Genomic DNA, 54,878 nt, shown 5'->3' with positions numbered 1-54,878 from the left:
GGCGATCCGGGTGCTGGACGACGCGGCGGTCGAGCGGCTGCGGGCCTCGGCCGCGCACTATGTCGCCAACGCCAGGCGCTTCAAGGCGGGGCTGAAGAAGGTCTGAGGTCTCGGCCGGCATGCCGTCGGCCACCGGCGCCTATCAATCCCGGTTGCCGGTTGCTCGCTCGGCAAGGGCTGCCCGCAGCAGCGATGCGCCCCCCTCGAACCCTGCAATCTCTGCTTCTTCCAGCGCTGTCGTGCAGTGGTCGATGCGAGTCCTCAAAGAGGGATCCGCGCCGGCGGCAAGAAGCAGGCGGATCGCCTCGGCGTCTCGCATGGCCACGGCGTGATGGAGCGGCGTCCAGTCGTTGACACCTCGCATGTCCGCACCGGCGCCGTGATCGATGAGGATGCGGATGATGTCGAGCTTGTCCGCGCGCTCGGTGGACAGCGCCGCGATGATCGATGGAAATCCGGCATGATCGTCGTAGTTTGGGCTCGACCCGGCGTCGAGCAGCGCCGCGACGAAGGCAAGCGGGCTCCAGTAGATCGCGTATTCGAGCGGATGACCAAGGCCGAGCTCAAACGGCATGCGCTCGTCAAACCAGCGGGGCGAACGGCCCAGGACGGTGCCGAGGGCCTCGAAGTCGCCAGCCTTGAAGGCATCGTCGATCGCCTTGAACAGACGATGGCGTTCGCATCGATCTTCCGGAATTTCCTGCATGGCTGCGGTCCAGAAGGCGGAGTTGCCGACTGACAATATCTCGATCTTCCGCCTGTGGAAATTTATATCACAGTGTACTGATGTCTTCCCCGAAATGGCGGAGCCGGCCCGGGGACGGGGCCGGCTCCTTTGACCCGGTCGTTGGGGACGGGGAGGGTGGGGACTCGACCGGGTTTCTCGTTAAGCGCGTGCAACGCGCCTGATCTCATTGGCGTCCTCAGCGGACGCTGGCGACCGCGTCGGAACGGCCGTCGTTGATCGTCACCCAAACGCCGGAATTCTCCGTCGATTGACGCTTGAGATAGGTGTAGTCGGTGTCCGTCCAGGACAGCACCTTGGTTTCAAGATTGTCGAGGATGAACTCGCCGAGGCTGGTGCGCACGGTCAGCACCGCGTGGCCGTCGCCATTCGGCTGGCGCGCAACCGTCATCAAGAGGTCGCCGGCCGGCACGCCCGCATTCATCAACTCGCGGCGCTTTTCCAGCGCGTAGTCCTCGCAATCGCCATAGCCATTGTCCGGGTAGGCCCAGTATTCCTCGGCACCGTAGTTTTCCATGTCGGTGCGCGGCTTGATGCGGGTGTTGACCGAATTGTTGACGCTGACGATCGTCGCCCAGAGCTTGCGGCTCAGGTCGACAGGCGCCCCCTTGGCGGTCTTCTCGTTGCATTCGCCGGGGATGCGCTGGCAGAATTCATAGTGGCCAACAGGCTGCGTCGTGCGTCCGCCGGTATGCATATAGGCCGGTCCCGCGGCATATGCTGATCCCCAGGCGGAAAGCTGCATCGCCATTGCCATCAGCAACAGCTTGCCCCTCGTTTTTTTCATTGTTCAGTCTCCCCGTTCGAAGGAGACAGTGCCACATCTGGATTTATTCGACGCAAAGGCCCGAAGTAGATTTTAAGTAAAACGCCTATAGAATAAACGTAAAATTTGAATCATTTTAGTATTGAATTGGTTGGATTGCTGCACTGGGGTTTCGGCAAATTCGGCCTCGCCCGGACCATTTCCGACTATGTCGACCTGCCGTCCAAGATCTATCGATCGCCGTACCCCGAAATCGAAAAAGCCGGCCGCGAGGGCCGGCTTGACGGGCATGCTTTGCGGCCGATCAGGCGCGCGGCGTGTTGAATTCGGAATCGAGCGTCTCGGGGCGCTGGATGACGGCGAATTCGATGGCGACGCCATCTTCGAAATGCCGGACGATCTGACCCCGCATCGTGCCGAGCATGACCTGGACGCCGATCGCCGGTTTCACGTCGATCTCGATCGCGGCGCCCGACAGCGACAGATCGATGATCCGGCACTGATACTGGCGGCCGTCGGTGAGCTGCAGCACGCTCGTCGGGTTGCGGGGCGAGACGCGCTCGTGGCGGCGGTCTTCCGGCAGGTCGAGTTCGTGCTTGTTGGCAAGCCATGTCAACTGCGCGGCGAGTTTGTCCTTCTTGCGGTCGGACGCGATCACCGTCATTGCGAAGCCATCCGGCAGCGTGCGTGTCAGCACACCCTCGATGCGGCCGATATGGTCGATATAGGCGATGACTTTCTCGCCGGGCATGCCAATGCGGTCGGTGCGAAGCGCCACGTTGCCGGGCGACATGTCCACCACCTGGCATGGGTGCTCGGTGCGGTCCTCCAGCATGAAACGTCCGTAGATTTTGACCCGGACGCGCTGAAAGTTACGCCTTTCAGCTTGGGACGGCGCGTAGTCGACCGCCGCTGACCTCATGACTGCCTACACCCCGTTTGGCATTCCCGCGCGTGGATGCGAGGAACTTCAGCAGAGAACTACAACAAATCGGGTTAACAAAGGGGAAAAACGAGCCTGCAAGACCATGCGATCGTCAACTATTCGTCCCGCCCGCCATCGAAAACGACGAGATGGCGGATGCGGCGGGCACGACCGAGCGCGGAGATCGTTTCGGGCGCCTCGATCTCGTCGGGAACGAGCGAGGGAACGTTGATCGCCGGACGGCTGTTCAGAAGTTCCTTCTCCGGGTCGATGACGCGGATGGAATCGATCAAGGCGTCGGTGATCGGATCCGCGCCCAGCCAGAACGGCTTCTCCACGGCGCTGATCACGCCGAGGCAGCGTGGATTTTCGATGCCGCCGTCGAGCGGCAAGGCGAGCAATTCGAACTTGTTGGAGCGGCCGTTGCGGCTGAAGCCCTCGAAAATGATCAGCACGACCGATTTCTGCTCGAAAACCCCGTGAATGAGCCGCGAAACCAGCCTCTGATCCTTCTCCCGCCATAGCGACGGGAAGGAGAATCCCTTGAGTTCGCGGCCGTAGGAGGCGCAGAGCCTGGTGCCGGCCAGGCGAAATACAGGCTGCCCACGCGTGTCCTTTTCGAGGATGAACGTGTCGGCCAGCAGCGACTTGATATCGGCCGGCTCGACTTCCGATCGCTTCGGAGCGGGGCGTCCGTCACGCAGGCGGTTCCAATAGTGGAACAGCGTGATCGATCCGTTTTGGTTCATACTACAAAGCTCCGCGCATTCTGTCGTCTGATGTCCCATCGGTGAACAGAAGGGCGCCCTCCGATGACCTACATGCGTTGGGGAGCAGGAAGCGTGCCAGCGTCGTTAACACTTGTTCACGGGTCGGGGCCGTTAAGGTTAACAACTGGTTTACGTTGCGCCCTGGGCCGCCGCGTGGCACACCAAAACCACTCCAGAAGCGATCGTTTCGCGACGATCGGCAGCACTTCAGTCAAGAGTTTTAGGGGAGCAGGGGCTCGACCGGCCGTTCAGGGGAAACCTTGGACGGCTTCTTTTTTGATTCGCCCCTTTGATTCGGAGCGGGACGATTCGCCGTTTGCGGTTCCATCGGCGGTGATCTAGATGCTCGCCAGACCGAACCAGCCCAGTCGAACCAGCCCAGTCGAACCAGCCCAGTCGAACCAGCCCCGTCGAACCAGCATCGAGTGCGATTGCAGATGAGCGAACAGCAAAATCCGTCCGAGCCCGAACCGGCCGAGACCATGCCGCCACCGGTGCGTGAGCCGGTGTTCAATCTGCCGCCGATCGTGCTGGCGGTGATCGGCATCTGCGCGGTCGTCTACCTGCTGCAGCAATATGCGCTGAACGACGCCCAGCAGATGACGCTGCTCTATGACGGAGCTTTCATTCCCGTCCTCTATACCGGCCGGTACGGGTTCGACTGGTTTCTCTTCACGCGGCCTTTCACCTATGCCTTCATGCATGGCGGCTTTGCCCATATCGCCATCAACATGGTCTGGCTTGCCGCCTTCGGCTCGCCGCTGGCCAATCGGCTCGGCGCGCTTCGGTTCGCGTTGTTCTTTGCCGCCACGGGATTGGCTTCGGTGGCACTCTTCTGGGCGATGCATCCGTATGGAGAAGCGCCGCTGGTCGGCGCATCGGGCGCCATATCGGGCATGATGGGGGCTGCGGCGCGCTTTGGCTTCCGCACCGACCGCTCGGCCGGCAAGGCTGCTTTTGCCGGCCCGGTGCTGCCGGTCGGGGTCGTGCTGCGCTCGCGCGGCGTCGTCATCTTCCTGGCCATGTGGATGATCATCAATCTGGCCACCGGCCTTCTTGGCTTCGCGCCCGGCGTGGATGGCCAGGTCGCCTGGGAGGCCCATATCGGCGGCTTTGTCGCGGGCTTCTTCGGCCTGCGCTGGTTCGACTGGATATGGCAAGCGCCCGAATGGGAGACCTCCGACCGGGCTTGAAATGCAACCGATCACGGCGCACGATGTTCACTCTTATGTGAAAGCCGGTCAGGGCAGGAACCGGTTGGCAAAGTAGAGGAGGACGCCATGACGGTTAAGGCCATTCTCGAGCAAAAAGGCCATGACGTGTTGACGCTCGGGCCGAACGAAAAACTGAGCGAAGCCATCCGCATCCTTGCCGAGCACAGGATCGGCGCGCTGGTCATCACCAATGGCGATCGCAAGATCGTCGGCATCCTTTCGGAGCGCGACATCGTGCGCGTGGTAGCCAGGGAAGGCGGTGCCGCGCTCGATATAGCTGTGCGCTCGGCGATGACGCCGAAGGTGAAGATCTGCAACGAAAACCACACCGTCAACGAGGTGATGGAGATCATGACCAGGGGCCGCTTCCGCCATCTCCCGGTGGAAAAGGACGGCCTGCTCGATGGCATCGTATCCATCGGCGACGTGGTCAAGCGCCGCATCGAGGACGTCGAGCGCGAGGCCGAGGAAATCCGGGCCTACATCGCCACCGCCTAAGCGGTCGGCAACCGCCGGCCGGGTGCCGGCCGGCGGCACCAAGGCTACCTGTTGTCGAGTTCGGAGCGAACGAGTTCGAGCCCGAGCCTCGTGATGCGGTAGGGCCCGCCGCCGGACGACGAAACCGCCTTCTTGCGTTTCAATTTTCGAAACAGGTCGAGATCGACGCCGGGGTAATGCCAGCCGTCGCGGGTCAGGCATTTGACCGAGGCGATCCGTTTCTTGTCGTTCCTTTCGATTTCAATGCGTCCGCCCTGCGCGAGCAGGTGCAGGATGCGCTGTTCAATGCGCGAAATATCCATGTGAAGAGTTCCCGGAAAACGAAAAATACCGCCGCCGCGAAGCTTCGCGGCACGGGGTTTCAGGTTTTCTGCCCTGCCTCGCTACGAGGTCAGGGCCTCACCGGGACTGCGCGTAAGTGGACATCCACTCTCCATTGAGACGAACGGATACAGGCGAAAGCGGTCGAAGAGGCCAGCCCCCGGGTTTTCGCCCGCGGCTTTGCGCTTGTCTCTTTTGGCGGTTTGCACTAGCGAAGTTGCATTAATGCACTTCAGTCCGTAGGCCACAATGAGCATCATCGACACCCGCACACCCGACGCAAAACGCCTGATATCCGGCGCCACCGGCGACTGGGAGATCATCATCGGCCTCGAGGTGCACGCACAGGTCATCTCGGAAGCAAAGCTGTTCTCCGGCGCTTCGACCGCTTTCGGTGCCGCGCCCAATGCCAATGTCAGCCTTGTCGATGCGGCGATGCCAGGCATGCTGCCCGTCATCAACGAGGAATGCGTCAAGCAGGCGATCCGCACCGGCCTGGGGTTGAAGGCGCAGATCAACCACAAGTCGGTCTTCGACCGGAAGAATTATTTCTATCCGGACCTGCCGCAGGGCTACCAGATCTCGCAGTTCAAGCAGCCGATCGTCGGCGAGGGCACGGTGATCGTCTCGGTCGGCCCCGACCGCCAGGGCGAGTTCGAGGACATCGAGGTTGGCATCGAGCGCCTGCACCTGGAGCAGGATGCCGGCAAGTCGATCCACGACCAGCACCCGACCATGTCATATGTCGACCTCAACCGCTCCGGCGTGGCGTTGATGGAGATCGTGTCGAAACCTGACATGCGCTCCGGCGATGAGGCCAAGGCCTATGTGACCAAGCTGCGGACCATCATGCGCTATCTCGGCACCTGCGACGGCAACATGGACGAAGGCTCGTTGCGCGCCGACGTCAATGTCTCGGTACGCCGGCCAGGTGGCGAATTCGGCACGCGCTGCGAAATCAAGAACATGAACTCGATCCGCTTCATCGGCCAGGCCATCGACTACGAGGCGCGCCGGCAGATCGCCATCATCGAGGATGGCGGCAAGATCGACCAGGAAACGCGGCTGTTCGACGCCGTCAAGGGCGAGACGCGCTCGATGCGCTCCAAGGAAGAGGCGCACGACTATCGCTACTTCCCCGATCCCGACCTTCTGCCGCTGGAATTCGACCAGGCCTATGTCGATAGGCTGGCCAAGGAATTGCCGGAACTGCCCGATGACAAGAAGCTGCGGCTGATCTCCTCGCTCGGCCTCTCGACCTACGACGCCGCGATTCTGGTGTCGGAAAAGCCGATCGCCGATTATTTCGAGAAGGTGGCGGCCGGTCGCGACGGCAAGCTCGCCGCCAACTGGGTCATCAACGATCTGCTGGGTGCTCTCAACAAGGCCGGCAAGGACATTGAATCCGCCCCGGTTTCGCCCGACCAGCTCGGCGCCGTCATCGATCTGATCAAGGAAGGCACCATCTCCGGCAAGATCGCCAAGGACCTGTTCGAGATCGTCTGGAACGAGGGCGGCGATCCGCGCCAGTTGGTCGAAAGCCGTGGCATGAAGCAGGTCACCGACACCGGGGCCATCGAGAAGGCGGTCGACGAGGTGATCGCGGCCAATCCCGACAAGGTCGAGCAGGCTCGCGCCAAGCCCACCATGGCCGGCTGGTTCGTCGGCCAGGTGATGAAGGCGACTGGCGGCAAGGCCAATCCGCAGGCCGTCAACGACCTCGTCAAGGCCAAGCTGGGCATCGAGTAAAAGCATGTTCGTTCGCACCGCCGGGGATCGCGACCTCGCAGCCGTCCGGGCGTTGCTGCTCGAGACCTGGCATGCGACGTATGACGCCATCTATGGCGCTGAGCGGGTCACCGAAATCACCAATGAATGGCACTCCATCGCCTCGTTGAAGGCCAGGCTGGCAAAGCCGAACAGCGAGTTCCTCGTTGCCGATGACGGCAAGCGCATTGGCGGCATGGCGTTTGCCGAAGCCGTCGATGGCGGCGGCGTGGTCATGCTCAGGCAGATCTACGTGCTTCCCTCGCTGCAGGGCCGCGGTATCGGCGGCATGCTCCTCGACGAGATCATCGAGAGTTTTCCGGAAGCTCACCGCATTCGGCTCGAAGTGGAAGAGAAGAACACCCGCGCCGTTGCCTTTTATCAGGCCAACGGCTTCGTCCAGATCGGCCGCACCGAGAATTGCGGCTCCGCCAGCTCTGCCATCCCGGCGCTGATCTATGAACGGGTACTTGCCGCCTGAGCACCGTGGCGGCGTGATCACCTTCGCGCGAGCGCGCGTCGCGGGATCTGTTTTCGTTTGACGGCCCCGGTGTCCGGCACCAAAGCTGCCTAGGCCGACCCGCGTGAAGCCGGAATAAACCGACACACGCGGGATGGCTTTGGGGGGAACCATGCCAAGTCTGCCGGAACTGATGCCGACCGAGGTGTCGGACGAAACCTTTGGTGGCGTCACCTATCACATAGCGGGTGAACTGGTGCCCGTGCTTTCCGTCGATGTGACGCGGATGCCTGTCTATTTCGAGCACCACATCCTGCTGTGGAAGAATTCCACAATCACCATCGGCCTGAAATCGCTGAAGGGCGCGCTGAAGCGCATGATGGCCGGCATGCAGATCTTCGTCACCGAGGCGTCGGGGGCGGGCATCATCGCCTTCAGCCGTGATGGGCCGGGTCACATCGTGCCGATTCACCTGCGGCGAGGCGAGGAGATCCAGGTCCGCGAGCACCAGTTTCTGGCCGCCACCGGCAATGTCGACTACACGTTCGAACGCGTACGCGGCCTGGCGACGATGCTGTTCGGCCAGAGCGGCTTCTTCATCGACCGGTTTCGCGGCGATACCGGTGACGGCATCGTCTGGCTGCACGGCTATGGCAACGTTTTTGAAAAGACGCTCGCTCCGGGCGAGATCATAGACATCGAGCCCGGCGGCTGGCTGTTCAAGGATGCCTCGGTCAGGATGGAGACCAAGATCGACCGGCTGTCGAGCGGCTTCTTCGGTGCCAACTTGAATTTCATCGTCAACCGCTTCACCGGGCCGGGCAGGGTCGGCATCCAGTCGATGTACCTGCATATGCCGACCGAGGAATAGGCTGGGAGCCAGAAGCCAGACGGATGAAAGTCTGGCCAGCGCGAACGCGGCGGTGACTTATCAGCGGATCGGCTCCCCGTGCCATGGCATCGGCAGGGCGAGCCTTCGACTTGATCGAGAGTACGAACGCCGGTCAGGCAGTAGGAACTTCCACATTGTCGATCAGCCTGGTTTTTCCCAGCCAGGCGGCGGCGAGAACGCGGCCCGCGCGGTCGCGCCGCCATGGCGTGAGTGTCAGGCTTTCGCGGGCCTCGACATAATCCACCTTCTGGAAGCCGGTCGCGACCAAGACGCGGCTTGCTTCGGCGATCGTTTCCTCCTGTCCTGCGCCCGCCGCCAGCGCAGCAGCTGCCTTGCGCAGAATGACGTTGAATTGGCGAGCGATCTGGAGTTCGGCTTCATCGAGATAGGCGTTGCGTGACGACATGGCGAGGCCATGCGCGTCGCGTATGGTCGGCGCGCCGATGATCTCGACGGGCAGGTCGAGGTCGCGGCAAAGCTGCCTGACGACGCAAAGCTGCTGGTAATCCTTTTCGCCAAAGATGGCGAAGTCGGGTGCGGCCTGCAGGAGAAGCTTGGCCACCACTGTGGCGACGCCGTCGAAAAAGGTGGGGCGAAAGTCCGTTTCGAGCCCGGCTGACGGGCCGCCTACCGAGATCTTCGTGGCAAAGCCTGCGCGATACATCTCGCTGACACCGGGCGTGAAGGCAAGGTCGGCTTTGACCGCGGCCAGCATGTCGAGGTCGCGGGCCAACTGGCGCGGGTACTTGTCGAGATCCTCGGTCGGTGCGAACTGCGTCGGGTTGACGAAGATCGACACCACGCAACGATCAGCCCTTTCGAGGGCGATCTTGACCAGCGAAAGATGCCCGTCATGCAAGGCGCCCATGGTCGGCACCATGGCGATGCGTTGTCCGTCGCGCCGCCAGTCGCGGATTCGCGCGCGAAGCGCGGCAACGCTGTCGACGACGTGGGGCCGGCTCACGCGTCATCCCCGCCGTTGGTTTTTGAAAAGACGTGGGCGGGCCCGGGGAAAACGCGATCCCGCACCTCCGATGCGTAGCGCTCCGCGGCATGCGTGATCACGCTGCGCAGGTCGGCGTATTGCTTGACGAATTTCGGCACGCGGTCGACCGTCAGCCCGACCATGTCGTCGACGACCAGGATCTGGCCGTCGCAATCGTCGCTGGCGCCGATGCCGATGGTTGGAATGGCTATGCGGCGGGTGATGTCGGCGGCGACCGTCTCGATCGTGCCTTCGATGACCACCGAGAACGCGCCGGCCTTCTCGACCGCCAGCGCGTCGGCGATCAGGGCGGCTACAGTCTCGTCCGTGCGGCCCTTGATCTTGTAGCCGCCATCCTTTTTCACCGATTGAGGCTGCAGGCCGATATGGCCCATGACCGGGATATCGGCGGCCACGATCGCGGCAATCTGACGAGCCATGTCGACGCCGCCTTCGAGCTTCACCGCCTGGCAGCCGGTCTCGCCCACGATGCGCCGTGCCGAGGCCAGGGCTTGCACGGCGGACCCCTCATAGCTGCCGGCCGGCATGTCGACGACCACGCAGGCCCGGGCCGAGCCCCTCATCACGGCTTGGCCGTGCGCGATCATCATCTCCAGAGAGGCGCCCAGCGTCGTCTCGTGGCCATGCAGGACCATGGCGACGCTGTCGCCGACCAGGAGCAGGTCGACATGGGGATCGAGCAGGCGGGCGATCGGATAGGTGTAGGCGGTGAGGCAGACGATCGGCGTGCCGCCCTTGCGGCGGCGAATCAGGTCGGCGCCGACGCGAATATCGGTGGTCGGCAATTGCGTGGCCAATCGTCGCCTCCTTCAGCCCCAGCGGGACAGGATTTTCGCATGGGCGCGCAGAGCTTTAGAAAGAGCGGCAAGGCTTGGCAAGCGCGCATCCGGTCACCCCCGGGGATCACAGGCTGGTGTCGGGTCCCTGGCGCGCCATTTGCGCGCTCCTCGTGGCAAAACCCTTGCCTTCCCGAAGGCCTGACGCCATAAGCAGGAAACGGGCGCCGCCAGCGCGAGGGTTCTGAGATGAAGACTTTCCTGACGCAGTTTTTCACCTGGTGGAACAGCCAGACGCTGGGAACGCGCCTGCACACATGGCGCTACGGCAAGAGGGTCGGCCAGGACGAGGCCGGCAATGTCTATTACGAAGGCGATATCGATTCGGAAGGCCGCACGCGTCGCTGGGTCATCTACCGCAACTATTCGGAAGCTTCGGCCATTCCGCCGGGCTGGCACGGCTGGATTCACCATCGTGTCGATATCGCTCCCCCCAGCGATGACTACCGGCCGCGCGACTGGCAAAAGCCGCATTTACCCAATCTGACCGGCACGCCATCGGCCTATCGTCCGAAGGGCTCGGTGCTGACCAATCAACACCGCCCGCAGGTCACCGGCGACTACGACGCCTGGACGCCGGGCTCGTAACGGCGCGAGTTGCAAAGGTAAGGTGCAGGCCGGTCCTTTATCGCCACAATTGGTGTTTAGCTGCTTGCTGATCAGAAAACGGCGACTAGCCTTGGCGATCGACGGAATCACCTGGGCGCGAACCACCGGTACCCCTGCATGAGCTTTTTCAACCCGATATTGACGGGCGGCCTGACGTTAGCAGCCAGCCTCGCCGTCAGCACCATCGCCTTTGCGGCTTCACCCGCACCCGCCGCCCCGGCGCCGGCGGCGCCCGCGGGATCGGATCGCATCACCAACCCGGTCGCCGAGTTCGCCGGCATCGACAAGATCACCGGCCGCATCATCACCTTCGATGTTTATATCGACGAGACGGTGCAGTTCGGCGCCCTGCAGGTCACGCCGCGCGTCTGCTATTCCCGGCCGCAGAACGAACAGCCGAAAACCGATTCTTTCGTCGAGGTCGACGAGATCACGCTCGACCGCAAGATCCGCCGTATCTTTACCGGTTGGATGTTTGCGGAAAGTCCGGGGCTCAACGCCGTCGAACATGCCGTCTATGACGTCTGGCTGAAGGAATGCAAGCAGAAGTCGGATGTGCCGGCGCCCGATGCTGGCAAGAGTGGCGCGACCAAGGCCGATGGGGCGAAAGCCGACGCGTCGAAGCCAGCCGCGACCAAGCCAAAGCCCCCGGTCGCTCCCGACGCGGCACAGCCCGACGACGCCGTGGAACCGGCTACGACGGACACCAACTGATCTCTTGGAACCGCCATGGCTGGCGCGCGTTGGACCACCACCACGCGCGTTGAGGATACGCCAATGTCGGACAGCAAGCGGATCATGGCCAACAAGGCCGAGTTGCTGGAGCTCGAAAAGGGGTTCTGGACGGGCGACACTGCCTACTATGCTGCCAATGTCGACACCGAATGCCTTGTGGCGTTTCCACAGATGGCACAGGCCATGGACAATGCCGATCTGGCCAAGACCGCAGCCAAACCCAACCGCTGGCGCGACCTCGACATCGAACTCAAGGGAATAATCGAACCCGGCAGCGATATCGTCATGCTGACCTATGAAGCGCATGCGACGCGCGAAAATGGCGAGCCCTATGCGGCGCTGGTCAGCACCGGCTACGTCCATCGCGTCAATGGCTGGAAGATGATGTTCCATGCGCAGACGCCGATCGAGGCGTCGCCCAAGTAGGGCCTGATCCTACGGAAAAAAGACCGCTTCGCCTTTTAGCGCGTCTGCCAGCATCTTTTCGTATTTGCCGCGCGGCACGTCGACCGCGCCGAAACGCTTGAGGTGCTCTGTCGTGAACTGCGTATCGAGCAGCGCGAAGCCGCGTGCCTTCAGGCGCTCGACGAGATGCACCAGGCAGGTCTTCGACGCGTCCGTCTCTTTGGAAAACATGCTTTCGCCGAAGAACACCCGCCCGAGCGAGACGCCATAGAGGCCGCCGACCATACGCCCCTCGCGCCAGGCCTCGACCGAGTGGCAATGACCCATGCGGTGCAGTTGCACATAGGCTTCGCGGATCGGCGCATTGATCCAGGTAGAGCGGCGCTCCTCACGCTTTTCGGCGCAGCCATCGATCGTCGCCTCGAAATCGAAATCGAAACGGATTTCGAACAGGTGCCTGCGGATCGTCTTCTTCAGGCTTTTGGGGGTGTGAAAATCATCGAGCGGGATGATGCCGCGCGTCTCCGGCCGCACCCAGAAGACTTCTGGGTCACCAGCACTTTCGGCCATGGGGAAGACGCCCGAGGCGTATGCCTTGAGCAGAAGGTCGGTTGGGATGCGATAGCCTGGCGCGTAGGGACGGGTCATCGCGTCATTATAGCGGCAAGTTGAGGCTATTCGCCCTTGGCCAGATATTTTTCCAGCCAGTGGATATCGTAGTCGCCATTGGCGATGTCGGCATTGCCGACGAGATCGCGAAACAGTGGCAACGTCGTCTTGATCCCGTCGACGACGAATTCGTCGAGTGCCCGCCGCAGCCGCATCATGCATTCGACGCGGTTGCGGCCATGCACGATCAGCTTGCCGATCAGGCTGTCATAGTAGGGTGGGATCTTGTAGCCCGAATAGACGCCGGAATCGACGCGGATGCCGAGGCCGCCCGGCGTGTGAAAATGCGTGATCGTGCCGGGCGAGGGGGTGAAAGTGCGGGGATCCTCGGCGTTGATACGGCATTCGATGGCGTGGCCGTTGAACTTGATGTCTTCCTGCTTGACCGAAAGGCCGCCGCCGGACGCGACGCGGATCTGCTCGTGGACCAGATCGATGCCGGTGATCGCTTCCGTCACCGGATGCTCGACCTGCAGGCGCGTGTTCATCTCGATGAAATAGAACTCGCCGTTCTCGTACAGGAACTCGATGGTGCCGGCGCCCGAATAGCCGAGATCGGCGATCGCCTTGGCGCAGATACCGCCGATGCGGGACCGCTCCTCGGCGTTGAGCGCCGGCGAATTGGCCTCTTCCCAGACTTTCTGGTGGCGCCGCTGCAGCGAGCAGTCGCGCTCGCCGAAATGCACGCCGCCGCCGAAGCCGTCGCCAAACACCTGCACCTCGATGTGGCGCGGTTTCTCCAGGTATTTCTCGATGTAGACCGCGTCGTCGCCGAAGGCCGCGCCCGCTTCCGAGCGTGCCGTCTGCAGTGCGATTTCGAGGTCTGCCTCCGTATGCGCTACTTTCATGCCGCGTCCGCCGCCGCCGGCCGACGCCTTGATGATGACGGGATAGCCAATCTCGGCGGCGATGCGCCTGGCTTCTTTTTCCTCGGTCACCGCACCGTCGGAACCGGGCACAACCGGAATGCCGAGGCGTTTTGCCGTGCGCTTGGCCTCGATCTTGTCGCCCATGATGCGGATGTGGTCGCCGGACGGGCCGATGAAGGTGATGTTGTGCGCCGCCAAAATGTCGGCGAACTTGGCGTTCTCCGACAGGAAGCCATAGCCCGGATGCACGGCGTCGGCGCCGGTGATCTCACAGGCCGCGACGATCTGGTGGATGTTGAGATAGCTGTCGCGCGACGGCGGCGGACCGATGCACACGCTTTCGTCGGCGAGCCTGACATGCATGGCGTCAGCGTCGGCGGTCGAATGCACCACCACCGTCTGGATGCCGAGTTCCTTGCAGGCACGCAGCACCCGGAGCGCGATTTCGCCGCGATTGGCGATGAGGATCTTCTGGAACATCAGGTCCGCTCTACTCGATCACGACGAGCGGCATGCCGTATTCCACCGGCGTCGCGTCCTCGAACAGGATCGCCGTCACCGTGCCCGCGCGCGGCGAGGGGATCTGGTTCATCGTCTTCATCGCCTCGATGATCAGCAGCGTCTGGCCTTCCTTGATCTTCTGGCCGACCTCGATGAACGGCTTTGCGTCCGGCGACGGCGCCAGATAGGCGGTGCCGACCATGGGCGAGGTCACCGCGTTTTTCGACACGTCGACCGCCGCCGGGGCGGCCGCGGGCTGGGTTGCCGTTGGTGCATAGGTGGGCTGCGGGGCCGCAATCGCGTGAACGGCGGGCGCCTGCCGCGACACCCGTACCTTCAGGTCGCCGAGTTCCACCTCGATCTCTGTCAGGTTGGTGTCGTTCAGTATGCCCGCCAGATCGCGGATCAGTTGCTGGTCAACACCGGTCTTCTTTATCGACATTTTCGAGCCTTCTGTTTGTTGGCCGGTCATAGGCGTGCGGCCAGCGCTTGCAGCGCCAGCGTGTAGCCGAGCGGCCCAAAGCCACAGATCATGCCGACAGCGACCGGCGCGACCATGGAGACGTGGCGGAACGGTTCCCGCGCGTGAATGTTGGAAAGGTGAACTTCGGCAACCGGCAATGGCGCGATCGAACGGATGGCGTCGTGGATTGCGATCGAGGTATGGCTATAGGCGCCTGGGTTGATGACGATGCCGGCGGCTTTGTCGCCGGCCTCCTGGATCCAGTCGACGAGATCGCCCTCATGGTTCGACTGACGGAAATCGATCTCGATCCCAAGCGACGCACCTGCCTGCTTGCAGTCGTCGGCGATGGCGGCAAGCGTCTTGCCGCCATAGATGCCCGGCTCGCGCTTGCCGAGCGCGTTGAGATTGGGACCGTTCAGGACAAAAACCGTTTTCAAAAAAACCGACCTTTTCCGGCGCCGGCATCAAGCCGGCGCGCTGGGCCTCTATACCGGGCATAGTCGCCCGCGGAAAGAGCGCAAGTGCGTTCTTTCACTGTCCACAACAGGCCGAAATGCGCCCGTGAAGAAAACCGCTTGCCGCTCAAAGCGCGGCTTTCGCCGCCTCGATCTTTTCGGCAAGCACTTCCTGCCCGAGCGCCCCGAACACGACCTCGTTGCCGACGACGTAGGACGGGGTTCCGGTGATCTGCAGTTTGTTGGCAAGATCGTAAGTTTTGGTGAAGGCCTCGGTGATCGATGGGTCCTTCATCTTCTCGTGCAATGTCGCCTCGTCGGCGCCGAGCGAAAGCGCGATCTTAATCGCGGTTGCCTCGGTGGCGCGCCCCTGGCCGCCGAGCAGCGCATTGTGGAACTCGCCGTATTTCTCCGGCATCATCAGGTGAAACGCCATCGAGACGACGCTCGCCTTCTGCGAATCCGGGCCGAGGATCGGGAATTCCTTGAGCACGAAACGCAGGTCCGGATCGGACTTGGTAAGCGCCCGCATGTCCTCGATGGCGCGTTTGCAGAAGCCGCAATTGTAGTCGTAGAACTCGACGATCGTGACCTTGCCGTTCGGGTTGCCGACAACGCCGTCGAAGGTGGAATTGAAGATCTGGTCCTTGGCGTTCTTGATGACGCCCAGTGCCGCGAGCCGCTGTTCCTCCTTCTGCTTGGCCTCGAGCGCGTCCTGCACTTCCAGCAGCACTTCCGGATTCTTCAGGAGATAGTCGCGGATGATTCCCTCGACCTCGGTGCGGTCGATTTTAGTATCGGCCGCCGTCTGGACAGCCTGTGCCGTTCCGGCCTTCGCAACCTGCGGACTGCCGGCCACGAAACCGAAAGCCAGCATGGCAAGGGCGACCGCAACCCCCGTGGTGCCCAGCAGCAGTGCCTTTTTCATCGTTGTCGTTCCTTCTGCCTGTTTTCCGGTCTGGCTGTGTCGCAGCACGCGGCCGGAAGGTTCATGAGATTACTGGCTCTTGCCTGACGATTTGTAGTTTATGATGTCCTGGGCGCGTATCCAGCGCGGCTCGCCGCGCTTCATCTGCTGTTGCGCCCGCATGGCGAAGATCTTGGCATCCTTGTAGTTGCCGGAATAGAAATGGCCTTCGGCGGTGGCAAGCTCCGCGCCCGGTATGTCTCCCAGCTCCCCGTAAGCCTGCGCCAGGTAACGATATCCGGTGGAGTTTTCCTTGTCGCGGCCCAGGCCATTGTTGATCTGCACGACAGCTTTCTTCAGCGAGTCGGGCGTGCCGACCGCCATCAGCGCCTGGCCAAGCGAGACAGGCAGCAGGCCGGACCGTGCTGGGTCGAGGCTGACCGCTTTGGAATAAGCGTCGGCAGCATCCGCGGGCTTGTTGGCTTTCATCAGAATATCGCCGCGCAGCTCCTGGAAGTAGGCATTCTTGGGCTGCGCCTTGATCAGGGCGTTGGTCTTGGTGAGCGCCGCGGCGATGTTGCCGTAGAGATAGGCCGACTGGGCATCGCCATACAGCGCCGCCATGCTGCCCCGCATCTTTTGCATCAGCCGCGTCGCGGCGGCCTGGCCTTCCATGTAGACGGCAATCTTCACCCGCATCATGTCGTGGCGCTGCTGCAGTGCCGGCGCGTCGATCTTGTCGATGTTGGGGCTCTGTTTGACCAGCACCTCGAGGTTGGCGATGCGGTCCTGCGGCATCGGGTGGCTGATCCGGTAGGGATCGACCTGCGCGCCCGACAGCGACAGCGCGGTCTGGAAGCGGTGGAAGGTCTTCAGCATGCCCATGCCGGACTGGCCGGTGGCATTGAGATAGGTGATGGCCGAGCGGTCGGCCGTGATTTCCTCGGTGCGCTGGTAGGCGAGGATGCTGCGCTGCGCCATCTCGCCGCCGCCGGCCGCCACGCCCATGCCGGCGCCGGCAAGGCCGCGGCTGTTCGTGGTCGCACCAGCAACGATCGCGCCGGCACCGAGCAGGGTGGCGATGATGGCCATGGTCTTGGCGCGTTCGAGCTGGTCGCGCAGTTTCTGCTGGTGGCCGCCGGCGATATGCCCGGCTTCGTGTGCGATGACGCCGATGATTTCGTTCGGCGTCTCAGCCGTCATCAACGCGCCGGTGTTGATGAACAGCCGGCGCCCGGTGACGAAGGCGTTGAAGCTGGAATCATTGACCAGCACGATGTCGATGCCATCATTCGCCAGCCCGGCGGCCCTGAAGATCGGCCGTGCATAATCGCGCACCAGGGCTTCGATCTCGGCGTCGCGGACCACTGGCACGCCTTGGGCGAAGGCGGTCTGCGAACCCGCAACCGCAACCGCGGCGGCAAGCGAAACCGTTGCGAAGACACGCGCTGCCCGGGCAATCGTCGATCTGGGTCGGCTCAACATAATGTGTCCACTGGTAGACGAGCGGGCGAAAGATGAAAAGTCGGCGCCTGAAAAACTTCCTCAACTTGTGATCCTCACATCAATCGGGCATTTGTGCGGCGCATGCGTCAGGACCTGGCGCGCTCAATCCTCGGGACAGGGGTAAAAATGGTCGTTTCGCTCTCCCATCGCGGCAATGTCGAGCCGTTCCACGCCATGGATGTGCTGGCCGAAGCGAACCGGCTGAGGGCTCAGGGCGTGCCGGTGATCTCCATGGCGGTCGGCCAGCCATCCGATCAAGCGCCGGCTCGGGTCCGTGCCGCCGCCGCCAAGGCGCTGGAGGTTGGACGCATAGGCTATACCGACACCTTGGGTCTGGCCTCGCTGCGCAAGGCGATCGCCGGGCATTACGCGGATCATTATGGCCTCGATGTCGACCCCGGCCGGATCGCGGTAACCACCGGATCGTCGGCGGCCTTCAATCTCGCCTTCCTGGCGATGTTCGATCCGGGCGACCGGGTCGCCATCGCCGCGCCCGGCTACCCCGCCTATCGCAACATTATGGCAGCCCTTGGCATCGACGTGGTCGAAATCGAGCTCGGCGACGCGGCTTATCTGCACGCTGGCCATCTGGAAGCCGCGCATCGCGAGGCGCCGCTGAAGGGTGTGCTGTTTGCAAGTCCGGCCAATCCGACGGGCGCCGTCATCCCAGCCGACGAGCTGGCGACGCTGATCACCACGGCGGAATCGCTCGGCATCGCCGTCATTTCCGATGAGATCTACCATCGGTTGGCCTATGGCGCCTCCGACACCACGGCACTCGCCTTCAGCGACAGCGTGACGGTGATCAACTCCTTCTCGAAATACTACTGCATGACCGGCTGGCGCATCGGCTGGATGGTTTTGCCGGAAGAACTCGTGCGGCCGGTCGAGCGCATCGCCCAGAGCCTCTACATCTCCCCGTCGGAGCTGTCGCAGATTGCGGCGATCGAGGCTTTTGCCGCAACCGAGGAACTGGAGGCGGTGAAGGGACGCTATGCCTGGAATCGCGAGCTCTTGATGAAGCGTTTGCCGGAGCTGGGTTTTCCCCTGGCGGCGCCCATGGATGGCGCCTTCTATGCCTTTTGCGATGTCACCCGGCACAGCAATGACAGCATGGTCTTCGCCCGCAGGATGCTGGCCGAGGCGCATGTTGCAGCGACACCCGGCCGCGATTTCGACACCAGGGCGGGGCATCGCACGATGCGGTTTTCCTATGCTGGCAGCCACGACGACATGGTCGAGGCGATGGCGCGCATCGAACGCTGGTTGAGGTAGCGTCATGCCGGAAGTCGAACAGGCCCCCAAACTTGATCAAGCATTGGCGGAAGTCGCGGCGGAAATGGCGGAACGCACCGATCGCGGCGATGTCGCGACCTATATTCCCCAACTGGGCAAGGTCGACCCGAAGAAATTCGGCATCGCGGCCGTTACCAATGATGGCCGCACGCTCGTGGCCGGCGATGCCGACCAGGCGTTTTCGATCCAGAGCATCTCGAAGGTGTTCACGCTGACGCTGGCGCTCGGCAATGTCGGCGATGCGCTGTGGAAGCGGGTGGGGCGCGAGCCCTCCGGCAACCCGTTCAACTCGATTGTCCAGCTCGAGCATGAGAACGGCATTCCGCGCAATCCGTTCATCAATGCCGGTGCCATCGTCATTTCCGACATCCTGCTTGCCGGTCACCAGCCGCGCGAGGCGATCGGCGAGATACTGCGCTTCATCCAGTTCCTCGCCGACGACGAGACGATCATCATCGATCGCGAGGTCGCGGCTTCCGAACGTGCCACTGGTTACCGCAATTTCGCGCTCGCCAACTACATGAAATCCTTCGGCAATCTCCATCATGCGCCGGAACTGGCGCTGGGCGTCTACTTCCACCATTGCGCCATTGCCATGAGCTGCCGGCAATTGGCAATGGCCGGCCGCTTCCTCGCCAATGGCGGCAAGAACCCGGCGACCGGGCATTCCGTGGTGTCGGCGGAGCGGGCGCGGCGCATCGGCGCCATGATGCTGACCTGCGGCCACTATGACGGCTCTGGCGATTTCGCTTTCCGCGTCGGCATCCCCGGCAAGAGCGGCGTCGGCGGCGGCATATTGGGCATCGTGCCGGGTGTCGCCTCGCTCGCCGTCTGGTCGCCTGGCCTCAACGCCAACGGCAATTCCAAGCTGGGTTCGATCGCACTGGAAAAGCTCGCCAGGATGATGAACTGGTCGATCTTCGCGCCTTAGAAACGTGACCTGCCGATAAGAAAAATCCCGCGCCGTTCATTTCGATCGGCGCGGGATTTTTTTGTCAAAGATTCAATTCAACGATTTGAAAAGCTTAGAAAAAGCCTTTCCGCTGCCACCAGCCGGCACGCTTCGGCTTTTCTTCGGTCTTGACTTCAGGCTCATCGGCGACGGTCGAGGAAACCACCGGTACGACAGGCGTATCAGCGGCTGCCGCCTTGCGGCGGGATGGCCGAGCCTTCGGCGTCTCCTCGGCGGCCGCTGCCTCGTCCGATGCCGTGGCTGGCGTTTCGGCGGGTGCCTGCACGGCCAGGTCCGCGGTCGGCTCATCGGCGACGGCTTCGGCGGCCGCCTTCTTCGGCTTGGCTGCGCGACGCGGTTTCTTGGGTTTCTCGGTGCTTGGCACCTCGTCGCTCACGGTAGCCGCGGGTTGTTCGACGGCGGTGGCAGCCACCGGCTCGATCGACACAGGCTCGCTTAGCGAAGCGTCCGCTTCGGCGGGCTCGGTCGTTTCGCCGGCTTCCGCCTCGGTCTCGCCTTCACCGTCTTCGCGACGGTTGCGCTTGCCGCCGCGCTTGCCGCGCCGACGCTTCTTGCCCTGGCCATCGTCGGGCGCTTCCGCCGTTTCGACGGTCCCGGTTGCGGCGACCGCAGCCTCGTCGTCCACCTCGGCATCGCCATGGTCCGCAGCGCCTTCCGGCGCGGAGAAACCGTCATCGGACGTGGCGAGGGAAGCGCCGTCGGTCGGGGCGCCATGCTCACGGTCGCGGTCCTTGCCGCCACGCCGCCTGCGGCGTTTGCGGCGTTTGCGATCGCGGCCTTCGCCGTCCTCGCCGGATTTGGGCTGCTGATGCTGTGGCTGCTGGGCGTGGCGCGGCTGTTCGGCCTGGGCCGGCGCCTCGTCCTCCTCCTCGGCGACGACGATCTCGTCCTCGGGCTCTTCCGGCTCGACATAGGCCGGCAGGCTGCGCACCTCGACGAAACCTTCCGGCTTTTCGGCCAGCGCGCCGCGGAAGATCGCGTAGTGCTGGGCACCGACCGCATCGTCTGCCTCGATGGTGATCGTCAGGCCGAAGCGGCTTTCCAGTTCCACCAGCGTGCCGCGCTTGTGGTTGAGCACGTAGAGCGCGGTCGCGGCCGGCGTGCGCACCGTGATGTGGCTTCGCGAATCCTTGAGCAGGAACTCCTCGATCGCCCGTACCACCATCAGCGCCACCGACGAATCGGACCTGACATGGCCGGTGCCGCCGCAATGCGGGCACGGCTTCATGGTCGATTCCAGCACGCTGGCGCGGATGCGCTGACGCGACATCTCCATCAGGCCGAAATGCGAGATGCGGCCGACCTGGATGCGAGCACGATCGTTCTTGAGGTGATCCTTCAGCCGCTTCTCGACGGAGCGGTTGTTGCGGTTCTCCTCCATGTCGATGAAGTCGATGACGATCAGGCCGGCAAGGTCGCGCAGCCTGAGCTGGCGGGCGACTTCCTCGGCCGCTTCCAGATTGGTGTGGAGCGCGGTGTCCTCGATCGAGTGCTCCTTGGTGGAACGGCCCGAATTGACGTCGATGGCGACCAGCGCTTCGGTCTGGTTGATGATGATGTAGCCGCCGCTCTTCAGCGTCACTTGCGGCTGCAGCATGCGGTCGAGCTGCGCCTCGATGCCGTTGCGCACGAAGATCGGCGTCGTGTCGCGGAACGGCTGAACCACCTTGGCGTGGCTCGGCATCAGCATGCGCATGAAATCCTTGGCCTCGCGATAGCCCTCTTCGCCGGAGACGAGAATCTCGTCGATGTCCTTGTTGTAGAGGTCGCGCACCGAGCGCTTGATCAGGCTGCCTTCCTCATAGACGAGGGCAGGGGCCGTGGACTGGAGCGTGAGGTTGCGCACGTTCTCCCACAGCCGCATCAGATATTCGTAGTCGCGCTTGATCTCGGCTTTGGTGCGGCTCTCGCCTGCGGTGCGCAGGATGACGCCCATGCCTTGCGGCACTTCGAGATCGGCGACGACCTCCTTGAGGCGCTTGCGGTCGACCGCGCTGGTGATCTTGCGCGAAATGCCACCGCCGCGCGCCGTGTTCGGCATCAGAACGGAATAGCGGCCGGCGAGCGACAGATAGGTGGTGAGCGCCGCGCCCTTGTTGCCGCGCTCTTCCTTGACGACCTGCACCAGCAGGATCTGCCGGCGCTTGATCACTTCCTGGATCTTGTACTGGCGGCGCACCGGCTTGCGGCGATTGCGCACTTCCTCGAGCGCGTCCTCGGCGCCGACCGATTCGATCTCATGATCGTCCGGATGGGAAGAGGATACTTCCTCCAGCATGCCGCGATCATTGTCGGTGGAGGTGGCTTCGCTGCCCTGTTCGGCATGCGGGATGGGCTCGGAAATCACATCGCCTTCGACGGAGGCGGCGATCGACTTGGGAGGGCCGTCGTTGGTCTCGCCTTTATCCTGTTCGGAAGAAACCTCGTCCTGTTCGGGTGCGTCGGCGTATTCCGAGGCGTCGGATGCGTGTTCCGTGGTCCCGGAAACGTCGGCCATGTTCTCGGCGATAACGTCCGGGCCATTGTCATCCGGGCCATTGTCGTTGTTTTCGTCTGCCTCGCCGGCGGCTTCGCTTGCCTCGCCGGATTCGGCCGTGCCGGCATCGCGCCTGTTTTCACCACGGTCGCGGGGCTTGCCGCCGCGCCGGCGACCGCGCCGTCCACGATCCCGGCTCTGGCGATCGTCGCCTTCGCCGTCCTCGTTCTCTTCGTCCTCGGCCTCCTGCGCTTCCGCGCGCAGCAGTGCCTGACGGTCGGCGACCGGAATCTGGTAGTAATCGGGGTGTATTTCACTGAAGGCGAGAAAACCGTGACGGTTGCCGCCATATTCGACAAAGGCTGCCTGAAGGGAGGGTTCGACGCGCGTTACACGGGCGAGATAGATATTTCCTTTGAGCTGCTTCTTGTCCTGGGATTCAAAGTCGAATTCTTCGATACGGTTACCGCGTACGACGACTACGCGTGTTTCCTCCGGGTGGGAGGCGTCTATCAGCATTTTGTTGGGCATTATTTCGTTTCCTCCCGGCAGCCGTCAGCCGCAGCTTGCAAGGCAAAGCCCGCTGCTGCGTTTCTGGTGTGTGGGTGCCGGATGTCTGAATGTCCGCCGGACGCTGCCTGCGTGTCATGGCGGTGCCGCCCGCAGCCATATTGGCGCGGTTTGATGCGGACCTTTCCATGATTGCGCTTGAAGCCATCGTCACCAGCAGAACCTTTTGAACCAAAGCCCGGAAACCGGACCAGCTTGTTTGCTCATACAGAGCCGGCGCGGGAACAAACCCGGGCCGTTTTCCTCACGCAGGCGATTCCCCCGCCACGGGAGCACACCTGCGAAATTCGTCGCAATCACCTGAAGCCTTTTCGCGTGAAGCGAAAGGAGCCGCCTTTCATCTGACCCTGTAGCAGGAAGCTGCGGAGGAGGGCGGTTCCAGGATTGCAGTGATCCACCATCGCTTTTATGATTTGGCGGGTTGGAAGGCAACCCCGATTTCCGATGCCGGCAAAAAGCAGTTCCGTAGCGTAAGCCTGGCCCCGTCCTTGCGTGAAAAGGCTTGGTTAACCTTCTCTGGATACCAATCGTTAATCGAGCTCGCGGCCTAACCGGCATGTTGACGAAACGAACCGGCGCCTGGCGCCAAACCGGGAGCGACTGGAAGAAAGATGGGACTGGCGGACTTCACAGACAAGGGATGTCGTGTTGGCGGCCAGGTTCTCCGTGCCTTCTGTCTCCTGCTGCTGGTGGCGATTTCCCAAGTCTTTTCCCCTGTAGCCCTTTCCATGGTTGCCAATGCGGCCGACGCTCCGCTCATGGCCAAGGGCTACAAAATGGCCGGCGATGCCACCAAGATGCGCATCGTCATGGATTTCGATCGCGAGCCTGACATCAAATGGTTCCTGCTGCGCGGACCCAATCGCCTTGTCATCGATCTTGCGAACACCCGATTTGCCATCGATGCCAAGGATCTGAAGCCGCGTGGCCTGGTCAAGGGCGTGCGGCTCGGTGAGCTCGGCGAGGGCGTCTCGCGTCTGATCCTCACCGGCAAGGGGCCGTTCGCCGTCGACAAGCTCGATGTGCTCAAGAACGAGGACGGAACCGGCTACCGCCTCGCCGTCGACATGTCGGCGGCCTCCGAACGTGAGTTCGATGCCGCTCTTGCCAATCAGGCGCTGACCACCGGTTCCACGGTTTCGACCGACAAGGGCGGCCGGGTCGGAACCGGGCCTGTCTCCAATCCGGGCCACCGATTCACCATCGTCATCGACCCCGGCCACGGCGGCGTAGACGGCGGTGCCGAAGGTTTGAACGGCACCATCGAGAAGAACGTCACGCTGGCCTTTGCCACGGAGCTGCGCGACAAACTCGCGGCCGCCGGCAGATACGATGTCTTCATGACCCGGGATACCGACGAATATCTGCGCCTCGACGACCGCGTCCGCATCGCCCGCCAGCATGAAGCCGATCTGCTGATTTCGATTCATGCCGACACGATCAGCGTCAAGGGAATCCGCGGCGCCACCGTCTATACCGTTTCCGACAAGGCCTCCGATCCGGAAGCGCAGGCGCTGGCCGACCGTGAAAACCTGTCCGACCAGTTCGCCGGCATGGTCATCAAGAACGACAGCAAGGAAGTGACCGACATCCTGATCGACCTGATCCGGCGCGAGACGCACACCTTCTCGATGAGTTTTGCCCACACATTGGTCGGTCAGCTGTCGACCAGCGTCGGTCTTATCAACAATCCGCAGCGTTCGGCCGGGTTCAAGGTGCTGAAGGCCCCCGACGTGCCGTCCGTGCTGGTCGAGCTCGGCTATCTCTCCAATGCCAAGGACGAGGCGCAACTGCTTGACGCCGAGTGGCGCGGCAAGGCAGCGCAAAGCATCACCAATGCCGTGGCATTGTTCGCTTCCGCGCGTGCCGGGGCTGGAACCGGAGGTTGACAATGCCCGGCGGCCCTGCAACCAGAGGCGGCGTTGCGCGATGACAACACCCTGCGCTTTTATTTCGGGCTTGCGGCTGCGAAATCAGGCCTTGCCGTATTTTGTCCACATGGTGGCGACATGGGTTTTCGATTACGGGTTGGGACCGGCTCGAAAGCTTGCGTGAAAGGCGGCTTCGTTTAGGAAATTCCCGAACCAAGGACTGGAGCGGGTATGATTCGTCTCATTGGCTATTTCTTCGGCATAGGCACGACGCTGGCCCTCCTGGCCGCGGCGGGCGTTGCCCTCTACATCGGCCATGTAGCGAAGGATCTGCCTGACTACGAAGTGCTGGCAAAGTACGAGCCTCCGGTGACCACCCGCATCCATGCCTCGGATGGCGCGCTGATGGCCGAGTACGCGCGGGAACGGCGCCTGTATTTGCCGATCCAGGCTATCCCGGATCGCGTCAAGGCTGCCTTCCTGTCGGCTGAGGACAAGAACTTCTACAGCCACCCCGGTGTCGATATAACGGGATTGGGCAGAGCGGTTATCACTTACGTTTCGGGTGGCCCCATGCAGGGCGGCTCGACGATCACCCAGCAGGTTGCCAAGAACTTCCTGCTCACCAACGAGCGTTCCCTGGAACGCAAGGTCAAGGAGGCCATCCTCTCGTTCCGCATCGAACAGGCCTATTCCAAGGATCGAATCCTCGAGCTCTATCTCAACGAGATTTTCTTTGGCTTCAACGCCTATGGCGTTGCCGGTGCGGCACTGACCTACTTCGATAAATCGGTGAACGAGCTGACCGTGGCCGAGGCCGCCTATCTGGCATCGCTCCCGAAAGGTCCGGCCAACTACAATCCCTTCAAGCACGCCGACCGGGCAATTGAACGGCGAAACTGGGTCATCGGCCAGATGGTCGAGAACGGTTACGTGACGCCTGAAGAGGGCGCAAAGGCGAAGGCCGAGCCGCTTGGCGTTGCTCCGCGCCGCAGCGGCTCCTACCTTTTCGCCGGCGAGTATTTCACGGAAGAGGTCCGTCGGCAGATCATCGCCCGCTATGGCGAGAACGCGCTCTATGAGGGCGGGCTGTCGATTCGCACCACCCTTGACCCGAAGGTCCAGCTCATCGCCCGCAAGGCGATGCAGAATGGATTGATGAAATACGATACTTTGCGTGGCTATCGCGGGCCGTTGAAGACGATCGATGTCTCCGGCGATTGGGGTGTGCCGCTGGGCGCCGTCAAGGGACTGGAAGACGTTCCCGAGTGGTCGCTGGCCGTCGTGCTCGACAGTTCGGCGTCCGGGCTGTCGATCGGCCTGCAGCCCGCACGCCAGGCGTCGGGCGATATCGTGAAGGAACGCGTCGAAGGCACCGTCAGCAAGGAAGACATGGGCTTTGCCATGCGCCATGTGGTCGACGGCAAGACGGTCAAGGCCAAGTCACCGGCCGACGTGCTGAAGCCGGGCGACGTCATCTTCGTCCAGAAGAACGACGGCTCCGACAATACCTACAGCTTGCGCCAGGTTCCCGAGGTGGAAGGCGGACTGATCGCGATGGATCCGCACACCGGCCGCGTGCTGGCCATGGTCGGCGGCTTCTCCTATTCGCAGTCCGAATTCAACCGCGCCACCCAGGCGATGCGCCAGCCGGGTTCGTCATTCAAGCCCATCGTCTATTCGGCCGCACTCGACAATGGCTATACTCCGGCCTCGGTGATCATGGACGGACCGATCACCATCCAGAGCGGCAACACCACCTGGACGCCGAAGAACTATGACGGCACCGTCGCCGGGCCGGCAACGCTCCGCTCCGGCATCGAGAAGTCGCGCAACCTGATGACGGTGCGGCTTGCCAACGACATGGGCATGAAGCTGGTGGTCGAATATGCCGAGCGCTTCGGCGTCTATGATCATCTGGCGCCATATTTGCCGATGGCGCTGGGTTCGGGCGAGACGACCGTCATGCGCATGGTTTCGGCCTATTCGATCATGGCCAATGGCGGCAAGTCGATCAAGCCGTCGCTGATCGATCGTATCCAGGACCGCTACGGCAAGACCGTGTTCAAGCAGGACGAGCGTGGCTGCGAAGGCTGCAACGCTCCTGAATGGAAAAACCAGCCCGAGCCGGAACTGGTCGACAATTCCGAGCAGGTGCTCGATCCGATGACCGCCTACCAGATCACCTCGATGATGGAAGGCGTCGTCCAGCGCGGCACCGGCGCCACAATCGGGGAACTTGGCCGCCACATCGCCGGCAAGACCGGCACCACCAACGATGAGAAGGACGCATGGTTCATCGGCTATACGCCGAACCTCGTGGTTGGGCTCTACATGGGCTACGACACGCCGCGCGGCCTCGGCCACGGCGCCACCGGCGGCGGTCTTGCCGCCCCGATCTTCAAGGACTTCATGCGTGTGGCGCTGGACGGCACGCCCAATGTCGACTTCAAGGTGCCTGACGGCATGAACCTGATCGCCATCAACCGCAAGACCGGCATGCGCTCCTCCTCGGGCGATGCGGGCACCATCATCGAGGCTTTCAAGCCGGGCACCGGCCCCGCCGACAGCTACTGGGTGATCGGCATGGGTGCCGATGGTTCCAACGCCTCGGGCGGCGCGCTGTCGCCGCAGGCCAACCAGGCCATCCAGGACGGCGGCGGCGGCCTTTACTGACGAATTCACGCGTCCAGTTGGGCCAGCCTCCGGCTGGCCCATTTCGCTTTACACATGGCGGCACCGTCCCTATGTATCGCGCCGACCGAAGCGTCATTTCAGCAACAGGACAAAACATCAGGCCATGCGCGCGGAAACGCAGAATATCGTCGACGAGATCAGGCAGGCGATAACCCTGCTGAGGAGGCATCTTTGACTGGGATCAGGCCATAAAGCGGCTTGAATACCTGAACGTGCGGGCCGAGGACGCCAGTCTCTGGAACGAACCGCTGGAAGCGCAGAAGCTGATGCGCGAGCGCCAGGGCCTCGAGGAAGGTATCGCGGCGGTCAAGGGCCTGACCCAGGCGCTGGAAGACAATATCGGTCTCATCGAGCTCGGCGAGGAAGAGGGCGACGAAGGCGTCGTCGCCGAAGCCGAAGCCGCGATCCGTTCGATGCAGGGCGAGGCCAAGGCCCGACAGGTGGAAACGCTGCTCTCGGGCGAAGCGGACGCCAACGACACCTATCTCGAAATCCATGCCGGCGCCGGCGGCACCGAGAGCCAGGATTGGGCCTCGATGCTGTTGCGCATGTACACGCGCTGGGCCGAGCGCCGCCGCTTCAAGGTCGAGGTGCTGGAAGTGCATGACGGCGAAGAGGCGGGCATCAAGTCCGCGACCTTGCTGATCAAGGGCCACAATGCCTATGGCTGGATGAAGACCGAATCCGGCGTCCACCGCCTGGTGCGCATCTCACCCTATGACAGCAATGCGCGCCGTCATACGTCCTTCTCCAGCGTCTGGGTCTATCCTGTCGTCGACGACAGGATAGAGATCGACGTCTCCGAATCCGACGTGCGCATCGACACCTATCGTTCATCGGGTTCGGGCGGCCAGCACGTCAACACCACCGATTCGGCTGTGCGCATCACCCATATCGCCACCGGCATCGCGGTCGCCTGTCAGGCAGAACGCTCGCAGCACAAGAACAAGGCCAAGGCCTGGGAAATGCTGCGCTCGCGCCTCTACGAGGAAGAGCTGAAGAAGCGCGAAGCGGTGGCCAATGCCACTGAGGCATCGAAGAGCGACATCGGCTGGGGTCACCAGATACGCTCCTACGTGCTGCAGCCCTATCAGCTGGTCAAGGATCTGCGCACCGGTGTCGAAAGCACCAGCCCCTCGAGCGTGCTCGACGGCGACCTCGACGACTTCATGGAAGCTTCGCTATCGCAACGCATCGAGGGCGGCGCGGGCGAAGCGGTGGCGGATCTGGATTAGGCTGCTTGCGCGGGCAATGATCGCGAGCCGGTCGCAAAAGCGGACGTATTGTCGTGCGGCGCCCGGTGTTGGTCTCAAGTGTTCGCCGGTGCGGCGCGACAAGTTCGTGGTGATTGGGTCCCGACTCGGCATATCGCTCTGGTGCGGGAAGGGGCTTTTCTTCCTCCCAAAGCGGGCGCGGCGCATGTTCGCCGTTCGGCCGGCTGCTCATACCTTCTTCGGCTGCAGGGTGGCTGATTCTCCTTTGCGGACGATCGTCGGCACTGTCACCGGCAATCAAGAGCATGTGATTGGATTTGAGCGGCTGGAACCACTCCGGGCCAATCCCGTTGTTTGCATGCCCGCCTGCCGGGAACTTACCTGGCTTGAATCTCGTCAGCGGTAGCAGTGTGTTATGGCGTGCGCCCATATCTGGGCGCAGCGGCTTCTTGCGCCGACCAAGGAATCAGCCCAGCATCCAAATGCTGGGAGACAAAAAGCATTTATGGCCGGACGCGGCATATCTGCGACTGATGATCCGGCCACTGGGAAGACACGTTCCGGGAACGGGCAGGCGAAATGCTTGACGCTCGAAAGGAACGTCCCATGTCTGCTGCCACGCCCAGATCGGCCCGAGCCGTTCAACCGGTCGGCCGACTTATGTTTTCTCTGTTTGCCGTCGCGATGTTCGCGCCTGCGGCCTTTGCTCATGATGCCAAGCCCACGGCAGCAAAGCCGCAGGGTTGGAGCTATCCGTTCGCCTGCTGCGCCAACTATGACTGTCGTGCCACGCACACCGGCGAAGTGCTGGAAAAGCCCGAAGGCTACGTGATTGCCGGTACCGGCGAAGTCGTTCCGATGACGGACAAGCGCGTCAAGGACAGCCCTGACGGCGAATTTCACTGGTGCGCGCATCAGGCCGGTCTCGATGCCGGCAAGACTATATGCCTGTTCGTGCCGCCGCGCTCATTTTGAGACGCGCCGACAGTTGAAGTGCATTGGCGCAAAGGCTGCTGACGGCCAGTTGTCAGGATCGCTTCTTTATGGTGCCTTGCCGCTTGGGCGGCGGACAATGGAGAGGTGATATTCATGGCCATCAAGGGAAGCTGCCACTGCAAGGCGACGATGTTCGAGGTGTCGGAAGCGCCGCAGACGGTGACGCAATGCACCTGTTCGTTCTGCTCGAAACGCGGCTCGCTTTGGGCCTACTATACCCCATCGCGGTTCAAGCTCGTCACGCCGCTGAAGAATGTTTCCTTTTATCAGTGGGGCTCAAAAACCGTAAAGCATGGTTTTTGCGCAACCTGCGGCTGCGGCACCTTCACCGAAACGCCGGACTGGTCGACCGGCGAGCCGGATTTCGACAATCCGAAGATCAGCGTCAACGCGCGGCTGTTCGATGATTTCGATCTCGATAAAGTCGAAGTGGTGGTCATTGACGGCAAGAATCTCTGGTAGCCACACCGGGCGGCCAACTGGATAATCGGCAGGCGCTTTTCCCGTTCCGTTTTTCGCCGCATTTCATGCTACAAGTCGCGGCAAGGGCTGATTTGGCGCCATCGTAAGGCGTGACTTGGAGAGGGACCATCCTATGAAGAAGACCGTGCTCGTCGTTATGGCGACGGCTCTGCTCGTGACCGCGTGCACCACCACCGATCCGTATACGGGCGACCAGAAGATTTCGAACACGGCGGCGGGCGCGGGCCTTGGCGCTCTGGCCGGTGCCAGCCTTGGTCTGCTTGCCGGCGGCAATGACCGCCGCAATGCCTTGATCGGCGCCGGCATCGGCGCGCTGGCCGGCGGCGCCATTGGCGCCACTATGGACCAGAACGAGGCGGAACTGCGCCGGCAGCTCGAGGGCACCGGCGTCAGCGTCACCCGCAGCGGCGACCAGATCATCCTCAACATGCCGTCCGACATCACCTTCAACACCGACCAGGACGCGGTGAAGCCCGGCTTCTACCAGGTGCTGAATTCGGTGGCGCTGGTGCTGAAGAAGTTCAAGCAGACCACGGTCGACGTTTTCGGCCACACCGATTCGACCGGTGGCGACCAGCACAATTTCGACCTGTCGCAGCGCCGTGCACTGGCGGTCGCCAATTATCTCTCCGGCCAGGGCGTCGATCAGCGCCGCTTCGCCGTCACCGGATTTGGCAAGACGAGGCCCGTTGCCTCCAACGCCACGGCCGAGGGCCGGGCCCAGAACCGACGCGTCGAGATCCAGCTTTCGCCACTCACCTGAGCAGGACCGTGTTTGTCACGCTAAACGGCCTCCAATGGGGGCCGTTTTCATCCAGGCGTATACTGGCGCTGCCAGCTTCGTGACAGCAGTCAAATAAAATTAGCAATATCTAATAATTTCTTTTCCGCAGCCGTGGAAAGGATTAGCATCGCCGCTGTTCCAAAGGGGATGGGGCGGTTTAATCGGCCGCGCAATCAACGTCTTTGCCGCCGCCTCGGTCTTGCACGGCCAGATCATGAAATCTGGGAGGAATGCATGACAAGAACAGCCAGCCTTGGGCGCTGCGGCGTCCTCGCTTTGACAGGTGTTGTAGGTGCATGGTTGGGCCTCGCCACGGCTCATGCCGAGGACGCCAACAAGGCCGACATCGACGCGTTGAAAAAATCGCTCGCCAAATATCAGGACTACACCGCCGCCGTCCGCGATCTCTATTTGTCGACGGTCGGCTGCGTCTACTACAGCGGAGAAAAGATACCCGGCTCCATGGACTATCCGAAAGGCGCCATGGGCATTCATTTCGTCAATGTTCCAAGCGTCGGCCAGAAACTCGACCCGATGAAGCCCAACGTCCTGATCTACGAGCCGACCAAGAAAGGCCTGAAGTTGGTCGGCGTGGAATGGCTGGTGCCGCTAACCCCGGACATCAAGGCGCCGCCGAAGCTGTTCGGTCAAACCTTTATGGGCCCGATGGAGGGACATTATCCGCTCATCCCGAAGGAGTTCGTCCACTACGATCTTCACGCCTGGCTCGATGACAATCCGAACGGCATGTTCAGTCCGACGAACCCGAAGGTGAAATGCAACAAGGCCGAGTTTCCGATGCTGGAAAAACCGACCAAGATGATGTCCGGGCCGATGTGAACTGGAGCGGATCAGCGTTCGCCTGAATCGCCCCACCTGCTTGTTTCCACGCAATTCGCGACGGAAGAGCGCTACGCGGCTTTTCCTCGAATTGCTGTCGGCTGCAGGGCAAAAAAGAAGGCAAGCCGGCTAGGCGGCTTGCTGGCTGGAATCAGACCTTGGCGACGATGCGCATGAAGGCCGGCATGTCGTCGCCGAAGCCGACCGTGGCGTCGTTGTCTTCCTGATGGTGGCGGGCAGGGCGGTTGTTGCTGCGCTGCGGCCTGGTGTCGCCGCGCTCAGGGGCGCGCGGCTCATTGCGGTCGGACGATTTGCGCTCGGTATTTTCCGAGCGGATTGCATCCTTGCGGGCGCGCCGTTCGACAATATCGGCCGTCTCGGCCACATCGGGCTGCTCCTGCGGCTGAGCAACCACGGCCGAGGCATCTTCCTCGCTGTGTCTGCCGCGACGCTCGCCGCTCTTCTTGCGCCCGCCCCTGTCGTTGCGGTCCTCGTCCTTGCGGCCGGCGCGGCGTGGCGCGCCTTTGCCGCGGCGCGGAGCATCGTCCTCGCCTTCGCTGGCAACCACCGTCGACAGGTCGCCGTCATGCCACTCGATCTTGGTCCCGATCAGCCGTTCGATGGCGTCGATATACTTGGTGTCGGACTTGGTCGCGATGGTGAAGGACTTGCCGGAGCGTCCGGCACGGCCGGTGCGGCCGATGCGGTGGACATAGTCCTCGGCATGGATCGGCACGTCGTAGTTGAAGACATGGCTGACGTCGGGAATGTCGAGGCCGCGCGCGGCGACATCCGAGGCGACGAGATAGCGCAGCTTGCCGTCACGGAAATTGGCCAGCATCTGCATGCGCGCGCGCTGGTCCATGTCGCCATGCAGCGCACCGGCATCGAAATCATATTTCAGCAGCGAGCGGAACAGCTCCGAAACCTCGATCTTGCGGTTGCAGAAGATGATCGCGTTCTTCAGCTCCGCATCCTCGGCCTTGATCAGGTTGCGCAGCGTTTCACGCTTGTCCCAAGGCTTCGAGCCCGATTTGACCAACCGCTGGATGATGTTGGTGGCCGCCGAAGCGGCCTTGGAGACCTCGACGCGCACCGGCGCATGCAGGAATTTTTCCGTCAGCTTGGTGATCTCTGGCGGCATGGTCGCCGAGAAGAACAGCGTCTGCCGGGTGAACGGGATCATCTCGCAGATACGCTCGATATCGGGAATGAAACCCATGTCGAGCATGCGGTCCGCCTCGTCGATGACGAGGATCTCGACGCCGTTGAGCAGCAGCTTGCCGCGCTCGCGATGGTCGAGCAGACGGCCAGGCGTAGCGATCAGCACATCGGCGCCGCGCTCCAGCTTTTTGTCCTGTTCGTCGAACGACACCCCGCCGATCAGCAGCGCGATGTTGAGCTTGTGGTTCTTGCCGTATTTGACGAAGTTTTCCTCGACCTGCGCGGCAAGCTCACGCGTCGGCTCCAGGATCAGCGTGCGCGGCATGCGGGCGCGGGCACGGCCCTTTTCCAGCCGGGTCAGCATCGGCAGCACGAAGGACGCGGTCTTGCCGGTGCCGGTCTGGGCAATGCCCAGCACGTCCTTGCCGAGCAAGGCGTGCGGGATCGCACCAGCCTGGATCGGCGTCGGCTGGAGATAGCCGGCATCGGTGACTGCGGAAAGCACCTTCGGCGACAGGCCGAGGTCTGAAAAGGTCAACGCTTCTTGAGCGATCGTCGTGTCTGAGGACAAGTGTTGCTGTCTTTGGCTGGTTCGGGGAAGCGCAACGTCATTCGTCGCGGCAAGCGCCACGCGCCTGCAAGATTGGTATTGCGATTAGGCGCAAGCCCGCGATTTGTCAACAGAAACGGGTAGGATTGGCGCGATTGTGAAGTTGTAAGCTTAATCGCGATGCTTAATCCGGCCTCCTGTCACTGTGCCGGCTCAGTAACGGAACTGTTCGGCCAGGATGCGTTCGTTCCAGGAGTGGTTGGGATCGAACAGCAAAGTCGCGGTCGCCGTTGGCGATTCCCGCACCGTGACCGAGGTCACCGCTTTGACCTCCGTGTGGTCGGCGGCCGCGTTCACCGGCCGCTTTTCCGACTCCAGAATGTCGAAGCGCACGGTCGCCTTGTTGGAAAGCAATGCGCCGCGCCAGCGTCGCGGACGAAACGGGCTGACCGGCGTGAGCGCCAAAAGCGGCGCGTCGAGAGGCAGGATCGGGCCGTGCGCGGAAAGATTATACGCGGTCGATCCGGCCGGCGTCGCGATCATGACGCCGTCGCAGTTCAGTTCCTCGAGCCGTATTTGGTCATCGATGCTGATGCGGATCTTGGCCGTCTGGTAGGATTGGCGCCACAGCGCCACTTCGTTGATCGCCAGTGCCGTGACGTGTTCGCCATCCGAGGTGGTTGCCAGCATCTCCAGCGGGCGGATCGTTTCGGCGACCGCCGCCGCGATGCGCTCGGTGAGCCCCCCGGACCGGTATTCGTTCATCAGGAAGCCGATGGTGCCACGGTTCATGCCGTAGACCTTTTTTCCCGTACCCATCGTGTCGCGCAATGTTTGCAGCAGAAAGCCGTCGCCGCCCAGCGCCACCACGACGGTCGCCTCGGCGACCGAACATTGGCCATAGCGCGCCGACAGGCTATCCAGCGCCGCCTTGGCGTCTGCTGTGTCGGACGAGACGAAGGCGATGCTGTTGGTGGCTGTGCTCATGGCTCCCCGATCGCGACCGATTGGCGCCGGCAGGTTCTGGCGCCAGCGCCGGGGTAGCATGGGGCAGGCACGTCTGCAAAGAGAGCCTCTGTCAGCCCGTGAGGCGAGGGTGCGGCAGGACCGGCGCACCAGCCGGTCGCGGTTGATGTCACGGCGCGAGCGAATGTGATGGTTAAGGCAGGGCTTAAGCTCTCGTAAAGCCGGGTCGATCATGTTAGCCGGCATGGGGTGGCGTGGGGCGCCCGCAGCACTACCTTGCCACTTCGGGACGCAAAGGACGCTGCGGCAGTTCAGATATGCGTGCATGAACCCGCGGTTCTCGATGCCAGGGGATATGCGCCAGCCAGACGAGGCCGACATATTGCCGGTAGCACGCCTGATCATCGTCTTTCTCATGTTGGGAAGTTTCGCGCTTGTCTTCGCAGAACTGGTGCGCCAGTCGGAAGAAACGAGCGCCAGGCCGATCCCCACGGCGTCGCGTTGCGGCGATGCCGCCGGCATGCCTTGCCCGCAAAGGGCGCTATAGGTCAAACACCGCATCGATCCGCACCAGGGGATCCGGCGTACTTTCGAATGGTTCAGGAAGCGGATAGCCGCCGATGGCAAATCGGCGGCGACGACCTGAAAACCGGAGATTTGCGGCTTCAGAACCCGGCCCGTCATGTCGAACGCGAGACGGAATCGAGCCGACCGGCGAAATAGGGCTCGAGCACGGTTTCGAAGACCTTAAGGGCGGCGCCGATCGCCTGATGCATATCGAGATAGCGGTAGGTTCCCAACCGTCCCCCGAGGTGCAGGTTTTTCTCCGCACCCGCCCGGTCGAGATAGCGGCGATAGACCGCCTGATCCCTGCGCGTGTCGATCGGATAATAAGGCTCGTCGGCGCGGCCTGCGAAACGGGAATACTCACGGCCGATGAGCGTCTTGGCGCTCCCGTGCTGGCGCTCCGGGTTGAAATGCCGGAATTCGACCACGCGGGTATAAGGCACGGCCTCGTCCGCGTAGTTCATGATCGCCGTGCCCTGATGGTCCGGCGTGTCCATGACCTCCAGATCGATATCAATGGTTCGCCAGCCGAGTTCGCCTTCGCTATAGTCGAAGTAGCGGTCGATCGGCCCGGTGTAGACGACCGGCAGGTCCTTCGGCAGCAAGGACTTGATGTCGAAGAAGTCGATGCCAAGCCGTGTTTCGATAAGCTCCTGCGCCAGCATCTTTTCGAAGATCGCCGTGTAGCCGTCCACAGGCTGGCCCTGGAACCGGTCGTTGAAATAGCCGTCCTCGAATGTGTAGCGAACTGGCAGGCGCGCGATGATCTGCGCCGGCAGTTCGCGCGGATCCGTCTGCCATTGCTTGGCGGTGTAACCCTTGATCAAGGCCTCGTAGAGAGGGCGGCCGACCAGGGAGATCGCCTTCTCCTCAAGATTGGCCGGCGGACGGTCGCCAACTTCCGTCGCCTGCTCGGCAATCATGTCGCGTGCCTCGTCCGGACTTAGCCGCCTGCCGAAGAACTGGGACATCGTGGCAAGGTTGATCGGCAGCGGATAGACCTTGTCGCGATATGTCGAGAATGCACGATGGCGATAGGCGGTAAAACCGGTGAAGGCACGCAGGTAATTCCAGACCTCCTCGTTGGATGTATGGAACAGATGCGGTCCGTAGCGATGGATCTCCACACCGGTGACAGGATCTTGTTCGGTGTAGGCATTGCCGCCGATGTGCCGGCGCCGGTCGATTACCAGCACGCGTCGCCCGAGTTGCGTGGCGATGCGCTCGGCAAGCGTTGCACCGTAAAAACCAGCGCCGACAATGAGGATTTCGGCCTTGCCCAGCAGGGTCCTGTCCATTCGCGTATCCGAACCTTAGGGCTTGAGAATTATTTGGGACAGGTCGACGGACTTGGAATACTGCCTGCGCAGAAGGCGCCATAACAATTCCATCAATCGATTCGCCTGGCGAAAGGCTTTCCTGTCCAAGAGATAATCGGCCACCATACGCAGGCCGATCATGGACTTCGACCGCCAGCGCCGGCCTTTTCGATCGACGGCCTCATAGGACAATGGAAAAAGCTCGCCAAATCCATATTGCGACGCCAATTGGCGATATTCCTTGTCGGGCGTTCTTCCTGACTCGAGCATCGCTGTTTTCAGGTGAGCTCCCACCGGCCGGGTGTGGCGGACCGGCAAGGCGTCGAACACGGCAGATGTTCCACGGTTTTCTTCGGCAAGCCTGGTCCACAACAAGTCCAGACCAAAACCGCTCATGGAGTGTTTGAACAGAGGCAGCATCTTGGCCGCTACATCGGCTCTCAGGCAGGGGGCCATGATCTCGATCGTGTCTACCAGGCGAAACTCGAAGCTCCTGCAGTGGAGGAACGGGAGGTGGGAATAATAGCTGTCCAGCGTCAGTGACGGCTGGCCGATATGGAGGCCAAGCCGGCGCATGTTGGCGAACATCGCCTCGATGGTCGCCCGGTCTGCTTCCAGATCGTCGTCCGGCAGCCAGACATACTGGTAGCGGTCAAGAAGTTCGGGCTGTTGGCTCAGCAGAGCATGGATGCCATCCCATTTGCCGCCCTTGTAGTCGACTCGGTTTTCAAGCGGCAGCCGAAACGCAGATGGATCACTTCCGAAGTAGCTGACGATCAAATCAAATTCACAATTGGGATCGTCCGCCCCCCATCCACGATGGAGAGATTTGTCGCCTGCCCTGACTATCACGAGATTGCGGTGTGTGGTGTTCGTCAAAGTCCTGCTTCCGACACTCATACCCTCAATCCGGGTCCTCGGCGAGCCCTACACGAAAGCAAGTTGAATGCGAAGGGCATGAGGAAGATCTCCTGGCGTTACCTGAGCACGATGTCTTGCCGGCATAACGGGTGTATTTAAACGTCATGACGATTCGTCGTGTTTTGAGGCGAATCCAATGGGGCAGGGGCCTGTCATGTCAACAGCTATTGCCCGAACGAGCGTTCTGATAATCAAGATTCGCTTATATACGGGACTCTGATTTTACAGGAACCAGGAATTCTATGAAACTGATCGTTGTCACCCCGGCCGGTCGTGAGAAATATCTGCGTCTGCTTGGCCATCATGTTTTGAAAAACCTCGATGTGCATGAGTGGCACCTCTGGGACAACTGTCGCAACGAGGCTGACCGGGCCTATCTACAAAGATTGGCGGCCTCCGATCCGCGTTGCAAGATCAAGCGGCTTCCACATGCCGATGGCGGGATCAACGTCATCGGCGATTTCTATCGCTTTTGCGACGATCCCGGTGCTTTCTACCTACGCCTCGACGACGATGTAATTTTTGTCGAGGACGGCTTCTTTCGAAAATTCATGGCAAGGGTCATGGCCGAAAGGGGATCGGCCATCTGGTACGCCCCGTTGATCGTCAACAACGCAATCTGCAATTCGCTGATCAAGCAGCTTTCCAGGGTGCGGGTGGATGGCCCGCTTACCTGTCAGGCGTCATGCGAATTCTCCTGGGCGCATGCGACCTTTCCGCAGGCCCTACACCCGGTGTTCATTGAAGCTGTGCGCTCCAATCGGCTCCAGGATTTTCGCGTGCCGGACCGGGAGATCAGGCTGTCACGCTTTTCGATCAACGCAATCGGTTTTTTCGGATCGGACATTGTCGATCTCGGAGAGCACTTTCAACCGCGCGGCGACGAGGAAGAGTGGTTGTCGGCGACGCTTCCGGCCAAGCTGGACCGGCCGGGCAAGATTTTCGGTGACCTGCTCGTCGCGCATTTCAGCTTCTATACACAGGAACGCCAGTTACTGCGCACCAACATTCTCGAAGGTTATTATGAGCTCGCCGGCCTGGCTCCCCCAGTCTACGAAAAACCGCCAGTCGGCTGGAGGGAGCAGCTGAGGCAATGGAGGAGACGCCGCAGGGGATCGGCGCCACCGCGCTATACAATCTCGCTTCCGGCACCCACTCCCGAGTGACGCACTGGCTACGGCCGGTTCGTGTCGCGAGCCGGTCGCCCACTGTGTCACCACCAGCGCACTGCGAAGGGGGGTGACGGGCTCGTGCCGCCCCCAGGCCTTCCCACGCCATTTCGACTTGATGCCGTAACTCAGCCCTCAAGGGCGCTGCCGCAGATGGCAGCCGGCCTGACGTTTCTGTTCGAGATATTCGTCGATCAACTGGCGGTAGCGCACCTTGCCGAAGCTCGGGAAATGGCCGCCATGGACGACCGAGACGTCGAGATCGCGCATGGCGAGCAGCGTCGCCATGTAATCTGGTATGTCCGAGTGGTAGACATCATCGATCAGCGGGCCATCATAGATGATGTCGCCGGACAGCAGGATGCCGGTCTTCTTCTCGTAGAGCGCAATGCCGCCCGGCGAATGGCCTGGCGTGTGGACGACCTCGAAGGCCCGGTCGCCGAGATCGATGATGTCGCCATGCGCGAGCATACGGTCGGCCGGCGCGGGCTGGATGCGATAGCACGCCGTGTCCCAGCCCCGCGGCATGCCATCGAACATTTCTTCTGTCGCATAGGTGCCGGCAGCGGTCCATTCGTTGCGCGGATCGGCCAGGATTGCCGCTTCGGCCGAATGCACGCAGCGATCGGAAAATTCATGGTGGCAGCCGATATGGTCGAAATGCGTGTGGCTGGCAACGCAGGTCAGCTTGCGCTCGCTCACCAGGGACACATGGGCGCGCAGGCTGAAATGACCGAGGCCGGTGTCGAACAGGAGATCGCGGTCGCGTCCGCGCACATGCCACATATTGCAGCGGAAGAACGGTTTTATCCATGGCTCGTGGATCAGCGTGATGCCGTCGGCCATGCGGATTGTTTCGTACCAGTCCGGTGCGTCGATGACCGCAAGCGTGCTCATGTTCAATCCGTCAGCAGGATGATCTGGTCGGTATCACAGGAAATCGCGACCCTGTCGCCCGCATGGACGATGGAGGTCGCCGGCAGCTTGGCGATGAACCGCAGGGAAGGCTCTTCGACGGAGGTCGCCAGCACGCGCTTGAAACTGCCCTGGAAAACGACGTCGCTCACATCAGCCTCGCCGAGCTTCGTGCCAGCCGACGCAGCGCCAAGCACAAGGTGCTCAGGGCGTATCGCCAGTGCGGCAGTAGACCCCAACGGCAAGGCACTGGATAAGGAAACCGGTCCGACCGGTGTCGTGACGGTGCTCGTCCTGTCACTGGTCTCGATGACAGTGCCGGCAAGGATCGTGCTCTCGCCCATGAAGGTCGCGGAAAAACGCGTCGCCGGCCTCGCATAGACGCGCTCGGGCGGCCCCTCGTCCTCGATGCGGCCGTCATTCATCACCACGCAATGGTCGGCCAGCGCCATCGCTTCTTCCTGGTCGTGAGTGACATGGATGAAGGCGGTGCCGACCCGCTTCTGGATCGCCTTCAGTTCGTCCTGCATCTGGCGGCGCAGTTTCAGGTCGAGCGCCCCGAGCGGCTCGTCGAGCAGAAGCACCGCCGGCTCGATCACCAGGGCGCGCGCCAGCGCCACGCGTTGGCGCTGGCCGCCGGAAAGCTGGTGCGGCTTCTTGTCGAAGGCGGCGGCGAGGCCCACCAGGGCCAGCGCATCGCGCGCTTTTGCCGCCCGCGTCGCTCCGTCGACACCTTGCATGCGCAGCCCAAAACCGACATTGCCGCCGACGCTCATATGCGGGAACAGCGCATAATCCTGGAACACCGTCGTCGTCGGGCGTTTGGCCGGCGGCACCGAGGTGCAGTCCTGGCCGCGGATGAGAACCTTGCCTTCGCTCGGATTGACGAAACCGCCGAGAATGGAGAGCAGCGTCGTCTTGCCGGAACCGGATGGTCCAAGCAGGATCGTATAGCTGCCGGCCGCTATCGTCAGCGAGACGTTCTTCAGCACGGGATGCTGGCCGAAGCGGTGCGAGATGTCGCGGATATCGACCAGGGGCGCGTTCATGCCGGTTTCCTCCGCAGCAAGGTCAGTTCGAAGAACACCACCAGCACGATCGAGACGGCAAAGACCAGCGAACCGACCGCATTGGTCTTGGGGTTGAGGCCGGAGCGCAGCAGGTTCCAGATTTCCACCGGCAGCGTGGTATCGAAGCGCGTCAGCAGGAAGGAGATCACGAACTCGTCCCAGGAGAACGTCATCGACAGGAAGAAGCCGGCGAAAATGGCCGGCGCCATGACTGGCACGGTGATCAACAGCAGCACCTTCCATTCCGGCGCGCCGAGGTCGCGCGCGGCGCGCTCGATGTTGATCTGGTGGTCGCCTAACTGGCTGTAGATGATGGCGAAGCACAGCGGCAGGTTGATCACTACATGGCCGATCCCGGCGGCAAGCAGAGATTTCGGCACGCCGGCCCAGTTGAACAGCACCAGCAGCCCCATGCCGATGATGAGATAGCTGACGGTGAGCGGCAAGGTGATCAAACCGCGCAGCAGGCCCGAGCCTGGCAGGACGAAGCGCGCGAACCCCCAGGCCGACAGGAAGCCGAGCATGACGGCTGCGGCCGAGGAAAGAACCGCGACCAGCAGCGAATTGGCCAGCGCCGAAGTCAGCCGGTTATCGGAAAGAACCGCCTCGTACCAGCGCAGCGATGGGCCTGTGAACGGGGGGATGGGGAAGGACGTCGACTGCAGCGAGAACAGCACCAGCACGACGACCGGCAGGAAGATGAAGCCGTAGACGGCAAGCGCGTAAATCCAGGAAGCGATGCGGCCAATGCTGCGCATGATCAGGTCCGCTCGATCTTTAGCCAGCGGGCGCAGGCGAGATAGGCGATGGTCACGACCGCCATCAGGATGATCGACAGCGCCGAGGCCAATGGAAAATCGCCGCGCCGGCCGATCTGCATCATCACCAGCTGCGGCATCAGAAGCTCGTTGTTCCCGCCGAGGATCTGCGGCGTGATGTAGTCGCCGATGCACAGCACGAAAGTGAGAAAAGCGCCGACCATGATGCCGGGCAAGGTCAATGGCAGGATGACATGCAGGAAGGTGCGCACCGGTCCGGCGCCGAGATCGGCGGCGGCCTTGCGGTAACTGGGGCTGAGCTGCTTCAGATTGGCGAAGATGGTCAGCGTCAAAAGCATGACGAAGAAATGCACGAAGCCTGTGACGGTGGCCAGGCGCGTATTGGCGAGCTGCAGCGGTTCGGAGACCACGCCAATGCCAGTCAGTGCCCGGTTGATGACGCCGTTCTGCGCCAGCACCAGCAGCCAGGAGTAGGAGCGCACGACATAGGAGGTCCAGAACGGCAGCACGGCCAGCATCAGCGCCAGCCGCTGCCAGCGTTCAGGAACCTGTTCGGCCAGAATCCAGGCGAAGGGATAGGCAAGCAGCACGGAAACCACGGTGACGATGGCGGTGACCTGCAGCGAGTTCACCATCGCCTGCCAGTAGGCGGGGTTGGTGAAGAATTGGCTGTAGTTGGACAGGGTGCCCCCGCCGCCCTCCTGCGCGGTGAAGCTCGAAAGCCCCATGGCGACGAAGGGCAGCACGAAGAAGAGAAGCGTCCAGCCAAGTGCCGGTGTGACCAGCGCCCAGGGAAGGGCACGGCCTGTCCGCGCGCCCTCACTGTTTCCCGCGGCGCTCATCAGCGTATCGGCTCACTTGGCCTGCAGCATTTCGGTCCACATATCCTGCATCTTCTTGTCGAGGTCGGCGCTCGGCGCCGGATAGGCCTGCGCACGGGCGAGGAAGCCGGGCTGCTCGTCGAAGCGCAGGACCTTTTTCTGGTCGTCGGTCAATGCGGCCTTGGTGTTGGACGGCATGCCCCAGTAACAGGACGAGGTGGCGAGCCGTGCCTGGCCCTCGGGGCTCAGTATGTACTGGATGAATTTCAGCGCCATGTCCTTGTTCCTGGAATCCTTGAACATGGCGAGCGACTGCGACCACAGCACCGCACCTTCTTTTGGAATGGAAAAGTCCAGCGCCGGGTTTTCCTTGGCCAGCCCTGCCGTCACCCATTCGCCGCCGCCGACCAATATGTCGACCTCGCCGGTCGCCAGCGCCGTCTGGCTGGCGGTGACTTCACCGACCAGCTTGGCATTGGCCTTCATCTTGAGCAGCTCTTCCTTGAGCGCGGGCAGGTCGGCTTCCGTGAGATCGGCCGTCTTCTTGCCGATGGCCAATGCCGCCATGCCGATGACGGGGAGATAATAATCGTAGATGGCGACCTTGCCCTTGTACTTGTCTGATGTCAGCGACGCCAAGGATTGCATGTCCGCCGGATCGACCTTTGTCTTGTTGAAGCCGATCGTGTTGTAACCGAACTTTTCGGTGATGCCGTAGCGCTTGCCGCCGACAATGGTCGAGCCGTCCATCTTCACCTGCGGGAAGAGATCGGCGAACGGCAGCTTGTCTTCCGGCAGCGGCTCGAACAGGCCTTTCTCGACGCCGCGCGGCACGTCGATGCTATCGATCACCATCACATCCCAGTCGCCGGGCTGCGACTGCTCGACGATGGCCAGCCCAGCCCCGGTGCCTTCGAATTCCTTGACGTTGACCTTGACGTTGTTGGCCTCCTCGAAAGGCTGCAGCAGCGCCGGATCGGAATGGTCGCACCAGATCAGCGCGTTGAGATCGGCGGCTTCGGCGAGGCTGCCCGCCGCAAGCAGCAATGCCGTGGCGGCACATGCAGCGTGCATCTGGCGCTTCAGGACGGAAAGCGGATTGCCGGATTTGACGGACATCGAGTGTTCTCCCTTGCCTTTGTGGCTTCTTGCAAAAAACTGAACCAATTCTAAAATTGAGTCAATTCTGTTTTTGTGACAAGAGGCTGATATGAGCGGATTGCGGGCAAGGCAAAAGGCGGATCGCCACCGGCGTATCATCGAGGCGGCGGCGGCGCTTTTCCGCGAGGCCGGGTATGAGGGCGCCAAGATCGAGACGATCGCCGCGCAAGCCGAAGTCTCGATCGGCACCATCTACAATTACTACCAGAACAAAGGCGATATTCTCGGCGCCATCGTCTCGATGGAAGTCGACGAGGTGCTCAATGCCGGGCGCGGCGTGGTCGCCCGGCCGCCCGCCAATGTCGGCGACGCCTTGGACACGCTGATCGGCATCTATATCGAGCACTCGCTGCACTATCTCAGCAAGGAGATGTGGCGGCAGGCGATGGCGATCTCGACGCAACTGCCCGACAGCCCGTTCGGCCAGGCTTATACTGGCCTCGACCGCTCGCTCACCGAACAGATCCGCGCGCTGATCGCCCGCCTTCAGGAGATCGGCCTAGTGCGGCAGGATATCGACGGCACGGCACTCGGCGAATTGATCTTCAACAACATGAACATGATGTTCATCGAATTCGTGAAGCGGGATGAAGCCAGGATACCGGAGTTGAGGGCCGCGATACGGCGGCAGAACCGGATATTGGTGGCGGCGATCGGAGTGTGAGGGCGTCAGGAGCAGGCAGGAGAAGTTGTCGCTTCGGCATCGGACGGCGTCTTACGCGATGATTGGCTCTTGAGTTGAGTTTGAAATCTGCTACAACTTATAGGGGTATAAAAAGGGGGAAGGTAAATGGGGACGTTTTCCATCTGGCATTGGGCGATCGTGCTGCTGCTGATCGGCGTGCCTGTTTTCTTTGCTGTCCGGTCAGCCGCGAAGCCGTCGCAGAATCCTGAGTCACTTGTGGGCTTCGGTGGCTGGCTGATGCTGCTGGCTATCGGTCAGACATTGTCACCGCTGCGCACGCTCGCCGATTTCGGCAATTCCGCCGACGGCTACCAGCAACTCATGACCTCCCAAACGGCTCTCTGGCTGTGTATGGCGAGGTTGCCCTCAATCTGGCATTTCTGGCGCTTCAGCTGGTGGTGCTGGTTTCAATGCTGCGGCGAAGCCGTCGATTCCCGCAATTGTTTCTCTGCCAATGGTTTGCGATTCCTGTTGTGTTTATCCTGGATACGATCTGGATTTCGTCAATCCTGGGCGTTCCGGTAAACAAGGTGCTCGCTGGCAACGCGCTGGCGGCCCCCATGGCTTGGTTTGTGGTGACCGGCATCTGGGCCGCTTATGTCTATAAGTCTGTGAGGGTGAGGAATACGTTCACCAGGACGAACGTGTCGGCCCAAATCGCGAGCGCTTCGTAAAGGGGGGTGGCGACGTAATCGCCCTACAAGGGGGTTTTCGGAGGACACTCCTGCGTCCCTACGGGCTTGGGGTGGCCTGCCACCCGGAGCTCGAAGAGCGTAGGGTGGTGCCCCCGGACGGAATCGAACCGCCGACCTTCGGTTTACAAAACCGCTGCTCTACCAGCTGAGCTACAAGGGCACGGCGCTCCGGTTAGCATATTTGTTGCGCCAGTAAAGACAAAACTCCGTTTTTGGGCATCAGCCGTGGTGGAGGATGCCCACGCGTCCGCATGCTGAAATCCGCGAACGCGCTTCCTACATCAGGGTAAGTGCAATGCGCTGAACGGAGTGTCGCATGATCAGGCTTGTCATCATTCTCCCTATCGTCGTCGTGGCGTGGATGCTGCTGGTGAAGCTCATCAGCGATGTGAAGAAGGCCAATGTCGACTGGACAGGCGTCACCACCTTCATCGGCTTTATCGCGCTCGCCTTCTGGCTTCGGCATATCACCGGCATGGGCTGAGTGGGGAGTGGGGAGTGGGGAGTGGTGAGCAATTGCTGCCGGTCATGGCGCGAGCCGGTGCTGCCTACTCAGTTTCGCCAACAGTGCGCCAAAAAAATCTCCAGATCTGTCGAACCTTTCGCCGCGGCGCGCCGACTGATCCTCAGAGGCGAATGGTCGCCTCGATCAGAGATCCAGGAGATCATCATGTTCAAGCGCAGTTTCGTTTCCAGCATCGTCGCCATCGTCGTTGCAACCGGCGCGCTCGCCGGCACCGTTCAGTCTTCGTCGGCTCACGGCATGCATCATCATCATCGTCATTTCGACGACTACCTCTACTACCAGGATTACCCGGACTATCCGGATTACTGGTGGGTCTATGGCCATCACCATCATCGTCATCACCACCACCGCCACATCATCCTCTACTGAGCGCAGCCTGGCGGCTTGATTGAAACCTCCAGCAAAGGGCGGCTTCGGCCGCCCTTTTCTCATCGAACGCGGCGCTTCCAGTCGCCGTCACGGACGATGACCGATCGGCGCAAGGTGCCTGAAGTGCCGGAATGGATGATCAACGTCGGCGAGGGTCGCCACGCCTTTTCAGCCAGCGAATTCCTGCTCTTCGAAAAAAATCAAAACCCCGTCGAACCTTTTTCCTTGCCGCAACGACAGATCATCAAGAGGCGGATGGCTCGCCTCTCCAAACGAAGCAAGGAGATCATCATGTTCAAGCGCACACTCGTTTCCGGCCTCATCGCCACCACCGTCGCCGCCACCGCTTTGGTCGGCACCGTCCAGCCCTCTGCTGCCCACTCGCATCACCACGGCCTCGGCATCGGCATCGCCGCCGGCGTCGGCGGTTTCGTTCTCGGCAGCCTGCTTGCCCAGCAGCAGCCGCGCACCGTCTATGTCGATGAAGATGGCGGTTCCTGGCACGTCCGCCGCTGCTTCGATCGCTACTCCAGCTACGATCCGGACTCCGACACCTATATCGGCCGTGACGGCTACAGCCATTACTGCCGGCTCTGAGTGGCGGCGGGCGACTGGAAAGAGGGGTTGCGAGGCAGCCCCTCTTCGTCGTTTGAAGACCGTCTTTCTAGAGGTGCATCTTCGGGTCGAGGATCGGCAGACCGGCCGCGCGGCAGGTGCCGCCAATCTGAAGCCGGGCAGCCTCGGTCTCGTCGCCCATCGCGACCAGTTCGAAGTGGCTTGCGGCGTCCGGGTAGACCTTGGCGATGAATGGCTTGTCGCCGACGCCGGACGAGGCATTGACGGTGCCGCAAACCACGATCTCCTGGCGGCCATCAAGCATTCGCTCGCCTGCTAACATGGTTCCGAACCTGGCGGAGGCTGAATCCGGCAGCCGCTGGCGGATACCGGCCGTGATGATCTCCTCCAGCGCGAGCGAGATCGGGATGGGATTGACCCGCTGGTCGCCGGTATCGGGTCGTGGTGCCGCCGCCACACATCCGCACAGCGAAACGGCAAGCAGAAGCTGAACCACTTTCCTCATGCGCGCCCTTTCGCATGCATTCGAACGCGACGGCAAGACGGTCAAATCCCATGCAGCCGGCGGCATGCAGCGATTTTCGGCGCGTCTGGTCTATCCCTTGATCAGCCTGCCTTCGAGCCGCCGATCATTTTCGTCACTTCGGCCGCCGCGTCGCGCACCAGCGGGCCGATCTCGGCCAGCCGCTCGGGCGTGACCCGCACCGTCGGCCCGGACACGGAAACGCCACCGATCGGCTCGCCATACTCGTTGAAGATGGCGGCGGCCACGCATCGCATGCCGGGATGGCGCTCCTCATCGTCGACCGACCAGCCGCGATGCTTGATGACGGCCAGATCGTGTGCGAGGGCGGAGATGTCGGAAAGGGTCTTGTCCGTATAGCGCTGCAGGCCCGCCTTGCGCAGGATGGTTCCGACGCGCTCCGGTTCGAGATGCGCCAGCACCGCCTTGCCGATTCCCGAGGCATGGAAAGGGCTGCGCGTGCCCGGCCGGAAGAAGGCGCGGATCGCCTGGTGCGTCTCGACCTGGTTGACGAAGACCACGCAATCGTCTTCCGCGACGCCGAGATTGGCGGTCTCGCCGGTCTTCTCCATCAGTTCCTGCATGACGATACGGGCGCGGTCGACCAGCTTGCGGCGGCGCAGGAACGCCGCGCCCATGCGGTAGGTCTCGACGCCGATCGACCAGAGCTGGTCCGATGTATCGAACTCGACCATGCCGTGGTTTTCGAGTGTCGTCAGCATGCGGTAGGCGGTGGAGGCGGCAAGCCCGCTCTGCGCCGATATCTCGCTCAGCGACAGGCCGCTGCCTTCGGCGACAATGGCCAGGATACGCAAGGCCCGGTCGAGCGACTGCACCGAGGCAGCTTCGGCCGGACCATTGAAGGCGCGCGGGCGGCCACGCTGACGTTTTTCGCTCGTTTCCATGGGCTGGCATTCTCGCCCGTTTCTCCCAAGATGCAATGAAAAAGTTTTTCGTGAAATTCTCGGTGCAAATCCTGGAAAAGAGAAAAGGAAACAAAATCAGTTGGTAAGAGCCGTTTATTAGAAATGAAAAAATATTCTGAAAAAATTGAAAAAGCGCCCGCCCGATGACATCCTTAGCCATCCAACAATCATCTCGTGGAGGCTGGAAATGGCCAGGATGCGCGCTGTCGATGCCGCTGTTCTCGTTCTCGAAAAGGAAGGCATGTCCTGTGCCTTCGGCGTGCCGGGTGCGGCGATCAATCCGCTGTACTCGGCATTGAAGGCGAGGGGCACGATCCGCCATGTCCTTGCCCGCCACGTCGAGGGCGCCTCGCATATGGCCGAAGGCTATACCCGAGCCAAGGCGGGCAATATCGGCCTCTGCATCGGCACATCGGGGCCGGCCGGCACCGATATGATCACCGGGCTCTATTCGGCCGCGGCCGATTCCATTCCGATCCTGTGCATCACCGGCCAGGCGCCGCGCGCGCGGCTGAACAAGGAGGATTTCCAGGCTGTCGACATCGCCGCGATCGCTGCGCCCGTCGCCAAATGGGCGGTGACGGTGATGGAGCCCTATCTGGTGCCGATGGCGCTGCAAAAAGCGTTCCATTTGATGCGCTCGTCGCGGCCGGGTCCGGTGCTGATCGACCTGCCGGTCGACGTCCAACTGGCCGAGATCGAGTTCGACATCGATGCCTATGAGCCGCTGACGCCATTCAAGCCGGCGATGACGCGCGCCCAGGCCGAAAAGGCGCTGGCGATGCTCAACGCGGCCGAGAAGCCGCTGATCGTTGCCGGCGGCGGCATCATCAATGCCGACGCGTCCGACCTGTTGATCGAGTTTGCCGAGATCACGGGCGTTCCGGTCATTCCGACGCTGATGGGCTGGGGCGCGATTCCTGACGACCACCGGCTGATGGCCGGCATGTGCGGGCTGCAGACCTCGCACCGGTACGGCAACGCCACCATGCTGGAAGCCGATTTCGTCTTCGGCATCGGCAACCGCTGGGCCAACCGTCACACCGGTTCGGTGGACGTCTACACCAAGGGCAAGAAATTCATCCATGTCGACATCGAGCCCACACAGATCGGCCGTGTCTTCGCCCCCGATCTCGGCGTCGTTTCGGATGCCGGCGCTGCACTGAAGATGCTGCTCGACGTCGCCACCGAGTGGAAGACGGCGGGCAGGCTGCGCGATTGGTCGGGCTGGGCCAGGGAATGCCAGGGCCGCAAGAAGACGATGAAGCGCAAAACCCACTTCGAACAGGTGCCGCTGAAGCCGCAGCGTGTCTACGAGGAGATGAACAAGGCGTTCGGGCGTGACGTCACCTATGTCACCACCATCGGCCTGTCGCAAATCGCCGGCGCTCAGTTCCTGCATGTCTACAAGCCGCGCAACTGGATCAATTGCGGCCAGGCCGGCCCGCTCGGTTGGACCTTGCCGGCCGCACTCGGCGTGCGCGCCGCCGATCCCGAGCGCACCATAGTGGCGCTGTCGGGCGACTACGACTTCCAGTTCATGATCGAGGAACTGGCGGTCGGTGCGCAGCACAAGCTGCCCTATATCCACGTCGTCGTGAACAATGCCTATCTCGGCCTCATCCGCCAGGCGCAGCGCGGCTTTTCTATGGACTATGAAGTCAGCCTTGCCTTCGAGAACATCAACCGGGCCGACGATCCGGAGGCGGGCTATGGCGTCGACCATGTCGCCGTCGCCGAGGCAATGGGCTGCAAGGCAGTCAGGGTGCGCAAGCCGGAGGAATTCGCCGGCGCCTTCAAGCAAGCGCAGCGGTTGCTGAAGGAACACCAGGTTCCGGTCGTGCTCGAATTCATTCTCGAACGGGTCACCAACATCTCGATGGGGACCGAGATCGACAAGATCACCGAATTCGAAGACCTTGCCGAACATCAGGAAGACGCGCCCACCGCGATCGTGATGCTGGACTAAGCCATGCTGATATTCAGGTGAGGCCGGCCTGCAAACGGTGGCTTCCTGCGCTTCCGGTGCTCATGTACGAAAAGTACGCTCCGCTCCGGTTCTCGGAAACCACGATTTCCGACTCGGCCTGACCTGAACTCAACACGGCTTTGGTTCCAGGCAAGAAAAGGAGAAAAAAGAATGCCGCGTTTTTCAGCCAATCTGTCGATGCTCTTTGGCGAGCATGATTTCCTCGACCGTTTCGATGCCGCCGCCCGCGCCGGCTTCAAGGGGGTCGAATATATCGGCCCTTACGATCATGCGCCCGAGGTGGTCGCCGCGAGGCTGAAGAAGAACGGCCTGACACAAGTGCTGTTCAATCTGCCCGCCGGCGACTGGGCGAAGGGCGAGCGTGGCATCGCCGTGCTGCCGGACCGCGTGCCGGAATTCCGCCAAGGCATTGCCAAGGCGATCGCCTACGCGCAGGCACTTGGCTGCGGGCAGGTCAACTGCCTGGCCGGCATCGCGCCAGCCAACGTCGACCGCAAGGTGCTGGAGGATGTCTTTGCCGAGAACCTGGCTTTCGCGGCGGAGAAACTCGACCAAGCCGGCATCAAGCTGCTGATCGAGCCGATCAACACCCGCGATATCCCGGGCTTCTTCCTCAACTACTCCGACCAGGCGCTGGCGCTGATCGACCGCGTCGGCTCGAAGAACCTGTTCCTGCAATATGACATCTACCACATGCAGATCATGGAGGGGGATCTCGCCCGCAAGATCGAGGCAAACCTCGGCCGCATCGCGCATATCCAGCTTGCGGACAATCCCGGCCGTCACGAGCCGGGGACGGGCGAGATCAACTATCCCTTCCTCTACGAACATATCGACCAGATCGGTTATGCCGGCTGGATTGGCGCGGAGTACAAGCCGAAGGCAGGGACGGAGGCCGGTCTGGGGTGGTTCAGGGAACTGACCGGGCAGGGAAGTGCTGCCGCTTAGCTGTCAAGAATCTTGCAATTCAGGTCGCGTTCTGTTGCGCCCCCTCTGGGCGTGAAGGAACCCGATCTGACAAAAAACGGAGAGAAGCAATGGAAACCATCGGCTTCATCGGGCTGGGCATCATGGGCGCGCCGATGGCGGGGCATCTGCTGGCGGCCGGCTACAGCGTCATCGCCAGCGACCACCGCTCAAAACCGCCGGCCGATCTCGTCGCCAAGGGTCTGAAGTCGGTCGCCGGCCATGCCGCCGTCGCGAGGGCCGCCGAGATCATCATCCTGATGGTTCCCGACACACCGCAGGTGGCCGATGTGCTGTTCGGCGACAACGGAGTCGCGTCCGGCCTGGCCAAGGGCAAGCTGGTGATCGACATGAGTTCGATCTCGCCGATCGAGACAAAGGACTTCGCGAAAAGGATCAACGATCTCGGTTGCGACTATCTCGACGCGCCGGTTTCCGGCGGCGAGGTCGGCGCCAGGGCGGCTTCGCTTACCATCATGGTCGGTGGTGAGGAACCGGCCTTCGAGCGCGCAAAACCCGTGTTCGAGAAAATGGGCAAGAACATCACTTTGGTCGGACCCAATGGTGTCGGCCAGACCACCAAGGTCGCCAACCAGATCGTCGTCGCGCTGACCATTGAAGCGGTCGCCGAAGCGCTTGTTTTTGCCTCAAAAGCTGGGGCCGACCCAGCCAAGGTCAGGCAGGCGCTGATGGGCGGGCTGGCCGCCTCGCGCATTCTCGAAGTACATGGCGAGCGCATGGTCAAGCGCACCTTCGCGCCGGGCTTTCGCATCGAACTGCACCAGAAGGATCTCAACCTGGCGCTGGAGGGTGCGAAGGCGCTTGGTGTGTCGCTGCCCAACACCTCGACCGCCCAGCAACTGTTCAATTCCTGCGCCGCCAATGGCGGCGCGAAGGAAGATCATTCCGCGCTGGTGAGGGCGCTGGAGCGGATGGCGAATTTCGAAATCGGCAAGGAGGCAAGAGAAATCAAAGCGGCATAGGTCGGAAGAGGGCGGCGTAACGTTCCCAGGCCGTCAACTTCCGTCTTAACCCAGCAACGGGTTCCGGCAAGCATCGCCGGGACCCGTTTTGATTTCTGGCGGGAGGCTTGCCGCTTCCAGTCAGCCGCGCTTCAGAAATGCCCGCGCCGCATAAAGGCTCACCGCCGCCGCGTTCGACACATTGAGCGAGCGGATGGCGCCGGGCATGTCGAGCCTGGCCAGCGTCGTCACCGTCTCGCGCGTCTTCTGCCGCAGGCCCTTGCCCTCGGCGCCGAGCACCAAAGCGATCCTGTCGCCAGCAAAGCTGGTTTCGAGCTCAGCCGGCCCGTCCGAATCGAGCCCGATGGTCTGGAAGCCCGCTTCGTGCAACTGGCCGAGCGCATCGGCGAGGTTCTTCACCTCGACCGGGTCGATATGCTCAAGCGCACCGGAGGCGGATTTTGCCAGCACGCCTGATTCCTGCGGGCTGTGGCGCGCCGTGGTGATCAGCGCGCCAGCGCCGAAAGCGACCGCCGAACGCAGGATGGCGCCGACATTGTGCGGGTCGGTGACCTGGTCGAGCACTAGCACCAGCCTTGTGTCGCCAAGTGCGTCGAGGCGCTTGGGCTTCAGCGGCTCGGCCTCGATCAGCACCCCCTGGTGCACAGCGTCCGATCCGGTAATCTTGTCGATGTCCCTGGGTTCGACCAGTTCAGCCTTGAAGGGCAGGGCGGCGAGATCGGCGATCTCGAGCCGTTCGGCCGCATTGCGCGTCACCAGCATTTTCTTGATCCGGCGGCGCGGATTGTCGAGTGCCGCGCGCACCGTATGCAGGCCATAGAGTCGCACCAGCCCGTCGGCTGCGTTTTCGCCTGGTGGCACTGGTTGCCGTGGCTTGAACGCCGGCGCGCCGCCGCTCTTCTCGTCGCGAAAGGCGCGGCGCAGCTTGGCGTAATGGGTGTCTTTGGGGGTGTTGGAATTGTTGCTCATGGCCGGCTTCTATAGCCGTCTCCTCCGGCCAAGGATATGCCCTGTCGCCGCAGCCGGCGAACAACATCGAAAAACCGTGGCCGCGCGGTTGACACCCAATGGCCTTGCCGCCATAAGGCGCTTCGCTGGTTTCGGAGAAGACATCTATCTCGGGTCCGGATCGGCAAGAATGCCTCGTTGCATGGCTCCGGCGGCAGACTGGAGAGGTGCCCGAGTGGTTAAAGGGGACGGACTGTAAATCCGTTAGCTTAGCTTACGTTGGTTCGAATCCAACCCTCTCCACCACTGCCGGCCCGGAAGCCTGAAACGTATAAAGCATCGGACCGAAAAGGCATGGCGCTTTTCGGGTGAATCCGGTACTTCAGTGCCAGGTGCGGGTATAGCTCAGTGGTAGAGCAGCAGCCTTCCAAGCTGAATATGCGGGTTCGATTCCCGCTACCCGCTCCAGATTTTCAACTTTACAACCGGCAAGCCGAAACACTGCGCGGCAGGCGCGCAGCGCTTCAGGCATTGGTGGGCGCCGCGTCAGCTGTTGAAGGCGGAGGCGACCTGGTGCTGTTGCGGTACCTGGCCGTTCGGGGTCAGCTTGTCGACGATGCCGGGCAAGGCGGCCGATAGCTGCTTGAGCAGCTCCTGCTCGTCGAGCCCCGTCCTTTGGGCGATCTCGCGAATGACCTGCGGTCCGATCGCGTTGCCCAACTCATTGGCCCCGATTGACTGGTTCTGCCCGGTGCCGACCCAGGAGTCGGCGACATTGCCATGGCCGGCGTTCTTGAGCTTGTCGAGCAGCCCGCCCAGTCCGCCGAGCAGCCCACCGTCACCGGACGCGGTTCCGACAGGCGTGGGATCGGCGGGCGCCGGCGCCTGAGCCTGGTCCGGCTGTTCGGCGCTTCTGCCGCTCAGCATCTTCCCAACCAGCAGCGCACCGAGCGCGATCATCAGCGGTTTGGTGATATTGCCGCCGGGAACGGCGTTGTCAAAAAGTCCCATAGTGGATCCTCCATTTCAACCAAGCCCAGCCCGTCTTCAACAATGGCGCATTCGGGGGGAATTTCAAGCTGGCTTGAGCTTTTGACAATCATATGAAAATGTCCGGTTGGCGGAGGAATGGAGAGGAAAAAATGGGTATCATCAGCTGGATCATTCTCGGCGTCATTGCCGGGTTCATTGGCAGTAAGATCGTCAACAAGACCGGTCAGGGCATGATCATGGATATCGTGCTCGGCATTGTCGGCGCCATTGTCGGCGGGCTGATCTTCAGCGCCTTCGGTGCTTCGGGTGTGACCGGCCTCAACATCTATAGCCTGATCGTCGCCGTCGTGGGTGCCGTCGTGGTGTTGTGGGCCTATCATCAGTTCGCTGGCAAGCGGACCATCTAGACGCGATCGGCAGATTATCGGCTGCCGAATTCTGAATTGCGATGATCCGCCGTCGGTGCTGACCGCGCTCACGGTGTCGGAAGCTATTATGCCGGTGCGCCGCCGCGGATCAGGCGACCACGGCCAGCCGACGCTTGCGCTGGTCCAGCGACACGATGGTCAGCCCGCTGGCGACAACCAGCAGGATGCCGCAGACCGCCAGTGCATTGGGGAATTGCCCGAACACCAGCAGCCCCGAAATGACGGCCCAGACCGTGAAGCAGTAATAGAACGGCGCCACCGCGCCGGTCGGCCCGACGCGATAGGCCATGAAGATGAAGAAGTGGCCGAAGATCAGGAAGAAACCGGCTCCCGCCATCAGCATCAGGTGGTGCGCCTCCGGCGCCACCCAGCGCTCGGAAACCAGGTGCGCGGCGCCTGCGCCGATCAGGACCACGACGACCGCCGAGATCGCCACGATCATTCCTGGCACTTCGGCGGCGATCTTGCGGCCGGCCAGATCGCGCGCGGCGGCGAACGTCGCGTTGCCGAGCGCCAGCAAGGCATAGATCGAAATGCCTTGCATGGTGGGCTGCGCCACCATCAGCGCGCCGATGAAGCCCAGCCCGATCAGCGCCATGCGTTGGCCGCCGATACGCTCGCCAAACAGGATCGAGGAGCCGACCAGCATCAGCAGCGGCGTGATCTGCCCCAACGCGGTGGAATCGGCGATCTGCATGTTGGCGAGCGCGACGACGTAACAGAGGATCGCCGCCAGTTCGAGGAGGTTCCTGCGCAGCACCCGCCTGTCGAAGATCAGCGGGATTTGCTTGCCGTAGCCGAGCGCAAACAACAGCGGAAGGCCCCACAGCGTTGCCGCGGCACCGCGCAGGAAGAGCACTTCGTAGGAGGGCAAACCCGACGTGGCGAGCTTCATCATCGTGTCGTTGACCAGATAGGACCCGGTCGAGACGATCATGAACAGCGGGCCGCGAACGGCAGTCGGGATGAAATACATCGGCGCAGGAAATCAGACGCGGATCGCCGCCGCAATGGGCCATGAACCGCCGATAAATCCGACAGCGACTGACGTGGAGACCCGAGCAATCCTCGCTTTGCTCCCTCGGTTTTCGCCCATTCCATTTTCAAAGACGGATCCCCATATCAGCGCCACATCCCCGCAATCGGATCATGGGTTCTGGCCGAGTGAGATGGCGCCCGGGCAAAAGACGCTTGTGTTTTTTGGCCTTTGTCGCTAATCGCCCCGCATTCGACTGAACTGAAGGTCCAGGCCGTCCAAGGAAAGAGACTATGGCAAAAGGTAAATTCGAGCGCACCAAGCCTCATGTGAACATCGGCACGATTGGTCACGTCGACCATGGCAAGAC

Annotated in this window: 56 protein-coding genes, 3 tRNA genes and 1 pseudogene (1 of these 60 running past the window's edge); 31 read left to right on the top strand and 29 right to left on the bottom strand. The window is 62.0% G+C overall.

The features are described 5' to 3' along the window. Positions 1–106, top strand: partial view of a gamma carbonic anhydrase family protein gene (locus FJ950_RS11935; RefSeq protein ID WP_140616937.1) — the final stretch only. Its footprint begins 422 nt before the window's first position; 106 of the gene's 528 nt are visible here — the last part of the coding sequence; the start codon falls outside the window, past its left edge; the stop codon is at positions 104–106. A gap of 36 nt (positions 107–142) precedes the next feature. On the opposite strand, the gene FJ950_RS11930 is transcribed toward FJ950_RS11935, so the two are convergent. The 4 genes from FJ950_RS11930 to FJ950_RS11915 form a co-directional block, all read right to left on the bottom strand. After that, a complete protein-coding gene (locus tag FJ950_RS11930; protein ID WP_140616936.1) occupies positions 143–706 on the bottom strand; it encodes an ankyrin repeat domain-containing protein in 564 nt (187 codons plus the stop codon). Between the two features lie 217 nt (positions 707–923). Continuing rightward, positions 924–1,532 (bottom strand): transglutaminase-like cysteine peptidase, encoded by a 609-nt coding sequence (locus tag FJ950_RS11925; protein WP_140616935.1) that lies wholly within the window; start codon positions 1,530–1,532, stop codon positions 924–926. 283 nt (positions 1,533–1,815) lie between these two features. Continuing rightward, on the bottom strand, positions 1,816–2,433 hold the full coding sequence (locus FJ950_RS11920) for a PilZ domain-containing protein (protein WP_015318053.1): 618 nt from the start codon (positions 2,431–2,433) through the stop codon (positions 1,816–1,818). A 119-nt stretch (positions 2,434–2,552) separates the two neighbouring features. Further along, positions 2,553–3,185, bottom strand: coding sequence for a PAS domain-containing protein (locus tag FJ950_RS11915; RefSeq protein ID WP_015318052.1), 633 nt, complete (start codon positions 3,183–3,185; stop codon positions 2,553–2,555). 458 nt (positions 3,186–3,643) lie between these two features. Here FJ950_RS11915 and FJ950_RS11910 point away from each other — a divergent pair, with 458 nt between their 5' ends. Together FJ950_RS11910 and FJ950_RS11905 are read left to right on the top strand one after the other, a co-directional pair. Then, positions 3,644–4,399 (top strand): rhomboid family intramembrane serine protease, encoded by a 756-nt coding sequence (locus FJ950_RS11910; protein ID WP_140616934.1) that lies wholly within the window; start codon positions 3,644–3,646, stop codon positions 4,397–4,399. Between the two features lie 87 nt (positions 4,400–4,486). Next, positions 4,487–4,918 (top strand): CBS domain-containing protein, encoded by a 432-nt coding sequence (locus tag FJ950_RS11905; RefSeq protein ID WP_015318050.1) that lies wholly within the window; start codon positions 4,487–4,489, stop codon positions 4,916–4,918. Between the two features lie 44 nt (positions 4,919–4,962). Here FJ950_RS11905 and FJ950_RS11900 read toward each other — a convergent pair whose 3' ends face one another. After that, positions 4,963–5,220 carry a YjhX family toxin gene (locus FJ950_RS11900; protein ID WP_140617242.1) on the bottom strand — a complete coding sequence of 86 codons (258 nt, stop codon included), beginning with the start codon at positions 5,218–5,220 and terminating at the stop codon, positions 4,963–4,965. Between the two features lie 268 nt (positions 5,221–5,488). Here FJ950_RS11900 and gatB point away from each other — a divergent pair, with 268 nt between their 5' ends. From gatB to FJ950_RS11885, 3 genes are all read left to right on the top strand, one after another. Next, the gene (gatB, locus tag FJ950_RS11895) at positions 5,489–6,988 is read left to right on the top strand and encodes an Asp-tRNA(Asn)/Glu-tRNA(Gln) amidotransferase subunit GatB (RefSeq protein WP_140616933.1); all 1,500 of its coding nucleotides are present in this window, start codon (positions 5,489–5,491) and stop codon (positions 6,986–6,988) included. 4 nt (positions 6,989–6,992) lie between these two features. Next, positions 6,993–7,487, top strand: a complete 495-nt coding sequence (locus FJ950_RS11890) for a GNAT family N-acetyltransferase (protein WP_140616932.1) — start codon at positions 6,993–6,995, stop codon at positions 7,485–7,487. Positions 7,488–7,638: 151 nt separating this feature from the next. Next, positions 7,639–8,337, top strand: coding sequence for an AIM24 family protein (locus FJ950_RS11885; protein WP_140616931.1), 699 nt, complete (start codon positions 7,639–7,641; stop codon positions 8,335–8,337). Positions 8,338–8,470: 133 nt separating this feature from the next. Here the strand turns inward: FJ950_RS11885 and panC are convergent, their stop codons facing one another. Continuing rightward, positions 8,471–9,322: a pantoate--beta-alanine ligase gene (panC, locus tag FJ950_RS11880; RefSeq protein ID WP_140616930.1), complete on the bottom strand. Its 852-nt coding sequence runs from the start codon at positions 9,320–9,322 to the stop codon at positions 8,471–8,473. Further along, positions 9,319–10,161 carry a 3-methyl-2-oxobutanoate hydroxymethyltransferase gene (gene panB, locus FJ950_RS11875; RefSeq protein ID WP_140616929.1) on the bottom strand — a complete coding sequence of 281 codons (843 nt, stop codon included), beginning with the start codon at positions 10,159–10,161 and terminating at the stop codon, positions 9,319–9,321. Before panB ends, panC begins: the two co-directional genes overlap by 4 nt. A gap of 228 nt (positions 10,162–10,389) precedes the next feature. Here panB and FJ950_RS11870 point away from each other — a divergent pair, with 228 nt between their 5' ends. From FJ950_RS11870 to FJ950_RS11860, 3 genes are all read left to right on the top strand, one after another. Further along, on the top strand, positions 10,390–10,788 hold the full coding sequence (locus tag FJ950_RS11870; RefSeq protein ID WP_140616928.1) for an NADH:ubiquinone oxidoreductase subunit NDUFA12: 399 nt from the start codon (positions 10,390–10,392) through the stop codon (positions 10,786–10,788). 138 nt (positions 10,789–10,926) lie between these two features. Then, entirely contained in the window at positions 10,927–11,523 is a 597-nt protein-coding gene (locus tag FJ950_RS11865; RefSeq protein WP_140616927.1) for a DUF2155 domain-containing protein, read from the top strand. Between the two features lie 63 nt (positions 11,524–11,586). Further along, a complete protein-coding gene (locus FJ950_RS11860; RefSeq protein ID WP_140616926.1) occupies positions 11,587–11,970 on the top strand; it encodes a hypothetical protein in 384 nt (127 codons plus the stop codon). Positions 11,971–11,979: 9 nt separating this feature from the next. Here the strand turns inward: FJ950_RS11860 and aat are convergent, their stop codons facing one another. The 6 genes from aat to FJ950_RS11830 form a co-directional block, all read right to left on the bottom strand. Further along, complete coding sequence (aat, locus tag FJ950_RS11855) at positions 11,980–12,597, bottom strand: leucyl/phenylalanyl-tRNA--protein transferase (RefSeq protein ID WP_140616925.1); 618 nt, start codon at positions 12,595–12,597, stop codon at positions 11,980–11,982. A gap of 26 nt (positions 12,598–12,623) precedes the next feature. After that, on the bottom strand, positions 12,624–13,967 hold the full coding sequence (gene accC / locus FJ950_RS11850; RefSeq protein ID WP_015318039.1) for an acetyl-CoA carboxylase biotin carboxylase subunit: 1,344 nt from the start codon (positions 13,965–13,967) through the stop codon (positions 12,624–12,626). Positions 13,968–13,977: 10 nt separating this feature from the next. Next, complete coding sequence (accB, locus tag FJ950_RS11845) at positions 13,978–14,430, bottom strand: acetyl-CoA carboxylase biotin carboxyl carrier protein (RefSeq protein ID WP_015318038.1); 453 nt, start codon at positions 14,428–14,430, stop codon at positions 13,978–13,980. A 26-nt stretch (positions 14,431–14,456) separates the two neighbouring features. After that, positions 14,457–14,891 (bottom strand): type II 3-dehydroquinate dehydratase, encoded by a 435-nt coding sequence (aroQ, locus tag FJ950_RS11840; protein WP_015318037.1) that lies wholly within the window; start codon positions 14,889–14,891, stop codon positions 14,457–14,459. Positions 14,892–15,036: 145 nt separating this feature from the next. Further along, the gene (locus FJ950_RS11835; protein ID WP_140616924.1) at positions 15,037–15,837 is read right to left on the bottom strand and encodes a DsbA family protein; all 801 of its coding nucleotides are present in this window, start codon (positions 15,835–15,837) and stop codon (positions 15,037–15,039) included. A 69-nt stretch (positions 15,838–15,906) separates the two neighbouring features. Continuing rightward, positions 15,907–17,301: a M48 family metalloprotease gene (locus tag FJ950_RS11830; RefSeq protein ID WP_140616923.1), complete on the bottom strand. Its 1,395-nt coding sequence runs from the start codon at positions 17,299–17,301 to the stop codon at positions 15,907–15,909. 147 nt (positions 17,302–17,448) lie between these two features. Between FJ950_RS11830 and FJ950_RS11825 the strand changes: the two genes are divergently transcribed. Both FJ950_RS11825 and FJ950_RS11820 read left to right on the top strand, forming a co-directional pair. Beyond that, positions 17,449–18,597 carry an aminotransferase class I/II-fold pyridoxal phosphate-dependent enzyme gene (locus FJ950_RS11825; protein ID WP_140616922.1) on the top strand — a complete coding sequence of 383 codons (1,149 nt, stop codon included), beginning with the start codon at positions 17,449–17,451 and terminating at the stop codon, positions 18,595–18,597. A gap of 4 nt (positions 18,598–18,601) precedes the next feature. Next, positions 18,602–19,549 carry a glutaminase gene (locus FJ950_RS11820; protein ID WP_015318033.1) on the top strand — a complete coding sequence of 316 codons (948 nt, stop codon included), beginning with the start codon at positions 18,602–18,604 and terminating at the stop codon, positions 19,547–19,549. A gap of 94 nt (positions 19,550–19,643) precedes the next feature. Here the strand turns inward: FJ950_RS11820 and FJ950_RS11815 are convergent, their stop codons facing one another. Then, a complete protein-coding gene (locus tag FJ950_RS11815) occupies positions 19,644–22,598 on the bottom strand; it encodes a ribonuclease E/G (RefSeq protein ID WP_140616921.1) in 2,955 nt (984 codons plus the stop codon). A 650-nt stretch (positions 22,599–23,248) separates the two neighbouring features. Here FJ950_RS11815 and FJ950_RS11810 point away from each other — a divergent pair. The 7 genes from FJ950_RS11810 (at position 23,249) to FJ950_RS11780 (ending at position 31,522) form a co-directional block, all read left to right on the top strand. Beyond that, the gene (locus FJ950_RS11810; protein WP_140616920.1) at positions 23,249–24,526 is read left to right on the top strand and encodes an N-acetylmuramoyl-L-alanine amidase; all 1,278 of its coding nucleotides are present in this window, start codon (positions 23,249–23,251) and stop codon (positions 24,524–24,526) included. Positions 24,527–24,739: 213 nt separating this feature from the next. After that, positions 24,740–27,184: a penicillin-binding protein 1A gene (locus FJ950_RS11805; protein WP_015318030.1), complete on the top strand. Its 2,445-nt coding sequence runs from the start codon at positions 24,740–24,742 to the stop codon at positions 27,182–27,184. Between the two features lie 124 nt (positions 27,185–27,308). Further along, positions 27,309–28,440, top strand: a protein-coding gene (gene prfB / locus FJ950_RS11800; protein WP_015318029.1) for a peptide chain release factor 2 whose coding sequence is annotated in 2 segments (ribosomal slippage) — positions 27,309–27,374 and positions 27,376–28,440 — 1,131 coding nt in all. Because the reading frame shifts where the segments join, the coding sequence is not laid out codon by codon here. A 585-nt stretch (positions 28,441–29,025) separates the two neighbouring features. Then, the gene (locus tag FJ950_RS11795) at positions 29,026–29,394 is read left to right on the top strand and encodes a hypothetical protein (protein ID WP_015318027.1); all 369 of its coding nucleotides are present in this window, start codon (positions 29,026–29,028) and stop codon (positions 29,392–29,394) included. A gap of 114 nt (positions 29,395–29,508) precedes the next feature. Further along, a complete protein-coding gene (locus tag FJ950_RS11790; protein ID WP_140616919.1) occupies positions 29,509–29,877 on the top strand; it encodes a GFA family protein in 369 nt (122 codons plus the stop codon). A 133-nt stretch (positions 29,878–30,010) separates the two neighbouring features. Then, positions 30,011–30,661 carry an OmpA family protein gene (locus FJ950_RS11785; RefSeq protein ID WP_015318025.1) on the top strand — a complete coding sequence of 217 codons (651 nt, stop codon included), beginning with the start codon at positions 30,011–30,013 and terminating at the stop codon, positions 30,659–30,661. Between the two features lie 255 nt (positions 30,662–30,916). Further along, entirely contained in the window at positions 30,917–31,522 is a 606-nt protein-coding gene (locus FJ950_RS11780) for a hypothetical protein (protein ID WP_140616918.1), read from the top strand. A 151-nt stretch (positions 31,523–31,673) separates the two neighbouring features. On the opposite strand, the gene FJ950_RS11775 is transcribed toward FJ950_RS11780, so the two are convergent. From FJ950_RS11775 to FJ950_RS11755, 4 genes are all read right to left on the bottom strand, one after another. Further along, entirely contained in the window at positions 31,674–33,257 is a 1,584-nt protein-coding gene (locus FJ950_RS11775; protein WP_181171181.1) for a DEAD/DEAH box helicase, read from the bottom strand. A gap of 192 nt (positions 33,258–33,449) precedes the next feature. Beyond that, on the bottom strand, positions 33,450–34,223 hold the full coding sequence (locus FJ950_RS11770) for an NAD kinase (protein WP_041163462.1): 774 nt from the start codon (positions 34,221–34,223) through the stop codon (positions 33,450–33,452). Positions 34,224–34,882: 659 nt separating this feature from the next. Further along, positions 34,883–36,067, bottom strand: a complete 1,185-nt coding sequence (gene glf / locus FJ950_RS11760; RefSeq protein WP_181171179.1) for a UDP-galactopyranose mutase — start codon at positions 36,065–36,067, stop codon at positions 34,883–34,885. Between the two features lie 15 nt (positions 36,068–36,082). Then, complete coding sequence (locus FJ950_RS11755; RefSeq protein WP_140616917.1) at positions 36,083–36,967, bottom strand: hypothetical protein; 885 nt, start codon at positions 36,965–36,967, stop codon at positions 36,083–36,085. A 284-nt stretch (positions 36,968–37,251) separates the two neighbouring features. On the opposite strand from FJ950_RS11755, the gene FJ950_RS11750 reads away from it, so the two are divergent. Then, entirely contained in the window at positions 37,252–38,175 is a 924-nt protein-coding gene (locus FJ950_RS11750) for a hypothetical protein (protein WP_140616916.1), read from the top strand. Between the two features lie 138 nt (positions 38,176–38,313). On the opposite strand, the gene FJ950_RS11745 is transcribed toward FJ950_RS11750, so the two are convergent. From FJ950_RS11745 to FJ950_RS11725, 5 genes are read right to left on the bottom strand one after another with little or no spacing between them, the layout of a single operon-like run. Beyond that, positions 38,314–39,075, bottom strand: coding sequence for an MBL fold metallo-hydrolase (locus tag FJ950_RS11745; protein WP_140616915.1), 762 nt, complete (start codon positions 39,073–39,075; stop codon positions 38,314–38,316). 2 nt (positions 39,076–39,077) lie between these two features. Further along, the gene (locus FJ950_RS11740; protein ID WP_140616914.1) at positions 39,078–40,142 is read right to left on the bottom strand and encodes an ABC transporter ATP-binding protein; all 1,065 of its coding nucleotides are present in this window, start codon (positions 40,140–40,142) and stop codon (positions 39,078–39,080) included. Next, the gene (locus FJ950_RS11735; RefSeq protein WP_015318015.1) at positions 40,139–40,921 is read right to left on the bottom strand and encodes an ABC transporter permease; all 783 of its coding nucleotides are present in this window, start codon (positions 40,919–40,921) and stop codon (positions 40,139–40,141) included. The genes FJ950_RS11740 and FJ950_RS11735 overlap by 4 nt, the downstream gene beginning before the upstream one ends. A gap of 2 nt (positions 40,922–40,923) precedes the next feature. Next, entirely contained in the window at positions 40,924–41,784 is an 861-nt protein-coding gene (locus FJ950_RS11730) for an ABC transporter permease (protein ID WP_140616913.1), read from the bottom strand. A gap of 12 nt (positions 41,785–41,796) precedes the next feature. Continuing rightward, positions 41,797–42,882: a spermidine/putrescine ABC transporter substrate-binding protein gene (locus FJ950_RS11725; RefSeq protein ID WP_140616912.1), complete on the bottom strand. Its 1,086-nt coding sequence runs from the start codon at positions 42,880–42,882 to the stop codon at positions 41,797–41,799. Between the two features lie 91 nt (positions 42,883–42,973). Here FJ950_RS11725 and FJ950_RS11720 point away from each other — a divergent pair, with 91 nt between their 5' ends. Continuing rightward, positions 42,974–43,588: a TetR/AcrR family transcriptional regulator gene (locus FJ950_RS11720; protein WP_140616911.1), complete on the top strand. Its 615-nt coding sequence runs from the start codon at positions 42,974–42,976 to the stop codon at positions 43,586–43,588. A gap of 368 nt (positions 43,589–43,956) precedes the next feature. Next, positions 43,957–44,283, top strand: a complete 327-nt coding sequence (locus tag FJ950_RS29770; protein ID WP_348641166.1) for a DUF2569 family protein — start codon at positions 43,957–43,959, stop codon at positions 44,281–44,283. Between the two features lie 105 nt (positions 44,284–44,388). Here FJ950_RS29770 and FJ950_RS11710 read toward each other — a convergent pair. After that, positions 44,389–44,464 (bottom strand) — tRNA-Thr (locus tag FJ950_RS11710). 156 nt (positions 44,465–44,620) lie between these two features. Here FJ950_RS11710 and FJ950_RS11705 point away from each other — a divergent pair. The 3 genes from FJ950_RS11705 (at position 44,621) to FJ950_RS11695 (ending at position 45,796) form a co-directional block, all read left to right on the top strand. After that, positions 44,621–44,788 carry a hypothetical protein gene (locus FJ950_RS11705; RefSeq protein WP_015318010.1) on the top strand — a complete coding sequence of 56 codons (168 nt, stop codon included), beginning with the start codon at positions 44,621–44,623 and terminating at the stop codon, positions 44,786–44,788. 186 nt (positions 44,789–44,974) lie between these two features. After that, positions 44,975–45,199 (top strand): hypothetical protein, encoded by a 225-nt coding sequence (locus FJ950_RS11700; protein WP_015318009.1) that lies wholly within the window; start codon positions 44,975–44,977, stop codon positions 45,197–45,199. A 291-nt stretch (positions 45,200–45,490) separates the two neighbouring features. Next, positions 45,491–45,796, top strand: coding sequence for a BA14K family protein (locus FJ950_RS11695; RefSeq protein WP_041163844.1), 306 nt, complete (start codon positions 45,491–45,493; stop codon positions 45,794–45,796). Between the two features lie 67 nt (positions 45,797–45,863). On the opposite strand, the gene FJ950_RS11690 is transcribed toward FJ950_RS11695, so the two are convergent. Further along, a complete protein-coding gene (locus FJ950_RS11690) occupies positions 45,864–46,280 on the bottom strand; it encodes a hypothetical protein (RefSeq protein ID WP_140616910.1) in 417 nt (138 codons plus the stop codon). A gap of 101 nt (positions 46,281–46,381) precedes the next feature. Continuing rightward, the gene (gene bhcR / locus FJ950_RS11685; RefSeq protein WP_023773060.1) at positions 46,382–47,203 is read right to left on the bottom strand and encodes an HTH-type transcriptional regulator BhcR; all 822 of its coding nucleotides are present in this window, start codon (positions 47,201–47,203) and stop codon (positions 46,382–46,384) included. Positions 47,204–47,411: 208 nt separating this feature from the next. On the opposite strand from bhcR, the gene gcl reads away from it, so the two are divergent. From gcl to FJ950_RS11670, 3 genes are all read left to right on the top strand, one after another. Then, positions 47,412–49,193, top strand: a complete 1,782-nt coding sequence (gene gcl, locus FJ950_RS11680) for a glyoxylate carboligase (RefSeq protein WP_140616909.1) — start codon at positions 47,412–47,414, stop codon at positions 49,191–49,193. A 171-nt stretch (positions 49,194–49,364) separates the two neighbouring features. Beyond that, entirely contained in the window at positions 49,365–50,162 is a 798-nt protein-coding gene (gene otnI / locus FJ950_RS11675) for a 2-oxo-tetronate isomerase (RefSeq protein WP_140616908.1), read from the top strand. Positions 50,163–50,251: 89 nt separating this feature from the next. Continuing rightward, positions 50,252–51,163, top strand: coding sequence for a 2-hydroxy-3-oxopropionate reductase (locus FJ950_RS11670; protein WP_140616907.1), 912 nt, complete (start codon positions 50,252–50,254; stop codon positions 51,161–51,163). Positions 51,164–51,283: 120 nt separating this feature from the next. Here FJ950_RS11670 and FJ950_RS11665 read toward each other — a convergent pair whose 3' ends face one another. After that, complete coding sequence (locus FJ950_RS11665; RefSeq protein ID WP_140616906.1) at positions 51,284–52,132, bottom strand: RNA methyltransferase; 849 nt, start codon at positions 52,130–52,132, stop codon at positions 51,284–51,286. A gap of 200 nt (positions 52,133–52,332) precedes the next feature. On the opposite strand from FJ950_RS11665, the gene FJ950_RS11660 reads away from it, so the two are divergent. Both FJ950_RS11660 and FJ950_RS11655 read left to right on the top strand, forming a co-directional pair. Continuing rightward, positions 52,333–52,417: transfer RNA gene (locus tag FJ950_RS11660), tRNA-Tyr, on the top strand. An 88-nt stretch (positions 52,418–52,505) separates the two neighbouring features. Next, positions 52,506–52,579: transfer RNA gene (locus FJ950_RS11655), tRNA-Gly, on the top strand. Positions 52,580–52,657: 78 nt separating this feature from the next. Here FJ950_RS11655 and FJ950_RS11650 read toward each other — a convergent pair. Then, positions 52,658–53,122, bottom strand: coding sequence for a YidB family protein (locus FJ950_RS11650; RefSeq protein ID WP_015318001.1), 465 nt, complete (start codon positions 53,120–53,122; stop codon positions 52,658–52,660). A gap of 131 nt (positions 53,123–53,253) precedes the next feature. Here FJ950_RS11650 and FJ950_RS11645 point away from each other — a divergent pair, with 131 nt between their 5' ends. Beyond that, complete coding sequence (locus tag FJ950_RS11645) at positions 53,254–53,511, top strand: GlsB/YeaQ/YmgE family stress response membrane protein (RefSeq protein ID WP_015318000.1); 258 nt, start codon at positions 53,254–53,256, stop codon at positions 53,509–53,511. 109 nt (positions 53,512–53,620) lie between these two features. Here the strand turns inward: FJ950_RS11645 and FJ950_RS11640 are convergent, their stop codons facing one another. Further along, positions 53,621–54,508 (bottom strand): DMT family transporter, encoded by an 888-nt coding sequence (locus tag FJ950_RS11640; RefSeq protein ID WP_140616905.1) that lies wholly within the window; start codon positions 54,506–54,508, stop codon positions 53,621–53,623. A 293-nt stretch (positions 54,509–54,801) separates the two neighbouring features. Here FJ950_RS11640 and FJ950_RS11635 point away from each other — a divergent pair. Next, a pseudogene (locus tag FJ950_RS11635) lies at positions 54,802–54,878 on the top strand (elongation factor Tu); the annotation flags it as partial.

Origin of the sequence: Mesorhizobium sp. B2-3-14 (assembly GCF_006442175.1) — a bacterium.
In the GTDB taxonomy this organism is placed as follows: Bacteria; Pseudomonadota; Alphaproteobacteria; order Rhizobiales; family Rhizobiaceae; genus Mesorhizobium; species Mesorhizobium australicum.
This window is presented reverse-complemented; position numbering and strand designations above follow the sequence as displayed.

Coding starts and splice junctions, on each gene's coding strand:
- aat (WP_140616925.1), bottom strand. CDS start 12,597: ATGACCCGTCCCTACGCGCCAGGCTATCGCATCCCAACCGACCTTCTG.
- FJ950_RS11810 (WP_140616920.1), top strand. CDS start 23,249: ATGGGACTGGCGGACTTCACAGACAAGGGATGTCGTGTTGGCGGCCAG.
- FJ950_RS11740 (WP_140616914.1), bottom strand. CDS start 40,142: ATGAACGCGCCCCTGGTCGATATCCGCGACATCTCGCACCGCTTCGGC.
- FJ950_RS11905 (WP_015318050.1), top strand. CDS start 4,487: ATGACGGTTAAGGCCATTCTCGAGCAAAAAGGCCATGACGTGTTGACG.
- FJ950_RS11780 (WP_140616918.1), top strand. CDS start 30,917: ATGACAAGAACAGCCAGCCTTGGGCGCTGCGGCGTCCTCGCTTTGACA.
- FJ950_RS11650 (WP_015318001.1), bottom strand. CDS start 53,122: ATGGGACTTTTTGACAACGCCGTTCCCGGCGGCAATATCACCAAACCG.
- FJ950_RS11910 (WP_140616934.1), top strand. CDS start 3,644: ATGAGCGAACAGCAAAATCCGTCCGAGCCCGAACCGGCCGAGACCATG.
- FJ950_RS11725 (WP_140616912.1), bottom strand. CDS start 42,882: ATGTCCGTCAAATCCGGCAATCCGCTTTCCGTCCTGAAGCGCCAGATG.
- FJ950_RS11690 (WP_140616910.1), bottom strand. CDS start 46,280: ATGAGGAAAGTGGTTCAGCTTCTGCTTGCCGTTTCGCTGTGCGGATGT.
- gatB (WP_140616933.1), top strand. CDS start 5,489: ATGAGCATCATCGACACCCGCACACCCGACGCAAAACGCCTGATATCC.
- FJ950_RS11805 (WP_015318030.1), top strand. CDS start 24,740: ATGATTCGTCTCATTGGCTATTTCTTCGGCATAGGCACGACGCTGGCC.
- FJ950_RS11645 (WP_015318000.1), top strand. CDS start 53,254: ATGGGTATCATCAGCTGGATCATTCTCGGCGTCATTGCCGGGTTCATT.
- FJ950_RS11695 (WP_041163844.1), top strand. CDS start 45,491: ATGTTCAAGCGCACACTCGTTTCCGGCCTCATCGCCACCACCGTCGCC.
- FJ950_RS11665 (WP_140616906.1), bottom strand. CDS start 52,132: ATGAGCAACAATTCCAACACCCCCAAAGACACCCATTACGCCAAGCTG.
- FJ950_RS11925 (WP_140616935.1), bottom strand. CDS start 1,532: ATGAAAAAAACGAGGGGCAAGCTGTTGCTGATGGCAATGGCGATGCAG.
- FJ950_RS11860 (WP_140616926.1), top strand. CDS start 11,587: ATGTCGGACAGCAAGCGGATCATGGCCAACAAGGCCGAGTTGCTGGAG.
- FJ950_RS11825 (WP_140616922.1), top strand. CDS start 17,449: ATGGTCGTTTCGCTCTCCCATCGCGGCAATGTCGAGCCGTTCCACGCC.
- otnI (WP_140616908.1), top strand. CDS start 49,365: ATGCCGCGTTTTTCAGCCAATCTGTCGATGCTCTTTGGCGAGCATGAT.
- FJ950_RS11720 (WP_140616911.1), top strand. CDS start 42,974: ATGAGCGGATTGCGGGCAAGGCAAAAGGCGGATCGCCACCGGCGTATC.
- FJ950_RS11795 (WP_015318027.1), top strand. CDS start 29,026: ATGTCTGCTGCCACGCCCAGATCGGCCCGAGCCGTTCAACCGGTCGGC.
- FJ950_RS11835 (WP_140616924.1), bottom strand. CDS start 15,837: ATGAAAAAGGCACTGCTGCTGGGCACCACGGGGGTTGCGGTCGCCCTT.
- FJ950_RS11890 (WP_140616932.1), top strand. CDS start 6,993: ATGTTCGTTCGCACCGCCGGGGATCGCGACCTCGCAGCCGTCCGGGCG.
- FJ950_RS11915 (WP_015318052.1), bottom strand. CDS start 3,185: ATGAACCAAAACGGATCGATCACGCTGTTCCACTATTGGAACCGCCTG.
- glf (WP_181171179.1), bottom strand. CDS start 36,067: ATGGACAGGACCCTGCTGGGCAAGGCCGAAATCCTCATTGTCGGCGCT.
- FJ950_RS11730 (WP_140616913.1), bottom strand. CDS start 41,784: ATGAGCGCCGCGGGAAACAGTGAGGGCGCGCGGACAGGCCGTGCCCTT.
- accB (WP_015318038.1), bottom strand. CDS start 14,430: ATGTCGATAAAGAAGACCGGTGTTGACCAGCAACTGATCCGCGATCTG.
- FJ950_RS11670 (WP_140616907.1), top strand. CDS start 50,252: ATGGAAACCATCGGCTTCATCGGGCTGGGCATCATGGGCGCGCCGATG.
- FJ950_RS11705 (WP_015318010.1), top strand. CDS start 44,621: ATGATCAGGCTTGTCATCATTCTCCCTATCGTCGTCGTGGCGTGGATG.
- accC (WP_015318039.1), bottom strand. CDS start 13,967: ATGTTCCAGAAGATCCTCATCGCCAATCGCGGCGAAATCGCGCTCCGG.
- FJ950_RS11865 (WP_140616927.1), top strand. CDS start 10,927: ATGAGCTTTTTCAACCCGATATTGACGGGCGGCCTGACGTTAGCAGCC.
- FJ950_RS11785 (WP_015318025.1), top strand. CDS start 30,011: ATGAAGAAGACCGTGCTCGTCGTTATGGCGACGGCTCTGCTCGTGACC.
- FJ950_RS11870 (WP_140616928.1), top strand. CDS start 10,390: ATGAAGACTTTCCTGACGCAGTTTTTCACCTGGTGGAACAGCCAGACG.
- FJ950_RS11820 (WP_015318033.1), top strand. CDS start 18,602: ATGCCGGAAGTCGAACAGGCCCCCAAACTTGATCAAGCATTGGCGGAA.
- FJ950_RS11750 (WP_140616916.1), top strand. CDS start 37,252: ATGAAACTGATCGTTGTCACCCCGGCCGGTCGTGAGAAATATCTGCGT.
- FJ950_RS11930 (WP_140616936.1), bottom strand. CDS start 706: ATGCAGGAAATTCCGGAAGATCGATGCGAACGCCATCGTCTGTTCAAG.
- FJ950_RS11745 (WP_140616915.1), bottom strand. CDS start 39,075: ATGAGCACGCTTGCGGTCATCGACGCACCGGACTGGTACGAAACAATC.
- FJ950_RS11700 (WP_015318009.1), top strand. CDS start 44,975: ATGTTCAAGCGCAGTTTCGTTTCCAGCATCGTCGCCATCGTCGTTGCA.
- FJ950_RS11885 (WP_140616931.1), top strand. CDS start 7,639: ATGCCAAGTCTGCCGGAACTGATGCCGACCGAGGTGTCGGACGAAACC.
- gcl (WP_140616909.1), top strand. CDS start 47,412: ATGGCCAGGATGCGCGCTGTCGATGCCGCTGTTCTCGTTCTCGAAAAG.
- FJ950_RS11830 (WP_140616923.1), bottom strand. CDS start 17,301: ATGTTGAGCCGACCCAGATCGACGATTGCCCGGGCAGCGCGTGTCTTC.
- FJ950_RS11770 (WP_041163462.1), bottom strand. CDS start 34,223: ATGAGCACAGCCACCAACAGCATCGCCTTCGTCTCGTCCGACACAGCA.
- FJ950_RS11920 (WP_015318053.1), bottom strand. CDS start 2,433: ATGAGGTCAGCGGCGGTCGACTACGCGCCGTCCCAAGCTGAAAGGCGT.
- FJ950_RS11815 (WP_140616921.1), bottom strand. CDS start 22,598: ATGCCCAACAAAATGCTGATAGACGCCTCCCACCCGGAGGAAACACGC.
- FJ950_RS11735 (WP_015318015.1), bottom strand. CDS start 40,921: ATGCGCAGCATTGGCCGCATCGCTTCCTGGATTTACGCGCTTGCCGTC.
- FJ950_RS11900 (WP_140617242.1), bottom strand. CDS start 5,220: ATGGATATTTCGCGCATTGAACAGCGCATCCTGCACCTGCTCGCGCAG.
- bhcR (WP_023773060.1), bottom strand. CDS start 47,203: ATGGAAACGAGCGAAAAACGTCAGCGTGGCCGCCCGCGCGCCTTCAAT.
- FJ950_RS11640 (WP_140616905.1), bottom strand. CDS start 54,508: ATGTATTTCATCCCGACTGCCGTTCGCGGCCCGCTGTTCATGATCGTC.
- FJ950_RS11790 (WP_140616919.1), top strand. CDS start 29,509: ATGGCCATCAAGGGAAGCTGCCACTGCAAGGCGACGATGTTCGAGGTG.